The organism is Cupriavidus necator A5-1 (genome assembly GCF_000744095.1).
Taxonomy (GTDB): Bacteria; Pseudomonadota; Gammaproteobacteria; order Burkholderiales; family Burkholderiaceae; genus Cupriavidus; species Cupriavidus necator_A.
In genome coordinates, this window is sequence record NZ_JQLI01000003.1 from 169709 (window position 1) to 221171 (window position 51463).

Below are 51463 nucleotides of genomic sequence, written 5' to 3' on the forward strand. Positions count from 1 at the left end.
ACCGCCTGGCTGCCGTTCGCCGGGCTGAACCAGCCCTGGAACGGGCCGGCGTGGAGCATCTCCTGCGAGGCCTTCTTCTATGCATTGTTCCCGGCGTTGCTGGCCTGGAGCGCTGCGCGCGGCGGCCTTGCGCTGCTGCGCTGGTGCGGACTGCTGTGGCTACTGCAGGGCGCGTGGATCCTGCTGGTCGATGTCGCCACGCCGCCAGCGCGCTCGGGTTTCCTGATCGCGCAGTTCCCGCTGACGCACCTGTTCGAGTTCGTGCTGGGCGTGTGCGCTGCGCACTGGCACGCCCGCCTGCCGCTCGACGCCGACGCGCGCCACCGGATCGGTCTTGCGCTGACCTGCGCTGCGCTGGCGGCGCTTGCCACACTGGCGCTGGCGCCCCCGGGTAGCTGGCCGGCTTTCTACCTGCAGTCGCCACTGTTCGGCGCACTGGTTCTGGGGCTTGCGCTGCTGCAGCGGCCCGTGCTCGGCCTGCTGCACCGGCGCTGGATGGTCGCGCTGGGCGAGGCCAGTTTCTCGCTGTACCTGCTGCATGTGCCGCTGGGGCGTTTGGCCTGGCTGGCGGGCTGGCGCGCGCCGCAAGGGTGGCTGATGCTGGCGCTGGTGGTTGGCCTGAGCCTGCTGGTCTTCCGCATCTATGAGGAGCCGGTGCGCAGGTGGTTGCGCCGCCGGCTGGCCCCGGCCGCACCGGCGCGCGCAGGCGCGAGGCTGCCGCCACGGGCGGTGCGGGGCTAGGAGAACAGCATGCGCAACCGTTTCACCACCTTGTGGATTTGGCTGGCGCTGTGCCCGCTGGCGGTCGATTTCAAGAGCGTCGACGAGAACGGCAGCCGCATCATGCAGATCCTGCTGACCCTGCCCGCCATTGCCGCCACCATCGTGCTGGCGCTGACCGCGCCGCGCTTCGCCGGCGGCAGCCGGCTGCGCACGGTGGTGACCATCGCGCTGATGCTGACCGTGCCGGGCAGCCTGTTGCCGCAGCTGCTGCAGGGCAACGACTTCGGCAACTACCTGCGCGTGCTGCTGCCTTTCATGCTGACGCTGTTCGGCTACCTGGCAACGTGCCGGCCCTGGCAGCAGGACCGGGTGGTGCAGATCGAGAAGGCCATGTTCACCGGCATGGTGATCTCGCTGCTGTTCAGCTTTGCCTATGGCATGGCGATCGGTGGGGGGCTGGAGACGGTGCGCTTCCGTATCGTGTCGGTGGTGTTCCTTGCGCTCCAGGGCCTGTTGCTGCACGAGTTCGTGGTGGCGCGGCGCTACTCGCGGCTGACGCTGCTGCTGTTCCTGCTGTCGGTGGCGATCGAGCTGCTGAGCGTGACCCGCAGCCTGCTGGTAGGCACCGCGATGCTGTTCTGCCTGGCCACCTGGCTGGGGGCGCCTTCGCTGCGCCAGCTGCTCAAGTCGGTGGCGCGCGCAATGGTCATTACCGTTGCGCTGATCGGCGGCACGGTGGTGATCGGCTCGGCGCTGTTTCCCAGCGTCGCCGCGCACTGGAGCCAGCGCATCTCGGCGGCCAAGGTCACGGTGTCGGGCATCGATCCTACCACCGCCACGCGGCTGGCCGAAATGAAGGACCAGTACGACCAGGTCACCGCGAGCAAGACCGCGCTGCTGTTCGGCAAGGGCTATGGGCACAACTACCGCTATTCGCCGGACTACCTGATGGCGCTGGCTGGCCAGATGACCGAGAAGGAGTTCTACGCCATCAACGAATGGGCAGCCGGACACAACTTCTGGGTGTACCAACTGTTCGCGGGCGGGCTCCTGCTCGGCATTGCCTTCCCGTTCGCGGTGCTGTTCGCGCTGTGGCGGGGTGCCGTGGTGTACCGGCGCTGGCGCCGCGATGCGCCGCACGCGCCGTACCTGCCCGTGCTCGGGCGCGCGCTGATGGTGCTGGCGGCGCTGCCGGCCACCTCGATCGGCGGCAATCCGCTGGGGCCGCGCTATTCCGGCCTGGTATACGGCGTTGCGCTTGGGCTGCTGGTGGGCTCCTGCATGCGGCTGCAGCGGCTGGCGGTGCGGCGCGTGGCACCGCCGACAGCGGCACCAGCGCGGTTGCCCCGCATTTCTCTCGCCCGCGCGTCCTCGTCCGCCAGGCGACCCACCCAAGGAGCCAGCGCATGAAGATCCTGCAATTGCTGCCATCACTGGATCCGCGCCAGGGCGGGCCCGCCGAGTGCGTGCGCCAGAGCGCCATCGCATTGCGGGCGCAGGGCCACCGGGTCGAGGTGCTGACGCTCGACGCACCGGATGCACCGTGGCTGCGCGGCGCTGGGCCGGACGTGCACGCGCTCGGGCCCGCCCGTGGCGGCTATCGCTACTGCCGGGCGCTGCTGCCGTGGCTGCGCGCCAATGCGCCGGCGTTCGACGCGGTCATCGTCAACGGGCTCTGGCAGCACCACGGCTTTGCCGTCTGGCGGGCGCTGCGCGCCAGCGGGGTGCCGTACTTCGTGTTCCCGCACGGCATGCTGGACCCGTGGTTCCGGCGCACCTATCCGCTCAAGCACCTGAAGAAGTGGCTGTACTGGCCGTGGGCCGAATACCGCGTGCTGCGCGATGCGTGCGCGGTGCTGTTCACCGCGGAGGAGGAGCGCCGGCGCGCGCGCGAGTCGTTCTGGCTTTATCGCGCCCGCGAAGTGGTGGTCAGCTTCGGCACCAGCGCGCCACCGCCCGCGCAGGCGGCCGACGGTACCAGCCTGGCAGAGCGCTTCCTGGCTGCGCATCCCGGGCTGCGGGGCAAGCGCATCGTGCTGTTCCTCGGCCGCATCCACCCCAAGAAGGGCTGCGACGTGCTGATCGGGAGCTTCGCGCAGGCCTGCGCGCAGATGCCCGACGCGCACCTGGTGATCGCCGGGCCCGACAGCGCCGGCTGGAGCCGCGAACTGCGTGAGCTGGCCCGCGCGCATGGCGTCGCGCACCGGATCAGCTGGCCCGGCATGCTGCGCGACGAGATGAAGTGGGGCGCCTTCCATGCCAGCGAGGTGTTCGTGCTGCCATCGCACCAGGAGAACTTCGGCATCGCGGTGGCCGAGGCGCTGGGCTGTGGGCTGCCCGGGCTGCTGTCGACGCAGGTCAATACCTGGCGCGAAGTGGTGCAGGGCAGTGCCGGGCTGTGCGCGCCAGACACCGTCGACGGCACGGCGCGGATGCTGCGCGACTGGTTCGCACTCACGCCCGCGGGGCGCGAGCGCATGCGTGCGTGCGCGCACGCGGTGTTCGCGCGGCATTTCACGGTTGAGGCCATGGCCGCGGACCTGTTGCGGGTGGTGCAGGAGGGCGTTGCGCAGGCGACCGGCGGGCAGGGCGGCGGACAGGACGGCGTGCGGCGCCAGGCCGGCCTGGCGACGAGCTTGCTGGCGCAAGGGGTGGAAGACAACCGGTAAGGAGGTGGGGAGGTACGAACGCGAAGGCCGGGACGGGGCTGACGTCGCCTGCGAGGGGGCGATGGCGAGGGCAGAAAAACAAGGAGTGACGCTATGTTTGTCGATGCAAGGCAAATCGAACAGAACACGACATTGCGCACCACGGTGTGCATCGTTGGCGCAGGGGTCGCGGGCATCACGCTGGCGCTGCAGATGCAGCGCATGGGCATCGATGCCTGTGTGCTGGAAAGCGGTGGCTACAAGTCGGACGAAGATACACGGGACCTGTACCGGGGTGAGAACGCCGGGCTGCCCTACAGCTTTGCCGACGGTTGCCGCAGCCGCTACCTGGGCGGCAGCAGCAACTGCTGGGGCGGCTGGTGCCGGCCGCTTGACCCGTGGGACCTGGAGCGTCGCGACTGGGTGCCGCACAGCGGCTGGCCGTTCGGGCTGGACGAGCTCAAGCCCTACTACGAGCGTACCCACGACCTGCTCAAACTCGGCCCGCACAACTTTGACCCCGCCTGGTGGGAAGCAGCCATCGGCCGCGCGGATGTCCGGCGCCTGCCGCTGAGCGGCGAGAGCATCCGCGACACCATCTCGCAGTTCAGCCCGCCGGCGCGTTTCGGCAAGCTGTACCGCGACGCGCTGGCCGGCGCCGATCGCGTCCAGGTGCTTCTCCACGCCAACGTGACCGCGATCGAGAGCGATACCCACGCCGGCACGGTCACCCATGTGTCGGTTTCCACGCTGAGCGGCAAGCGTTTGCGCGTGGTGGCGCAGCGCTTCGTGCTGGCCGCCGGCGGCATCGAGAACGCGCGGCTGATGCTGGCCTCGAACCGGGCCAGCCCGGCGGGGCTGGGCAACGCCAACGACCTGGTGGGCCGCTACTTCATGGACCATCCGCGCCTGATGTCGGGCTGGGTGCACTTCAACCAGGCGTGGTCGCGCAACAAGCTGTACGACATCAAGTACCACTACCAGAACGCGGCGGTCAGCGCGCACAGCACGCATATCTCGTCGCAGTTCGCGCTGCGGCCCGAGGTGCTGGCGCGCGAGCGGCTGCTCAATGCGCGGGTCTGGTTCTTTTCGATGTTCTTCGGTGAGGGCAGCGCCGGTGCCGAGGCGCTGATCCGTGCCAAGCAGGCCATGCTGCGCAAGGACCAGCCCGGCTACCGGCTCAGCCGCGACCTGCTCACCATGGCCACGCACCCGGTCGATACCGTCGGTTTCGGGCTGACGCGGCTGTTGCAGCCGCGTGCGCTGATCTCGGGCGTGCGCATGCAGGCCATCGTCGAGGCCGCGCCCGATCCGGAAAGCCGCATCACGCTGGGCGACCAGCGCGACCGCCTGGGCATGCCGCGCGTGCGCGTGAACTGGCGGCTTGGCAGCCTGGTGCAGCGCACCTTCGACCGTACCTTCGCGCTGCTGGCCGACGAGCTGCAGCGCAACGGCGTGGGCCGCGTCACGCTCGACCCGCCGATGGAGGGGCAGCCGTGGCCCGCCTCGCTCGAAGGTACCTGGCACCACATGGGAACCACACGCATGCACGACTCGCCGCGGCATGGCGTGGTGGACCGCAACTGCCGTGTGCATGGCATCGGCAACCTGTATGTCGCCGGCAGCTCGGTGTTCCCGACCGTCGGCGCGAACTTCCCCACCATCACCATCGCCGCGCTGGCGCTGCGGCTCAGCGACCACCTGGCCCGCACGCTGGATGACACCGCACGCGCGGCTGGCGTCGCGCCGGCCGAAGCCACGCCGGCGCACAGCGAGGAAGAAGCGCTGGCTCTGCGCAAGTCCGCCCTGGCCGCACCGGATGCCCTGGAAGGAGAACCGACATGACCTCCCGGATCGTCATGGCCTGCGCGCTTTCCGGCGTGCTGGCCGCGTGTTCGTGGGCGCCGGGGCCGGCGCTGGACGGCAGCCGGCTGCAGGATGACCTCGGCGCCAAGACCGGCGCGCAGACCTATCCCGTACGGCTGATCACCGCCGAGGTGATCCGCGCCCAGATCGACGCCGTGGCCGTTTCCAACAGCCAGGTCTCGCCGGCGCGCGGCGTCGACCTGCGCGCCAGCATCGAGCGCTACGAATACCTGGTCGGCCCGCAGGACGTGCTCGGCGTGACGGTGCTGTTCAATCCGCAGCTCAGCTCGACCGCGCCGGCCGCGCCCGCCGCCGCGCAGATGATGCCGACCGAGGCCGCGCAGCCGCAGCTGCCGCTGGACCAGAACGGCTTCCGCGTGTCGCGCAACGGCGAGCTGTATTACCCGCCAGTGGGCCTGATCAAAGTGGGCGGACGCTCCATCGAGGAGGTACGGCGCATGATTACGCGCGGCCTGGAGCGGGACCTGCGCGATCCCCGCGTCGATGTGCGCGTGATCGCCTACCGGCATGGCCGCGTCGACGTGACCGGCATGGTGCGCAACCCCGGCTCGATCCCGGTCACCGACGTGCCGCTGACCATGATCAACGCCGTGGCGCGCACCGGCGGCACCATGCCCGAGGCCGACGTGCAGCGGGTGCGGCTGACCCGCGGCCACGATGTCTACGAGCTCGACCTGGAGGCGCTGATCGACCGGCGCAACGGCTACAGCGACTTCCTGCTGCAGGCCGGCGACATCGTCAACGTTCCCGACCGGCTTGGCAGCCGCATCTTCATCCTGGGCGAGGTGGCCAAGCCGACTTCACTGCTGATGAACCGCGGCCGCCTGACGGTGGCCGATGCGCTGGCCGGCGTCAACAGCATCGATGTGCGCTACGCCGACCCGCGCCAGGTCTTCATCATCCGTGGCATGCGCGACAACCCGACCACGCCGGAGGTGTTCCGCCTCGACATGAGCCAGATCGACGCGCTGTTGCTGTCCACGCAGTTCCGGCTGGAGCCGCTGGACGTGGTCTACGTAGGTACCTCGGATGCGGTGCGCTTCAACCGTGTGCTGGAGCAGATCACGCCGACCATCCAGACGCTGTTCTTCACCAAGGAGCTGTCGCGCTGATTACCTGAGCACTGAGCACAACCACCATAACCATACCGCGTGCGCACGCCCCGGCGTGCAGTACCGCGGATCGCGGAAAAACGTCGTCTGGGCAGAACGGGGAGTCGACATGGAGAACCAATTTTTGCGGCCGGAAATGAACTATGTGCTGGCCGCGCTGTTGCAGGAGGACAGCCGGCTGCTGGCCGAGCAGCTGGAACTGGTCAGGCTGCGCGCCGGCCAGGTGCTGAGCGATCCTGGGCAGCGCGTCCACCACGTCCATTTTCCGACCACGGCGGTGGTGTCGATGCTGGCCTTGTCGGAGTCGGGCGCCGGCCTCGAGGTAGCGGTGGTCGGACAGGAGGGGCTGGTGGGCATGCCGATCCTGACCGGGGGCGATTCCATGCCATACCGGTTGGAGGTGCGCTGCACTGGCCTGGCCTTTCGGATTCCGGCCGCGGTGATGCGCCATGCCTTCATGCATTCCGCAGCGATGCGCCGGGCCAGCCTGCTTTACGTGCAGGCACTGCTGACGCAGGTGGCGCAGGTCGCGATCTGCAACCGGCATCACGCCCTGAGTGACCAGGTGAGCCGCTGGCTGCTGCTGACGCTGGAGCGCATGCATTCGCGCGAGCTGCTGATCACGCAGCAGGGCATCGCCGACCGGCTCGGCGTGCGGCGCGAAGGCGTAGCGACGGCGATCGGCCGCATGCAGGACCTGGGACTGCTAGGCACCAGCCGCGGTCGCATCGCGGTGGCCGACCGCGAAGGGCTGGAGCGGCTGGGTTGTGAATGCTACCGGGTGATCAAGCGCGAGTATGCGCGCTTGGTGCCGCCGCCGGCAGCGCCGGCGGCCACAGCCGCCACGGCCACCGCTGGCGGGCTGCAGCCATGCCATGCGGGACATGGCGCGGCACTGAGGAGTTGCATATGAATGCCCATCGCCACGATGCCCAGCCCGGCGTGCCGCCGGCGCACGCGCTGGCGCCGCTGCTGCACGCGCATGGCCGCGGGCTGGCCGCGGCCACGGTGTCGGCCGCGCTGGCCGGTGCGCTCTATGCCTGGTCGCTGCCACCGCTTTACGAGGCCGACGTGCTGATCGGCGCGCCGCGCGGCGCGCCGATGCCATGGCAGGCGCCGCGGCAGGGCGGCACGCCGGCGCCGGAGCTGGATACCAGCATGCTCACCAGCCGTGCAGTGCTGGCGCCGGTGGTCCAGGATCACGGGCTCGACGTCGAGGCCGCGCCGCTGCGCCTGCCGTGGCTGGCCCTGCTGTGGTCGTGGCTGGTGCGCCCGGGCAGCGACGGCGTGTTGGCCGCGCCACTGCCGGCGCTAGAGCGGTACGGCTGGGGCGGCGAGCAGCTGTCGGTGGCCACGCTGGCGGTGCCGGCAGCGCTGATCGACCAGCCCCTGGCGCTGGTGGCGCTGGGCGGACAGCGCTACCGCCTGCTGGCCCCGGACGGGCAGCTGCTGCTGGAGGGCGAGGCCGGGACGCTGGCGCGGGGCGGCGGGGTGTCGCTGCGGCTGGCGGCGATGGTCGCGCGGCCCGGCACGCAGTTCACGCTGACGCGGCGCGACAGCGCAGCGGCGGCGGCCGCATTGGCCGGCGCGCTGCGCATCGAGCCCGCCCGCGCGGCCGCGTGGCAGGCGCGGGAGCCGTCCGGCGATGCGGCGGTGCGCATCGCCTGGCGCGACACCGACCCGCAGCGTGCCAGCGCCGTGGTCAACGCGGTGGCGGCGTCGTACGCCCGCACACTGGCCCGGCAGCGCCAGGAGCAGGCCGGGCGCATGCTGGACTTCATCACCCGCGAGCTGCCGCGCCTGCGCGCTGAAATGGAGCAGGCCGAGACCGCGCTGGCGCGCCATCGCGCCCGCGCGGGCTCGCTGCTGCCCAGCCAGGACGCGCAGTCCTACCTGCACGGCAGCATCGAATACCAGCGGCAGATTTCGACGCTGCGGCTGGAGCGTGCCCGGCTGCTGCGCCGCTATACGCCGGAGAACCAGGAAGTGCGCGCGATCGACGACCAGATCGAGCAGCTGCGCAACGACCGCCGCAGCCTGGACGGGCGGCTGCAGGGGCTGTCAGAGGCCGAGCGCGACCAGGTCTCGCTGACGCGCGACGTCAAGGTAGCCGAGGACACCTATATGTCGCTGCGCAGCCAGGCGCAGATGCTGGCGCTGGCGCGCGCCGACGCCGCCAGCGAGGCGCTGCTGCTCGACGCGGCGACGCCGTCGGTCGCCCCAGCGGGGCCGCCGCGGGGGCTGATCACGGCGGCGGCTGCCCTGCTCGGCCTGTTGCTGGCGTGGGCGGCGGCGCTGGTGTGGCAGCGGCGCGCCGCGCAACTGGCGTCAGCCGGCACGATCGAAGCCGGGCTGCGGCTGCCGGTGATCTGTGAAGTGATGTTCAGCACGGAGCAGCGGCAACTGGCGCTGCGCAACCACGCGGCGGGCTGCACGGTGGAACTGTCCGCCGGCGGCACGGCTGGCGACGGCGCGGTGCTGGCCAAGGTGCCGGGCGGCATCAGCGATGCCGGCTGTGCCGGCCACGACCAGTTCCTGCTGGCCCGCCAGCATCCGAACGCGCTCGCGGTGGAAGGGCTGCGCATGTTGCGCGCCGCGCTGCAGCTGGGGCTGCAGCCCCGCGGCCGGCGCATCGTGGCGCTGACCAGCGCACGCGCGGGCGAGGGCAAGACCTTTGCCGCCGCCAACCTGGCCGTGCTGGCGGCGGATGCCGGCCTGCGCGTGCTGCTGGTCGACGCTGACCTGCGGCGCGGCGCGCTGGGCGGCTGCTTCGGCATCAGTGGCAGTAGCGACAGTAGCGGCCTGGCCGACGTGCTGGCGGGCGGCCCCAGCCTGCGCGACGCCGCCAGGCGCACCGCGGTGCCGGGCCTTTGGCTGCTGGGCGCTGGCACGCTGCCGTCCAACCCCTCGGAACTGCTCAGCCAGCCGCGCCTGCGCGAGTTGCTGGGCGAGGCCGAGTCGCGCTTCGACCTGGTGCTGGTCGACACGCCCCCGGTGCTGGCGGTGGCCGACGCCATGCTGGTCTGCCACCTGGCCGGCGCGACCCTGCTGCTGATGCGCGCGCACGAGACCCCGCAGGCGCTGGCGGCGCAGGCGCTGAGCCAGCTCGGGCGCAGCGGCGCGGTGGTGGTGGGCGGCGTCATCAACGGCGTGTCGCCGCGCCACGACCAGGCGCGCTACGCAGACACCCGCGCGCTGCTCCACGGCGCGGCCGGCCGCGTGCACGCGCCGGCCCTGGCCGCGCCGCAGGAAACCGGCCGCGCCGTGGCCGCTGAGGGAGGGCGTTCATGAGACCTCGTCTGGCCTGGTGCGCGGTGGGCCTGCTGGTCCTGGTGCTGATGGTCGGCACGCAGATCCCGGGGCTCACGCGCGACATGCTCGAGCGCAGCTTGCACGCGCCGTTCCCCCTGTCGTCGCTGGCGCACTTCCTGCTGTTCGTCGGCATGGCGTGGCTGCTGGCGTCGCGCCCGATCGCCTGGCCGGTGGCGCGCATCGGCGCCGGGTTGCTGGGCCTCGCACTGCTGACCGAGGGGCTGCAGGTCTTTGCCATCAACCGCCATCCGCGCTGGCTTGACGTCGGCATCGACATGGCGGGCTTCCTGGTCGGCACGCTGATTGCTGCCTGGGTGGCGGGACGGGCCCCGCGCGGCGCGCGGCGTGTCCGGAGTCAGCCCGCTGACGCCCCGGGCCGCAGCGGCGCCGGGCCTTGACCCGCCGGGGGTGCAAGAGCCGGGCGCCTTTGCTAGAGTGGACGGATCGCAACTCTGTCGCCTCGGTGTGCAGCGACTCTCCGCATGCAACCTTCCCCGATTGCCGGATCACCGACTCTGTCGGGCCGTCGCGCAGTGCGATGGGCGCTGGCGGCATGGCGCGAGCAGAGGCGCCTCGCTGCCGCCGCAGTGGGCCCGTCGTGGCGCGCCACCGAGCCGCTGGCTGACGACTGGCGCCGCTGGCTCGACCAGGCGCTGATGGCACTGGGCGCCGCACTGCTGTGCGCCGGCGTGATCGTCTTCTTCGCCTTCAACTGGCAGGATCTCCACAAGTTCTCCAAATTCGCCCTGCTGGCCGGCGCCGTCAGTTTGCTGGCCGGCTTCGCCTGGCTGCGCCATGCCGGCGTCAAGGCGGGCGACAAGGCGGGCGACAAGGCGGGCCAGGCCGCGCTGGGCGGCGCGCAGGTGGTCGCCGGCGTGCTGCTGGCCGTGATCGGGCAGACCTACCAGACCGGTGCCGATGCCTGGCAGCTGTTCGCACTGTGGGCGCTGCTGGCGGTGCCGTGGGCGCTGGCCGCGCGCGCGGCGCCGCACTGGTGGCTGGTGATCGTGGTGGGCAACCTGGCGCTGCTGCGCTACTTCAGCATCCGCTTCGGCGTGGACGGGATCTTTGCGCTGCTGTTCGATGCGCGCTTCGTGCGCACCGCCATGTTGTGGCTGCTGGGCGCGGTGCTGCTGCAGATGGCGTTGTGGCATCTGCTGTGCGCGAAGGCGCCGGCGCTGGGCTTCCGGGGCCAGACCGGCGCCCGCATGCTGGCTGCGCTGGCATGTACGCATGCCGGCTGGCTGGGGTTGTCGAGCCTGCTGGGCAGCAGGTTCGATGGCGCATCGTTTGTGCTGGCTGTCGTGGTGCTGGCCGCGCTGCTCTGGTGGTACCGCCAGCGTGCCTTTGACATCGTGGTGCTGAGCCTGGCCTGCCTGACCGGCATCGTGCTGGCGGTGGCCGCGCTCGGCAAGGTGATGTTCGAGGGCAAGAGCGACTTCGGCGCCTTCCTGCTGCTCGGGCTGGTGACCATCGGCCTCGCGGCCGGCGCGGCGGCCTGGCTGATGCGGGCCTATCGATCGCAACTGGAGCAGGCATGAGCACCGCTTTGCAGACTGAAAGGCGGCTCTGGCAAGAACTGGCCGCACGCGGCGAAGTGCAGGGCGAGCCGCCTCAACACACCCACACGCCCTGGGCGGTGCGCTGCCTGATGGGCGCGGCCGGCTGGCTCGGCGCCTTGTTCTTCCAGCTCTTCCTGGTAGGCACGGTCTTCGTCGCGGCGCGCGAGAATGCGGCTGCGATGGCGGTGACGGGCCTCGCCATGATCGCGCTGGCCGCGTTGGTGTACTGGCGCCGCGGGGGCATCGCGGCCGGGCAGTTTGCGCTGGCGTTGAGTCTGAGCGGGCAGGGCCTGGCCGTCTATGGCGTGGCCGAGGCGCTCGGCACGCGCGTGGTGGATTCCGCTGGCTTCTGGGCGGCCCTGGCGCTGTTCGAGGCTTTGCTGGCCCTGGTGGTGCCCAACCGGCTGCACCGGCTGCTGTCCGGGCTGGGCATATGGATAGGACTCGCAGGCGCCGTGCATATCGTGCTGTCCGGCGGCGCGCGGCATGAATGGCTGATGCTGACGTGGTCGCTCGGCTGGCTGGTGCCGGTGGCCTGTGCGCTGGCGACCGGCTTCACGCTGGCCGAGGCGCGCCTGTGCGCGGCGGGCCGGCACACGCTGCTGGAGCCGCTGGCCGACGCCACGCTGCTGTTCGCGCTGGCCGTCGCCTTGGTGGTGACGGGGATGAGCCATCCGCTTGCCTGGCTCGCCGATCCCGAAGCCGGGCGGCCTTCCGCGGCGCACTGGATCGGGGGCGGACTGGCCACGCTGGTGCTGGCCGGGTTTGCGCTGGCGGAATGCCGCCGGCTGGCGGTCGCCCTCGCGATGCAGGGCGGCGTGCTGATCGGCGTGGTAGCCTTCGGCGCGCTGATGGCGGCTGCGCCGGCGGTCGTCGCCGGCGTGCTGGCGCTCGGCCTGGCACTGCGCCGGGCGTCGATGCCGTGGCTCGGCCTGGGCATCGCCACCATCGCTATCGGATTCGTCTGGTACTACACCGCGCTCCATTGGACGCTGCTGGCCAAGTCCGCCACGCTCGCCGCAGCCGGCGTGCTGTTGCTGGCGGGCCGCTATTGGCTGCTGCGTAGCCGCACTGGCAGGGAGTTCGCATGAAACGATGGACCTTTATTGCCTGGGCCCTGACGCTGGCATTGGCCGCCGTTGGCATCGCTGGCAAGGAACGCCTGCTGGCGCGCGGCGACACCGTCTACCTCAAGCTCGCCCCGGTCGACCCGCGTTCGCTGATGCAAGGTGACTACATGGCGCTGAACTTTGATATCGGCAACCAGATACGCGCGGTGGAGATGCAGGACAAGCAACCGCCACGCGACGGTGTGGCCGTGATCCGCCGCGATGCGCAAGGCGTGGCCAGCTTCGTGCGGGTATATCACGGCGAGGCGCTTGCGGCAGGGGAACAGTTGCTGCGCTACCAGATCGCCCGGTCGCGCTGGGGTGCTACGCAGGTGCAGGTGTCGACGGACGCGTATTTCTTCCAGGAGGGGCAGGGCGAGCGCTTTGCGCGGGCGGAGTATGGGGAGTTCCGGGTGGGGGCGGATGGGCAGGCGTTGCTGGTGGGGTTGCGGGGGAAGGGGATGGAGAGGTTGTGAGGGGTACGCCGTGCCACTGGAGACTGCAAATGAAGAAGCCCGCAGTGCTGCGGGCTTCTTCATGCGATCGGGTGAGGATCAGACGTTGAACAGAAAGTTCATCACATCCCCATCCTTCACCACGTACTCCTTGCCTTCGGCGCGCATCTTGCCGGCTTCCTTCGCGCCGGTCTCGCCCTTGAATGAAATGTAGTCGTCGTAAGCGATGGTCTGGGCGCGAATGAAGCCGCGTTCAAAATCGGTGTGGATCACGCCTGCCGCCTTGGGCGCGGTGTCGCCTACATGGATCGTCCAGGCGCGCACTTCCTTTACGCCGGCGGTGAAGTAGGTCTGCAGCCCGAGCAGCTTGAAGCCGGCACGGATCACGCGATCCAGGCCAGGTTCTTCCATGCCCAGGTCCGTCAGGAACTCTGCCTTGTCAGCATCGTCCAGATCAGCAATCTCAGCCTCGATAGCAGCACACACAGCCACTACCGGCGAATCGGTCTGCTTAGCGTAATCCCGCACCGCGTCCAGGTGCGGATTGTTTTCGAACCCGTCTTCACGCACGTTGGCCACATACATGGTCGGCTTGGCGGTGATCAGGCAGAACGGGCGGATGGCTTCCCACTCTTCCGGGGCCAGGTCGAGCGTGCGCACGGCCTTGGCCTGGTCGAGCACGGCCTGTGCCTTTTCCAGCACGGCGACCAGGCGCTGGGCTTCCTTGTCGCCGGCGCGGGCCGGCTTGACGTAGCGGGCCAGGGCCTTCTCGACGGTGGCGAGGTCGGCCAGCGCGAGTTCGGTGTTGATCACTTCGATGTCCGACAGCGGATGCACCCTGCCTGACACGTGGATCACGTTGTCGTCCTCGAAGCAGCGCACCACGTGGGTGATGGCGTCGCATTCGCGGATATTGGCGAGGAACTGGTTGCCCAGGCCTTCGCCCTTGGAGGCGCCCGCCACCAGGCCGGCGATGTCGACGAACTCGACCGTGGCCGGCAGGATGCGCTCGGGTTTGACGATCTCGGCGAGCTTGGCGAGCCTCGGATCCGGCACTTCGACCACGCCCACGTTGGGTTCGATCGTGCAGAACGGGTAGTTTTCGGCGGCGATGCCGGCCTTGGTCAGGGCATTGAACAGCGTGGACTTGCCGACGTTAGGCAGGCCGACGATGCCGCATTGGAGGCTCATGGTGTCAGGCGGGAAATGGCAAAAACCATATTCTAGCGGATGGGCGCCCCGCCATCGGCGGGGTTGGCCGGCGTGGCCGGGGCTGCGCGGCGCCGGGCGAGGCCCGGAGTGACGTGGCTATAATCCAGCCATGACCCGATCCAACGCGTCCGCGCGCCCTGCTGCGCGCCCCTCCGCTCAAACTGCCACCGCTTTCCAGGTTGTCGTCGTCGGCGGCGGCATCGTCGGCAAGTCCTGCGCCCTGTTGCTTGCCCAGCAGGGCATGGACGTGGCGCTGGTCGCGCCGAAGCCGCCCAGGGTCAGCGGCCGCGCGGCGGCCGGGCCGGACGACTGGGACAGCCGCATCTATGCCTTCTCGGCCAGCTCGCAGGCGCTGCTGGAGCGCATGCGCGTGTGGGAGGCGCTGGACCCGGCGCGGATCCAGCCGGTGCGCGACATGCGCGTGTTCGGCGACGTCAGCGCGGCCGAGACCACGCCCAGCCTGGACGGGGACCTGCATTTCTCGGCCTATGCCGCCGCGGTGCCGCAGCTGGCGTGGATCATCGAATCGAGCCATGTCGAGCGGGCTCTGGACACCGCGCTGGGCTTCCAGCACCAGGTGACCTGGCACGACGGCACGGCCACGGCATTCGAGCGCGATCCGGACGGCGTCACGCTGACGCTCGACAACGGGACCAGGCTGCGCACCGCCTGCGCGATCGGCGCCGACGGCGCGCGCTCGTGGCTGCGCCAGCAGTGCCATATCGGCGTGACGACGCGCAAGTACCGGCAACTCGGCGTGGTCGCCAACTTTGCCTGCGAGCGCCCGCACCACGAGACCGCGTGGCAGTGGTTCCTGGGCGCCCCGGAAAAGCTGATGGCCGACGAGGAGCCCGCCAACGGCGAAGTGCTGGCGATGCTGCCGCTGCCGGGCAACCATGTGTCGATGGTCTGGTCGGCCGACGAAGCCCATGCCCGCGACCTGCTCGCACTGCCGCCGGAGGCGCTCGCCGCCACGGCAATGCAAGGCGCCACCGGCGCGGTTGGCGCGCAGTTCGGCGCGCTGCGCTGCGTGACGCCGGCGCAGGGCTTCCCGCTGGTGCTGCAGCGGGCCGAACAGTTCGTGCAGCCGCACGTGGCGCTGGTGGGCGATGCCGCCCACGTGGTGCATCCGCTCGCCGGCCAGGGCATGAACCTGGGCCTGCGCGATGTCGCGGAACTTGGCCGCGTGATGGCCGACAAAGAACCTTTCCGCAGCGAGGGCGACCTGCGCCTGCTGCGCCGCTACGAGCGCGCGCGCGCCACCGATTTGTTGTCGCTGACTGCGGCCACTGACGGGCTGCACCGGCTGTTCTCACTGCCCGGCGGCGTGGCCCGGGTGGTGCGCAATACCGGCATGCGCGCGGTGGGCGGCCAGTCGCTGCTCAAGCGCTTTCTGATCGGCCATGCGATAGGCTGACGAGAGTCAAATCTGCGGCCCGATCTCTCTACCGAACACTCTGGAGTCCACATGTTCCAATTCCTGCGTCGCCACCCTGCCTGGACCACTGCCATTGCCGGCGGGCTGGCCGCGGCGGGTTTCGCCCTGCACGCCATGGCCGCGGGCGAGCCCGGCACCGACCGCATCAAGGAATCGCTGCAGAAGGTGCTGGGCGGCCGCGCCGAAGTGAAGAGCGTGAGCAAGACGCCGGTGCCCGGCCTGTTCGAGGCCAATATCGGCGGACAGGTGGTCTACACGGACTCATCGGGCCGCTACATCCTGAACGGCGAACTGATCGACACCCGCACCGGCACCAACCTGACCGAGGAGCGGATGGCGGAGATCAACCGCATCAAGTGGTCGGACCTGCCGCTGGCGCGCGCGATCAAGTGGACCAAAGGCGACGGCAGCCGCCAGATCGCGGTGTTCTCGGATCCCAACTGCGGCTACTGCAAGCGCATCGAGCAGACCTTCCAGCAGATGGACAACATCACCGTGTACACCTTCCTGTACCCGGTGCTGTCGCCGGATTCGGAAACCAAGGCCAAGCAGGTCTGGTGCGCTTCCGACCGCACCAAGGCATGGCGCGACTGGATGCTCAAGCAGGTGGCGCTGACCGGCAACGGCAGCTGCCAGACGCCGCTGCAGGAAAACCTGGCGCTGGGCCATAGCATGAATGTGAACGGCACGCCGGCGGTGTTCTTCACCGACGGCACGCGCATCCCGGGCGCGGCCGACGTCGCCACGCTGGAACGCAAGCTCGCCAGCATCAAGAAATAACCCCGCGCCGGACCTGTGCCGGCTCGAGCGACGGCCGGCTTGTCCGGCCGTTGTGCTTTCCGCCTTCCCATCATCCCGAGCGATCGCCGCCAGGCGACAAGGAGACACCATGACCTTCCAGGCATTGCTGCTGACCCAGGCCGACGGCACCACGCAGGCGAATATCGCCACCCTCGAAGAAGCGCAGCTGCCGGCCGAGGGCGACGTGCTGGTCGCCATCGACTACTCCACCATCAACTTCAAGGACGGGCTGGCCATCACCGGCCGCTCGCCGGTGGTGCGCAAGTGGCCGATGGTGGCGGGCATCGACGGCGCCGGCACGGTGCTGGAGTCGTCGCACCCGCGCTGGAAAGCCGGCGACAAGGTGGTGCTCAACGGCTATGGCGTGGGCGAGACGCACTGGGGCTGCCTGGCGCAGCGCGCGCGCCTGAAGGGCGACTGGCTGGTGCGCCTGCCGGATGCCTTCACCACGCGCCAGGCGATGGCAATCGGCACCGCGGGTTATACCGCCATGCTCTCGGTGCTGGCGCTGGAGCGCGGCGGCGTCAATGGCCCGGTGCGGCCGGGCGACGGCGAGGTGCTGGTGACCGGCGCCTCGGGCGGCGTGGGCTCGGTGGCGATCTCGGTGCTGAGCAAGCTCGGCTACAAGGTGGTGGCGTCGACCGGCAAGACCAGCGAGGCCGATTTCCTGAAGGCGCTCGGCGCCGACGAGGTGATCGACCGTGCCGAGCTGTCGGCGCCCGGCAAGCCGCTGCAGAAGGAACGCTGGGCCGCGGTGATCGATTCGGTCGGCTCGCACACGCTGGTCAATGCCTGCGCCCAGGTGCGCTATGGCGGCGTGGTGACGGCGTGCGGGCTGGCGCAGGGCCTGGACTTCCCGGCCTCGGTGGCGCCCTTCATCCTGCGCGGCATCACGCTGCACGGCATCGACAGCGTGATGGCGGCGATGCCGCTGCGCGAGCGCGCATGGGAACGGCTGGCCGGCGATCTCGAGCCGGATCGCCTGAACGCGATCACGCACGAGATCGGCCTGGGCGATGCGATTGAAGCAGGCCGCAAGATCGTCGAAGGCGGCATGCGTGGGCGCGTGGTCGTGGATGTGAATCGCACCTGACCGGCGCTGCGTTGCTCAACAGCGTCGGCGTTGCCTGCAAGCGCCGACGTTACAATCCTGCCCATGACGCCGATCCGCTACGCCATCGCCCCGCTTCAGCCTGAAGCCCATCTCTTTGCCGTCACCGTCACGGTGAGCGAGCCCGATCCCGCCGGCCAGCGCTTCTCGCTGCCGGCCTGGATCCCGGGCAGCTACATGATCCGCGATTTCGCCCGCAATATCGTGCGCATCCGCGCCGATGCCGGCGGCCGTGAAGTCGAGCTGACCAAGCTCGACAAGCAGAGCTGGCAGGCCGCGCCCGTCAGCATTGCTGACGGCCCGCTGATGCTGAGCTACGAGGTCTATGCCTGGGACCTGTCGGTGCGCGCCGCGCACCTGGACAGCACGCACGGCTTCTTCAACGGCAGCTCGGTATTCCTGTGCGTGGAAGGGCAGGCCGAGCGGCCGTGTACCGTCGATATCCACGCGCCCGCGGGCGAGGCCTACCGCAACTGGCGCGTCGCCACGTCGATGCCGGAAGCGCCGGGGCGCGAGGGCGCCAAACGCTACGGCTTTGGTCGCTACCAGGTGGCCGACTATGACGAGCTGGTCGACCATCCCGTCGAGATGGGCACCTTCCAGCTCGCCACCTTCCGCGCCTGTGGTGCTCAGCATGACGTGGTCTTCACCGGCCGCGTGCCGCAGCTCGATATCGAGCGCGTCTGCCGCGACCTGAAGCGCATCTGCGAGTCCCAGATCCGGCTGTTCGAGCCCAAGACCGCGCAGGCGCCGTTCCTCGACAGCAACCGCCGCTACGTCTTCATGACGATGGTTACCACGGACGGCTACGGCGGCCTGGAGCACCGCGCCAGTACCGCGCTGATGTGCGCGCGCAATGACCTGCCGGCGCGCGGCGATAACGAGACCAGCGAGGGCTACCGCACCTACCTCGGGCTGTGCAGCCACGAATACTTCCACACCTGGAACGTCAAGCGCATCAAGCCGGCAGCGTTCGTTCCGTACCGGCTTGCCGACGAAACCTACACCCCGCTGCTGTGGCTGTTCGAGGGCTTCACCAGCTACTACGACGACCTGGTGCTGGTGCGCTCCGGCTGCATCACCGACGAGCAGTACGTCGAGATGCTGGCCAAGACCTGGAACGGCGTACTGCGCGGCAACGGCCGCACCAAGCAGAGCGTGGCCGAAAGCTCGTTCGACGCCTGGACCAAGTACTACCGCCAAGACGAGAACGCGCCCAACGCCATCGTCAGCTACTACACCAAGGGTTCGCTGGTGGCGCTGGCGCTGGACCTGACCATTCGCGAGAAGACCCGCGGGCGCCGTTCGCTGGACGACATCATGCGCGCGCTGTGGCGCCGCTACGGGCGCGGCTTCTATGCGCCGGGCGCGGTGCAGCGCGGCGTCACCGAGGCCGAGGTCCATGCGCTGTTCGATGAAGTCACCGGCCTGCGCCTGGGCGCGCTGCTGCGCTCGCTGACCGAAGGCACCGGCGAGCTGCAGCTGGCGGCGCTGTTCAAGGCGATCGGCATCAAGGCCGAGGCGCAGAAGCCGGCGCGTACCGCGGCGCTGGGCCTCAAGGTCAAGAGCGATGAGGGCTGGGTGCGCGTGGCGCAGGTGTTCGACGGCGGCGCGGCGCAGGCCGCGGGCCTGTCCGCCGGCGACCTGCTGGTGGCCATCGACGGCCTGCGCGTCGCGCCGGGGCAGATCGACAAGCTGCTGGCGCGCTACCGCACCGGCGACCGGGTCGAGCTGCACGCCTTCCGCCGCGACGAGCTGCAGGTGCTGCCGGTGACGCTGGCGCGCGAGCCGGCGGCGCAGTTCAAGGTGAAGCTGGAGAGCGGTCGACACGCGGCACGCTCGCGCTGGCTGGGCCAGTGACGTAGCACCCCGACCCCGAGCCCGACGCACCCGCCACCGCAGGCAACCGCCCCCGCTGCATGCAATACGCGCACGATCCCCGCACCTTCCTGTATTCGCACTACGTCTACCGGGGGCTGCGCTCGGCCACCGGTGTGATCGGTGCCACGCTGATCGCGCTGCAGTTCACCGACCTGCCCACCGCCATGGTGGTGTCGATGGGCGCGCTGTGCACCAGCCTGATGGACCTGCCCAGCCCGCTGAACCACAAGTTCAACGAGATGCTGGCGAGCGTGCTGCTGTGCAGCGTGGTGACGCTGGTGGTGGCGCTGACCACGCCGTTCCCGCGCGTGATGCCGTTCGTGCTGGTGCTCGTCACCTTCCTGGCCGGCATGATGACGGTGTACGGCAACAAGACGCTGCCGCTGCAGTTCTCGGCGCTGTTCGTGATGACGCTCACGATCAACGAGGACTTCGTGGTGGAGCGCGCGCTGGTGCATGCGACGCTGTTCAGCATCGGCGCGGTGGCCTACCTCGGCTATGCGATGCTGGTGAGCTGGATCACTGAGCGCCGCACCAGGCAGCAGGTGCTGGCTGAATCGCTGTATGAACTGGCTGGCTACCTTGAGATCAAGGCCGGTTTCTACGACGCCGGCAACGACTACGAAGCGCAGTTCAACCAGCTGGTGCGCCAGCAGATCGTGGTGGCCGAGCGCCAGCAGGCCGCGCGCGACCTGGTGCTGCGCGGCAACCGCACTCCGCACGACGGGCTGCTGGTGCAGGTGCACCTGCGCATGCTGGACCTGTACGAGTACGTCCTGTCGACCAACACCGACTACCCGCTGCTGCGCCAGACCTTTGCCGGCACGCCGGTGCTGGACCACCTGCGCGGGCTGGTGGTGCTGATGTGCAAGGATGTGGAAGAGATCGCCTACGAGGTCACGCGCGGCCGCCCCTCCTACCCCACGGTGGGGTACCGCGAGGGGCTGCGCGCGGTCGAGGCCGAGATCGCGCAGCTGCGCCACCACCACATCAACCCGGTGGCGATGACGGCGCTGGCCGAAACGCTCGACATGATCCGCGGCGCGGTCACGCTGGTCGGCCAGCTGCACGAGGCCTCGCGTACGCCGGTGGAGCCGGCCAAGGTGCTGCCGGGCTCGGACATGACGCCGTTCCTGACGCGCCAGAAGTATGAGTTCGGCGTGCTGCGCGAGAACCTGAACTGGCGCTCGCCGGCGTTCCGCTTTGCGCTGCGCATCTCAATGGCGGTGGCGCTGGGGCTATGGATCACCAACCACCTGCCTTATGTGTCGCACAGCTACTGGATCCTGCTGACCATCATCGTCATCCTGAAGCCCAACTTCAGCATGACCAAGCAGCGCTACAACGACCGCGTGATCGGCACGCTGATCGGCTGTGTGGTCGCGGTGGGGATCCTGAAGGTGGTGCACCAGCCGCTGGTGCTGCTGGGCGTGCTGTTCCTGGCGCTGGTGGCCAGCGCCGCGTTCGTCACCATCAAGTACCGCTATACCGCGATTGCCGCGTGCATCCAGGTGCTGATCCAGATCAACCTGCTGATGCCGGGCAGCGCGACGGTGGCGGGCGAGCGGCTGGTCGATACGGTGATCGGCGGCATCATCGCCTCGCTGTTCAGCTTTGTGCTGCCGAGCTGGGAGTACCGCGCCATCCCCAAGCTGGTGGAGGGCGTGCTGCAGGCCAACCGCCGCTATATCGCCGCCACGCGCGACCTGCTGCTGCGGCGGGCCAAGGACGATTTTGCCTACCGCGTGCAGCGCAAGCAGTTCATGGACCACCTGTCTGCGCTGATATCGTCGTTCCAGCGCATGCTGGACGAGCCCAAGAGCCGGCATCGCGCAGTGGACAACCTGAACCGCTTTATCGTGCAGAACTACCTGGTGGCGGCGCACGTGGCGGCGGCGCGCATCCAGGTGCGGCAGCATTATGACGAGCTCGATATTCCGGCTGCGGAGGCGGCGATTGAGCAGGCTACCGAGGCCGCCAGCCACAGCCTGCAGCTGGCCGTCGACCGGCTGCATGCGGATGACCGCGGCGGTGGCAAGGGTGCTGGCTTTGTTCGCAATCGGTCAGCGCTGGGCGAGCGTACGGAGGTTGCCACGACGACGAAGGAGAGGGACGCCAAGGTAGGGGGAGCAACAGCGGACGCTGCCGAGCCAGTGGCAGTTGCCGAAGCCGCCGAAGACGCGGCTGCCGAGCGCCGCGCGCGCCTGGCTGACTCGGCCGACAAGCGCCGTACCGAAGTGCTGGTGCTGGCGGCTGCAGCCGGCGAATCGAGCGACGCGGCTGGTCTCACCGCCAGCTCCACCGGCCGCCCGGCCAACGCGGTGCTGGAGCGCCGCCTGCGCGCGTTGCGCGAGGATGCGGCCAAGATTGCGCTGCGTACCGGGGCCATCGGGCGTGCGATGCGCGCAGGCGCGTAGCCCCGGCGCGGCTCAGCCGCCGTTTGCCTGCGCTTCCGGCATCTCGTCCTCGGGCAGCGTGAGCATGCCGCTGTTATAGCGGTACTCATAGATTTCGCCGTAGCGGCCCCAGCCGATCGCCACGCTCAGCACGCGCTCGGCCTCGGTGGGCTTGAGGAACTGCTCCAGCTCGCGCAGCACCTGTTCCTCGCCGATCTCGCCCGCTTCGCTCGCTTCCAGTTCGCGCCGGACATGCGCGGCCAGCGCCACGTTGCCCAGCAACTGCTTGCCGAACATCGCCTTGCGTTGCTGCGGCTCGGCGGCGTAGTAAGCGCGGCCCGCCTCGGTGGCGGTGATGTCGCCGCGCTCGATCGACACCAGCCGCACCAGCTGCAGCGCTTCGCACGCGGGCAGCAGTTCGTCGTCGGTCAGGCCGGCTTCGTCGGCCAGGTGCGGCAGGTCGGCGCGGCCGTCGAAGGGCGCCTCGCACAGCAGGTCGAGGATGGCTTCCATCTGGCTGATGTCCGCGTCGGGCAGGCGGTAGCCGATCTGGCGCGCAGGCGCTTGCGCGGGAATTCGCGCTTCGGTGGCGGGCGCGGTCATCAGGGCGTAGATCTCGTCGACCAGCGCACGCACCTGCGCGCTGTCGCGGTTACGCGGGCGCGGCAACGACACCGGTACCTCGGCGCGGATGCGGCCCGGGTCGCTCGACAGGATCACGATGCGGTCGGCCATCATCACCGCTTCTTCGATATTGTGCGAGACGATCAGGATGCTCCTGATGTTGGCGCGGCCGCTTTCCCACAGCGCGAGCATCTCGTCGCGCAGGGTCTCGCCGGTCAGCACGTCCAGCGCGGAGAAGGCCTCGTCCATCAGCAGCAGGTCGGGCTCGGTCACCAGCGCGCGTGCAATGCCCACGCGCTGGCGCATGCCGCCCGACAGCTCGCGCGGCAGCGCGCTGTTGAAGCCGGCCAGCCCGATCATGTCGATCGCGGCCTCGGCGCGGCGCTCGCGCTCAGCCCTTGGAACGCCTTGCGCCTCCAGCCCGAGCTCCACGTTCTGCTGCACCGTCAGCCACGGGAACAGCGCGAACGACTGGAACACCATGGCGATGCCTTCGGCGGTACCATCCAGGCGTTCGCCGCGAAAGCGCACCTCGCCGCGGTCGGCGCCGACCAGCCCGGCCATGATGCGCAGCAGCGTGGACTTGCCCGAGCCGGACTTGCCCAGCATGGCGACGATCTCGCCCTCGCGCAGCGTCAGGTCGACGCCTTCGAGCACCGCGCGGTCGCTCTGGCTGGCGGTGCGGAAGATCTTGCCGACGCCATGCAGTTCGATCACGGCAGGGGCGGCAGCAGTTGGGTTGAGGTTCTCGGCCATCGGAGCCTTACTGGTTGACCTACAAGCGGGTGCGCTCTTGCGCGAGTTGATACAGGCGATTCCACAGCAGCCGGTTGAAGCCGACCACGAACAGCGCCATCACGCTGATGCCCAGCGCGATGCGCGGGAAGTCGCCGCGCGCGGTGGTTTCGGCGATATAGCTGCCGAGGCCCGTGGCGACGATGGTGCGGTCGCCCCAGGTCACATACTCGGACACGATGCTCGCATTCCACGAGCCGCCGGCAGCGGTGACCAGGCCGGTCAGCAGGCTGGGGAACACCGCCGGGATCAGGAAGCGCTTCCACAGCAGCCAGCCGCGCAGCCCGAAGTTGCGCGCCGCGAGCTTGAGCTCAGTCGGGATGCCCGAGGCGCCCGCGATCACGTTGAACAGGATGTACCACTGCGTGCCGAAGACCAGCAGCGGGCTCAGCCAGATTTCCGGATTGAGCCCGAAGCGTGCGATCAGCATCACCGCCAGCGGAAACATCAGGTTGGCCGGAAAGGCCGCCAGGAACTGCGCCACCGGCTGGGCGATGCGCGCCAGGTCCGGGTTCAGGCCGATGCGGATGCCGATCGGCACCCACACCAGCGCGGCCAGCGCGATCATCATGACCACGCGCACCATGGTCAGCGTGCCGAGCCACAGCACATGGCCGACCTCGGCCCAGCCCACCTCGCTATGGACGAAGTAGCCCACGCGCAGCAGCGCGGCCAGCGCCACCAGCACGATCACGGCATCGCGCACGCGGGCGAGCCACTGTGCGCGGCTCGCATTGGCAGGCTGCACCGCGCCACGCGAACGGCGGCGGCCACCCCAGGCGAGGGTGCGCGCGGCCAGCGCTGCCATCTGCGCCAGCATTGCACCGACCCAGGCCGACCGGCGCAGCAGGTTCAGCAGCCATGACTGCGGCAGCTTGTCCTGCGCCAGCGTCTCGAAGCGGAAGCGGTCGGCCCACGCCACCAGCGGGCGGAACAGCAGCTGGTCATACAGCAGGATGCCGACCAGCATGGCAAGGATCGCCCAGCCGATCGCGGCCAGGTTCTGCTGCTGGATCGCCAGCGCGATGTAGGAGCCGATGCCGGGCAGGCGGATATCGTGGCCGGACACCGAAATCGCCTCGGACGCCACCACGAAGAACCAGCCGCCGGACATCGACATCATCATGTTCCACAGCAGGCCGGGCATGGCAAACGGCACTTCCAGCCGCCAGAAACGCTGCCACGGCGACAAACGGAACATGGCCGCGGCTTCGAGCAAATCGCCCGGGATGGTGCGGAACGACTGGTACAGGCTGAACGCCATGTTCCACGCCTGCGAGGTGAAGATCGCAAAGATCGCCGCGCATTCCACGCCAGCGATATTGCCGGGGAAGAGCGCGATAAAGCCGGTCACCGTAATCGACAGGAAGCCCAGCACCGGGATCGACTGCAGGATATCCAGTGCCGGCACCAGTACCTTTTCGGCGGTGCGGCTCTTGGACGCCAACGCGGCAAACGCCAGCGAGAACAGCAGCGAGGCCGCCAGCGCCGCCAGCATGCGGATGCTGGTGCGCATCAGGTAATAGGGCAGGTAGGCGACATCCAGGTGCACCGCCAGTTCCTGGTCAGGCTGGAACGGCGCGTTCATCTGCTGCGCGGCGAACGCGATCATCACGATCACGGCCAGGATGATCGGCAGCAGCGCCAGGTCGAAGCGGTTCGGCGGCGCGCTCAGCAGCTGGCTGTCGTAGCCGGGGGCGGGCTGGGCCGCGCGGCTGTCGGTGGGTGGCATCATGGGCGCTTCTCGGGCTTTCTCGGCTTGAGGCCAGGGCTTGTGGCCCGGCTCCGGTTCGCGGCCCGGCGGACGATGGCAAAGCCCGCATGCCGCCGGCTTCACGCCGGGCGGCGCGCATCCCTTGGTAACGCCCGGCATGGCGGTCTAGTTTACTTGGTGTGGATGACGCTTCGCGTACGCCGCCGGCGTGCGCTCAAAGGGAAAGGCCATGAAGAAAGCAACCTGGCGCATGGTCGCGCATGGGCGCGTGCAGGGCGTGGGCTACCGCGCCGCCTGTGCCGACGCAGCGGACGAGCTCGGCCTGGGCGGCTGGGTGCGCAATCGGGTCGACGGCACGGTCGAGGTGATGGCGCACGGCACGGTCAAGCAGCTCGAAGCGCTGCAAGCGTGGATGGAAACGGGCCCGCCGGAGGCACGCGTGACGCTCGTCGAGGTCGGGCCTGGGGAAGGGGAGTTTGCCGGCTTCGAGTTCCGGCCGACGATTTAGCCTGGGGCCGTGCTCAGGCGGCGGTCCAGTCGACGGCCGTGCGGCCGTGCGCTTCCAGCCAGCGGTTGGCTTCGCGGAAGTGGCCGCAGCCGAGGAAGCCGCGGTGCGCCGACAGCGGCGATGGGTGTGGCGCTTCCAGCACGCAGTGGCCGTCGCCCAGCAGCGGCTTCTTGGCCTGCGCGTGGCTGCCCCACAGCATGAACACCAGATTCGGGCGGCTGGCTGCCAGATGCTGGATCAGGCAGTCGGTGACCGCCTCCCAGCCGCGCCGAGCGTGGCTGGCCGCCTGGCCTTGCTCGACCGTCAGCACGGTGTTGAGCAACAGTACGCCCTGGCACGCCCAGCCTTCCAGGTTGCCGGAGGTGCGCGGCGGGCCGTTGCCATCCGCGCCGAACTCCGCGGCGATCTCCTTGAAGATATTGCGCAGGCTGGGCGGTACCTTGATGCCCTCCGGCACCGAGAAGGCCAGCCCGTGCGCCTGCGGCATCTCCACGCCGCCGACCGTGCCGGTGCCGTGGTACGGGTCCTGGCCCAGGATCACCACCTTGACCGCGTCGGGCGGCGTCAGGTGCAGCGCATGGAAGACGTGGTGCGGGAACACCGGCTTGCCGGCGGCGCGCTCGCCATCGACAAAGGCGGCCAGTTCCTGCCACGCCGGCACCTGGATGCACGGATCGAGCAGCGCGCGCCAGGCGTCGGGCAGGGCGTCGGCCTGGGCCTGCAGGCTGGCGGTCGGCGCGGGCTCGCCGGGGGCGCGGGTATCGGTGGCGAAGAGATCGGCTTGCATGCGTCGGGAAAGCGGGGCGAGGAAAAACGCGATTATGACGCCTTGCCTTCGGCAATGCCTGCCAGGCGGTAGCCGCGTGCGGCTTTGCTGAGGTCGGATGGGGCCAGCGTTGCAACGCCGGCCAGCCGTGCGGCGAAGGCGCGCAGGGCGACTGCAGCATGCGCGGCGTCGCCGTCGAGCCATTCCAGTTCGAGTTCCTGGATGCGTTCCTGCGCGGCACTGGCCGGTGCGGTGATGGTGCCGGTGTCGAGTGCCGCCTCGATGCGCGCGCCGTTCTGGCTGACCAGCCAGGTGCGACGGACGAAGTCGGTGCGGAACACGGGGGCCAGCCGGCCGATCAGCGGTGCCAGTACGGCCTGCGCTTCGGCGGGGAAGCGCTGGAGGTCGATGGCCTCGCCGGCAATTTCGGTTTCCCATTCATGGCGCGTGGCCAGGCCGCCCTGGCTGCTGCCGGCGGTCTTCAGCGTCTGCAGCCATTGTTCGCCCTTGCGACGCAGGCGGAGTGCGGCGCGCGCCTGCGCCAGGTCGCGTGCGGGCGTATCGAGGTAGACGTTGAGCAGGGTGGCTTCGCCCTGCGGCGTGCCGTTGGCGTCGAGCCAGGCGGCCAGCGGGGCGAGGGCGGCGTCGGGGACGGCCAGCTTGAGTTCGATTTCCTGGGGCATGGCGATGTGGGGGTTCTTGGGTGTGGGTAAATGCAATACCTTCGCAAATCACCACAGACCGGTCCCCTCTCCCGCTCGCGGGAGAGGGGAGCAAACCGCCAGCGTGCTGAGCGCGTCGGCAGGCGTTCGCCTCAGGCAAACAACCGCGCCAGTTCCACCCCCGGATCCGGCGCCCGCATGAACGCCTCACCCACCAGGAACGCATGCACGTTGGCATCGCGCATGCGCTTCACATCTGCCGGGCCAAGGATGCCGGACTCGGTCACCACCAGCTTGTCTGCCGGCATATGAGGCAGCAGGTCCAGCGTGTTGTCCAGCGACACCTCAAAGGTCCGAAGGTTGCGGTTGTTCACACCCAGCAGCGGGGTCTTCAGGCGCAGGGCGGCATCGAGTTCATCGTCACCATGCACTTCCACCAGCACGTCCATGCCGAGCTCAAGCGCGCAGGCTTCCAGTTCAGCCATCAGGCCCGGGTCCAGCGCGGCCACGATCAGCAGGATGCAGTCGGCGCCCCAGGTGCGCGCTTCGTACACCTGGTACAGGTCGACCATGAAGTCCTTGCGCAGGGCAGGCAACGGGCAGGCGCCGCGGGCGCGCTTCAGGTAGTCGGCATGGCCCTGGAAGAAGTTCACGTCAGTCAGCACCGACAGGCAGGCGGCACCATGGCTGGCATAGCTCTCGCCGATGGCCTCGGGCACGAAGTTCTCGCGCAGCACGCCCTTGGAGGGCGAGGCCTTCTTGACCTCGGCGATCACGCCGGCGTGGCCGGCGGCGATCTTCTCGCGCAGCGCGCGCTCAAAGCCGCGCGGCGCCAGGCCGGCCTCGTTGCGCAGGCTTTCGGCCTCGGCGCGCAGGCTGGGCAGCTCGCGCTTCTTGCGCGCGGCGGACACTTCATCGGCCTTCACGGCCAGGATTTTTTGCAGGATGTCGGACATACGGCTTTCCGCCAGAAAAATGTGGATCAGGCCTTGAACTGCTGCGTGGCGCGCACGAACCGGTCGAGCTTCTCACGCGCCGCGCCGCTGGCAATGGCTTCGCGCGCGCGGCGGATGCCGTCCTCGACCGAGTCGGCCACGTTGGCGGCGTACAGCGCCGTGCCGGCGTTCAGCGAAACGATTTCGCGCGGCGTCCCCGGCACGTTGGACAGCGCCTCCAGCAGCATTTCCTTCGACTCGGCCGCATCGGCCACCTTCAGGCCGCGGTTGGAGATCATCTGCAGGCCGAAGTCCTCGGGGTGGATCTCGTACTCGCGCACCTCGCCGTCCTTCAGTTCGCCCACCAGCGTGGCGGCGCCGAGCGAGACCTCGTCCATCCCGTCCTTACCGTAGACCACGATGGCGTGCTTGGCGCCCAGGCGCTGCATCACGCGCACCTGGATGCCGACCAGGTCAGGGTGGAATACGCCCATCAGGATGTTGGGCGCATCGGCCGGGTTGGTCAGCGGGCCCAGGATGTTGAAGATGGTGCGCACGCCCATTTCCTTGCGGATCGGGGCCACGTTCTTCATCGCCGGATGGTGCGTCGGCGCGAACATAAAGCCGATGCCGGTCTCCTCGATGCACTGGCCGACCTGCTCTGGCGTCAGCATGATGTTCACGCCGAGCGCCTCCAGCACGTCGGCGCTGCCCGACTTGGAGCTGACGCCACGGTTGCCGTGCTTGGCGATCTTCGCGCCGGCGGCGGCCGCGACGAACATCGATGCGGTCGAGATATTGAAGGTGTGCGAGCCGTCGCCGCCGGTGCCGACGATATCGACGAAGTTGTCGCGGTCCTTGACCGTGACCTTGTTGGCGAACTCGCGCATCACCTGCGCGGCGGCCGAGATCTCGCCGATGGTTTCCTTCTTCACGCGCAGGCCGGTCAGGATCGCGGCGGCCATCACGGGCGAGATCTGCGCCTGCATGATCTGCCGCATCAGGTGCAGCATCTCGTCATGGAAGATCTCGCGGTGTTCGATGCAGCGCGTCAGGGCTTCTTGCGGCGTGATGGACATGGCGTTCTCGATGTCGGAAGTCTGGGAAGTCTGCGGGGCGTGATGCGTACTGGCGGGTGCGGAATCGAGCAGTCTCATCGCGGCGCCTTGACGAAGTTGGCCAGCATTGCATGGCCATGCTCGGACAGGATCGACTCGGGATGGAACTGCACGCCTTCCACGGCGAGCGTCTTGTGGCGCACGCCCATGATTTCGCCGTCCGGGGTCCAGGCGGTGATCTCCAGGCAATCGGGCAGGGTCTCGCGCTCGATCGCCAGCGAATGATAGCGCGTCACGTCGAAGTGCTTGGGCAGTCCGGCGAACACGCCTTGCTGGGTGGTCTCGATGGTGCTGACCTTGCCGTGCATGACCCGCTTGGCGCGGATCACCTTGCCACCGAAGGCCTCCCCGATGGCCTGGTGGCCCAGGCACACGCCCAGCAGCGGAATCTTGCCGGCAAAGTGCTGCAGCGTCGCCACCGAGATGCCGGCTTCCTTCGGGCTGCACGGGCCGGGCGAGACGCAGATGTGGTCCGGCTTGAGCGCCTCGATCTCCTCGATGGTGATCTCATCGTTGCGGTAGGTGCGTACGTCCACGCCCAGTTCGCCAAAGTATTGGACCAGGTTGTAGGTGAACGAATCGTAGTTGTCGATCATCAGCAGCATGGCGTCTGTCCCCTGTTCTATCAGATGTCGGAGTCCAGGCCATCCTGGACCTGCTCGGCGGCACGGATCACGGCGCGTGCCTTGGCTTCGGTTTCCCTCCATTCGGATTCGGGATCCGAATCGGCGACGATGCCGGCGGCGGCCTGCACATACAGGTTGCCATCCTTGACGATGCCGGTGCGGATCGCGATCGCCAGGTCCATCTCGCCGCCGAAGGACAGGTAGCCCACCGCGCCGCCGTAGATGCCGCGCTTGCGCGGTTCAAGTTCGTCGATGATTTCCATCGCGTGGACCTTGGGCGCGCCCGACAGCGTGCCGGCCGGGAAGGTCGCGCGCAGCACGTCGAGGTTGCTGATGCCTTCGCGCAGCGTGCCTTCGACCGAGCTGACGATGTGCTGCACGTGCGAGTACTTCTCTATCACCATCTTGTCGGTGACCTTGACCGAGCCGGTCTCGGCGATGCGGCCGATATCGTTGCGCGCCAGGTCGATCAGCATCACGTGCTCGGCGATCTCCTTGGGATCGTTCAGCAGCTCGGTGGCGAGCTGGGCGTCCTTCTCCGGCGTATTGCCGCGCGGGCGCGTGCCGGCCAGTGGGCGGATGGTGACGATGTGTTCGCTGCGCGTGTCCCCATTGGTGCCGACCTTGCGTTCCTCCTGGCGCACCAGGATCTCCGGCGACGCGCCCACCACCTGGAAGTCGCCGAAGTTGTAAAAGTACATGTACGGCGACGGGTTCAGCGAGCGCAGCGCGCGGTACAGCGACAGCGGCGCATCGCGGTAGGGCTTCACCAGGCGCTGGCCGATCTGCACCTGCATCATGTCGCCGGCCATGATGTATTCCTTGGCCTTGTGCACGGCGGCCAGGTAGTCGGCCTTGGCGAACTCGCGGTAGACCTCGGTCTGCACCGACGGGCTGGTGACCGGGACGTCCACAGGCTGGCGCAGCTTCATGCGCAGCTCGCGCAGGCGCTGGCGGGCGCGGGGGTAGGCCTCCGGCGTGGTCGGGTCGGCGTAGACGATCAGGTAGAGCTTGCCCGACAGGTTGTCGATGACGGCCAGCTCCTCGCACAGCAGCAGCTGGATATCGGGCAGGTTCAGGTCATCGGGCTTTTGCGTGTTGGCGAGCTTTTTCTCGATATAGCGCACCGCGTCGTAGCCGAAGTAGCCGGCCAGGCCGCCGCAGAAGCGGGGTAGTCCGGGGCGCAATGCCACCTTGAAGCGCTTTTCGAACTCGGCGATGAAATCGAGCGGATTGCCCTCGTGGGTCTCCACCACCTTGCCGTCGGTCACCACCTCGGTGCGGTTGCCGAAGGCGCGCAGCAGCGTGCGGGCATGCAGGCCGATAAACGAGAAGCGTCCGAAGCGCTCGCCACCCACCACCGATTCGAGCAGGAAGGTATTGACGCCGCGCGTTTGCGACTGGGCCAGCTTCAGGTACAGCGACAGCGGCGTTTCCAGGTCGGCGAAGGCCTCGGCGATCAGCGGGATGCGGTTGTAGCCCTGGTCGGCCAGCGATTTGAATTCCAGTTCGGTCATGTCGGTCCTCTTGTGCGGCCCGCGCTGCGCGTCGGATGGTCAGGCGCGGCGCCGCTTGTCGGCAGATAAAGCTGGAGCGTATGGAATACCCGCCCCGGTGGCGGACCGTGGTGCAAGGAGCTTGCGGACAAGACTGCACACGGCCGGAGAGAGGGCGTGCGGCGCGTTCTTGAGCTAAACGTAGCACACGAATATGGCGGCTACGCTGGCTTGCGGCGGGTTTTGGTGGGAATGGCCGGCACGGATAGGTACCTTAGCCGGTGTGGCGAGGCCCTCGGGTCGAGGGCTCGTCAGCAGACTCGCGAACGCACTTTACGCCTGTTGGGAGGCGCGCCAGCGACGCCAGGGCCAAGCCTGCCGATCACTGCCAGAAGAGATGCGTTTGCGGTTGAGAAACATTGAATGTTCAGGGATTCCGGTCGAGATCGACGCGGTTGTGTCGACCTTATCGATGACCTGCCCGGTGTGCCGCAAACAGCTCTGCGGCGTGGGCAATGGAGTCGACTATACCATCGGCTTCGACGGCTTGTACAGGGTTGCCATGGTTGTAGCCATAGGGCACCAGCAGCACGCCCATGCCGGCCGCGCGGGCCGCCTGGGCGTCGTTTTCCGAGTCGCCCAGCGCCGCCATCGCGGTCGGCTCCAGCCGGAATGCCTCCGCCACCTTGAGCAGCGGGAACGGGTCCGGCTTGCGCAGCGCGAAGGCGTCGCCCCCATACACCAGCTCGAAATACGGCGCCAGCCCGGTCTTGGCCAGCAGCGGCTCGGTGAAGCTGTAGGGCTTGTTGGTCACGCAGGCCAGCCGCAAACCGGCCGCCTTCATCGCCGCCAGCCCTTCGCGCACGCCAGGGTAGACCTGGGAGAACTGGCCGTTGATGCGGATGTACTCGCGGTCGTACAGCGCGTAGGCATCGGCGAACAGGCCGTTGGCGTGCAGCGGCGCGAAGCGCGCGTCGAGCACGCGCCGGATCAGGTTCTCGGAGCCCTTGCCGACGTAGCTGACGATTTCCTGCTCGGACATCGGCGCCACCGGGCCCAGGTTGGGGTGCTGGCGGCCCAGCGCCAGCAGCATGGCGTTGATCGACGCGTGGAAATCGCCCGCGGTGTCGACCATGGTGCCGTCCAGGTCGACAATCACGCCTTCGATGCCGCGCCAGTCGGTGCGGCGCAGGGTCACGCCCGCAGTCATTGGCCGACCTTCGCCAGCTCGCCGCGCAGTGCCGAGATAATGCCGCGGTAGCCACCGTCCGCATCCGGCTTGCCGAACACGGCCGAGCCCGCCACGAAGGTATCCGCGCCGGCCGCGGCGATCTCGGCGATGTTGTCGACCTTCACGCCGCCGTCCACTTCCAGCAGGATGGTGCGGCCGGTGCGGGCCTTGTATTCATCGATGCGCTGGCGCACGGCGCGCAGCTTGTTCAGCGTCTCGGGGATGAAAGACTGGCCGCCGAAGCCCGGGTTGACCGACATCAGCAGGATCACGTCCAGGCGGTCCATCACGTGGTCCAGGTGGTGCAGCGGCGTGGCCGGGTTGAACACCAGGCCGGCCTGGCAGCCGTTGTCGCGGATCAGCGCCAGCGACCGGTCCACGTGCTCGCTGGCTTCCGGGTGGAAGGTGATGATATTGGCGCCTGCCTTGGCAAAGTCCGGGATGATGCGGTCCACCGGGCGCACCATCAGGTGCACGTCGATCGGCGCGGTCACGTGCGGGCGGATCGCCTCGCACACCAGCGGGCCCACGGTCAGATTGGGCACGTAATGGTTGTCCATCACGTCGAAGTGGATCCAGTCGGCGCCAGCCTCGGTCACACGGCGCACTTCCTCGCCCAGGCGGGCAAAGTCGGCGGACAGGATGGACGGGGCGATGCGGAAGGTGGGCGTGCTCATGATGGCGTGGGTGGCGATGGCGGCGAGGATGGGGATGAATGCTGTTTGCGCCTCTGCCGCAATGCCTGGGGCTGGCGGCGGAGGGAACGTCCGGCGGGCCGTGGCGTGCGCCCCGGGGCGCTGCCCGGGACGGCCAGGCTTTGAAAGGGCTATATTCTACCGCCGCCCCGCCGGGCCCGTGCTCTTGCGGGTGCTCTTGCCCGTGCCGCGCCCATCCCGCACAATGCGGCTACCCATTTCCTCTTGCCGGCCGCCTGCCGCCGGCCCTGCCCAAGATGAGCGAGTACGCCTTCTCCGTCTCGGTACGTACCCAGTACCTGCCGGACCAGTCAGATCCTGAGCGCGGGCGCCATGCCTTCGCCTACACCATCACCATCCACAACACCGGCGAAGTGGCGGCGCAGCTGATCTCGCGCCACTGGATCATCGCCGACAGCGACAACGGTACGCAGGAAGTTGCCGGCCTTGGCGTGGTCGGCCACCAGCCGCTGCTCAAGCCTGGCGAGCATTTTGAATACACCAGCTGGGCCACCATCTCGACCCCGGTCGGTTCGATGAAGGGCGAATACTTCTGCGTGGCCGAGGACGGCCACCGCTTCGAGGTGCCGATCCCGGAATTCGCGCTAGTACTGCCGCGCATGCTGCACTGAGCGCGCGGCGCGTCTGGCAAGTGCGGGGAACCTACTGGCGCTTGGCGTTGTCCTGATCCTGCGCCGGCGCTTCGGGTGCCTGCGAGGCCTGGCGGGACGGATGGTTGTCGGGCGCGCGCGTGGGGCGCGGGTTCTTCTTGGCCGTGCCCATGGTCCAGACCACGATAAAGATCAGCAGGAACAGCGCCACGCCGGCTTCCAGGGCGAACAGCAGCATGGGATGGGCTTCGAAGAACTTGCTCATGGCGGATGCGGCTAAGGCCCACGGGGCGCAGGCTGTAAAGGATGACTGGTGATTGTAGGGCAATCGGCCCGGCGATCCATGCCCGCGCAGCGACGGCGGCGGACACTGAACAATAAGCACGATGGCATACGCGGATTTCCTTTCGATTTCTCCTGGTTCCTCCTCGCGCCTTGGCGGGCCAGCCCGCGCCTGGCTCGCCCTGGCCGGCGCCGCCGCGCTGTTGGCCGGCTGCATGAGCGGCCCGCCGCCGCGTATCGAGACCGGCCCGGCCGGCACCACGCCGCCACCGACGGCATCCTCCCAGAAGGGCTGGCTGCAGGCGGCCAACTGGAACGAAATCGGCGGCTGGACCCAGGACGACGTGCGCGCCGCCTGGCCCGCGCTGCAGGCGAGCTGCCAGGCGCTGAAGAAGCGCGCCGAGTGGAGCCGGGCCTGCGCCGCCGGCATGATGGTCGACGCCGGCGACCTCGACGCCATGCGTGCCTATTTCGAGACCAATTTCCAGCCGTTCCGCGTCGTTAACGGCGACGGCACCGACAGCGGCCTGATCACCGGCTACTACGAACCTATCCTGCACGGCTCGCGCACGCGCCAGGGGCGATACCAGGTGCCGCTGTACCGCAAGCCGGCGCAATTCGGCAACCGCCCGCTGCCCGGCCGCGCCGAGCTGCTGCAGAACCCGGCCATGCGTGGCAATGAGCTGGTGTGGGTGGACGATCCGGTCGAGGCCGCTTTCCTGCAGATCCAGGGTTCGGGGCGCATCCGCATGGCCGATGGCACCATGATGCGGGTCGGCTTTGGCGGCACCAACGACCAGCCGTTCCGCTCGATTGGCAAGTGGCTGCTGGAACGTGGCGAGATTACCCCGGCGCAGGCCACCATGCAGGGCATCAAGGCGTGGGCGCGCGCCAACCCGGGCCGCGTCGAGGAGATGCTGAACGTTAACCCGCGCTTCGTCTTCTTCCGCGAGCTACCACCCAACAACGACGGCCCGGTGGGCGCGCTGGGCGTGCCGCTGACCGCGGAGCGCTCGATCGCGGTCGATCCGGCGACCATCCCGCTGGGCGTGCCGGTGTTCCTGTCGACCACGCGCCCGCTGTCGACCGAGCCGATCCAGCGGCTGATGTTCGCGCAGGATACTGGCAGCGCCATCAAGGGCGGGGTGCGCGCGGACTTCTTCTGGGGTGCAGGCGATGCCGCCGGCGAGACCGCGGGCCGCATGAAGCAGGGCGGCCGCATGTGGGTGCTGATGCCGCGCAGCTGACGCGCCGCGCGGCCATCCGCGGGCGCCCGCCTTAGCGCGGGCGCTGGTCGACGATGCGCCGCGCCTTGCCCACCGAACGCTCGATACCGCCCTCAGGCAGCACCTCGATGCCGGCGCTAACGCCGATATAGGACTTGATCTCGTACGCCAGCCGCTCGCGCGCCGCGTGCGCCAGCGCCGGCTGGCTGCCGTGGGCGCACTCCACGCGCACGGTCAGCGCGTCCATGTGACCGTCCTTGCTCAGCACGCACTGGTAGTGCGGCGCGAGCTCGGCGTGCTTCAGGATCAGTTCCTCGATCTGCGACGGGAACACGTTGACCCCGCGCACGATCATCATGTCGTCGGTACGGCCGGTGACCTTCTCCATGCGGCGGAATGCCGCACGCGCCGTGCCGGGCAGCAGGCGGGTCAGGTCGCGGGTCCGGTAGCGCACCACTGGCATCGCCTCCTTGGTGAGCGAGGTGAACACCAGTTCGCCGAACTCGCCGTCGGGCAGTACTTCGCCGGTATCAGGGTCGATGACTTCCGGGTAGAAATGGTCTTCCCAGATGGTCGGGCCGTCCTTGGTCTCGGCGCACTCATTGGCCACGCCCGGGCCCATCACCTCTGACAGGCCGTAGATATCGACCGCCGAAATGCCCATGCGCTTCTCGATTGCCACCCGCATTTCCGGTGTCCACGGCTCGGCGCCGAAGATGCCCACCTGCAGCGAACAGCTGGCCGGGTCGATGCCCTGGCGCTCGAACTCGTCGGCGATCGCCAGCATGTAGCTGGGGGTGACCATGATCACCTCGGGCTTGAAGTCGAGGATCAGCTGCACCTGGCGCTCGGTCTGGCCGCCGCCGAAGGGGATCGCGGTCAGGCCGGCCTTTTCCACGCCGTAGTGTGCGCCCAGCCCGCCGGTGAAGAGTCCATAGCCATAGCTGATATGCACCTTGTCGCCGCGCCGCGCGCCCGAGGCGCGGATCGAGCGCGCCATCACCGTGGCCCAGTTGTCGATGTCCTTGAGCGTGTAGCCGACCACGGTCGGCTTGCCGGTGGTGCCGGATGAGGCGTGGATCCGCGCCACGCGGTCCTGCGGCACGGCGAACATGCCGAACGGGTAGTTGTCGCGCAGGTCCTGCTTGCTGGTGAACGGGAAGCGCGCCAGGTCGGCCAGCGAGCGGAGCTGGTCGGGATGGACGCCGGCTTCGTCGAACTTGCGGCGGTACACCGGCGAGTTGCTGTAGGCGTGGTTGAGCGACCACTTCAGCCGTTCCAGCTGCAAGGCCTGCAGCTCGGCGCGGCTGGCGGTCTCGATCGGATCCAGGGGCAGATCGGTCAGGCGCGTGCTCATGTCGTCTCCTGCACGGGGGGGCGTTTGTCGTAGGTGTCTGCGGGATTCGCTCAGGCGCCGTCGGGTGGCGGCACCACGTGTCCCTTGATGTGCGCAGACTTGCCGCGGAACATCGCCACCACCTGGCCTGCGGCGTTGGTCACGCGGATGTCATAGATGCCGTGCCGGCCGGACAGGATCTGCTCGACTGCCTCGGCGGTCAGCACGTCGCCGCCGTGCACGGGTTTGAGGAACTCGATGCTGCAGCCCGCCGCCACGGTATTGATGTTGTGGCTGTTGCAGGCGAAGGCGAAGGTCGAATCGGCCAGCGTGAACATCAGGCCGCCGTGGCAGATGCCGTGTCCGTTGAGGAATTCCTTGCGCACCGGCATGGTCAGCCGGGCGTAGCCGGGGCCGACGGCTTCGACCGTGATCCCCAGCCAGCGGCTGCAGGTATCGGCTTCATACATGGCGGCGGCGGCCGCTTCGGCGAGGGCCTGGGGGTCCTGTTTCAAGCGTGTCTCCTATAGACGTGCAGGGCGGGCGCCTTACTTGCCGGTGAAGTGCGCGGCGCGCTTTTCGAGGAAGGCGTTGACGCCCTCGGCATAGTCGGCGGACTGGCCGAGTTCGCGCTGCAGGTCGCGTTCCATATCGAGCTGGGCATCCAGCGTGGCGGTGGTGCTGGCGTACATGGCGCGCTTGATCGCAGCCAGCGCCCGGGTCGGCTGCGCCGCCAGGTGGGTGGCCAGCGCCAGGGCCTGTTCGGGCAGCAGCGGGTCGTCCATCGCTTCCCAGATCAGGCCCCACTTCTCGGCTTCTTCGGCGGACAGGCGCTCGCCGGTCATCGCCAGTCCCAGCGCCCGCGCCATGCCGATGCGCCGCGGCAGCAGCCAGGTGCCACCTGAATCCGGCACCAGCCCGATCTTGACGAAGGCCTGGATGAAGGTGGCCGAGCGCGCCGCCAGCACCATGTCGCAGGCCAGCGCCAGGTTGGCGCCGGCACCGGCCGCGGTGCCGTTAACCGCGGCCACCACCGGCATCGGCAGGGCCTGCAGCCGGCGGATCAGCGGGTTGAACCAGGTATCGATCAGCTCGCCCAGGTCGGTCATGTGGGCCGGCGTGAAGTCGAGGTCGGCCAGGTCCTGGCCGGCGCAGAAGCCACGGCCGGATCCGGTCAGCAGCAGGGCGCGCGCGCCGCCGGCTTCGACGTGGTCAAGTGCCTGCTGCAGCGCCTTGTGCATCTCGCGGGTGAAGCTGTTGAGCTTGTCGGGGCGGTTGAGTGTGATGACGGCGACCGGGCCTTGCCATTGCAGCAAGACCGGACCGGCGTCGACGCTGACCGGCTGGCCAGCGGGCGTGGACATCGGGGGCATTGGGCTGTCTCCTGCCTGTATGGGCTCGCGGTCGGCGCGGGTGGGGTGTCTTATGGTCCCGCTTAAATAAACCGACCAGTCGGTCGGTAAATGGTAGCACTAATCCCCATGCGCGGGTTGTCTCGCGCCATCGACATGGCGGGCGGGCAAGTCAAGGCGATGGGTGGCGATGCGCTATCAGGGTGCTGCCTGTGAGAGGCGGAGCCATTCGTCGAGACCGATGCGGCCAAGGCGCGCCTCGCCCAACGGCACGAGCGAATGCTCCTCGACGCGGCCGCCGAAGTATCGGGCCTCGGGGTCGCGCACGACCTCACGCGGGTCGCCGACCGCCTTGAGATAGCGGGCGACGATTTCGTTGAACGGCGCTCGCTCCGGGCCCGCGATCTCGACGATGCCGTTTAGCGGCGCCGCGAGCGCCACATCGGCAACGATGGCGGCAACGTCGTCCGCTGCAATGGGCTGGAACAGACCGGGCGAAAGCCTGACGATGTTTCCATCCGCACTTGAATCGGCGATGCCGCCGAGGAATTCCATAAACTGGGTCGAGCGGATGATGGTGTAGGGGATGCCGGAGGTCTCGATCAGTTTCTCTTGGGCGACCTTGGCGCGGAAATAGCCATTGTCGGGCGTGCGGTCGATTCCGACGATTGAAAGCGCGACATGGTGCTGGACGCCGGCAGAGGCCTCCGCCGCGTGAAGGTTGCGGCCGGAGGTCTCGAAGAATTCCAGCACTGCCTTGTCTTCAAATGAGGGCGAATTGGCGAGGTCGATCACCACTTGCGCGCCGCCCATGGCCTCCTTGAGCCCCTCGCCAGTGATGCTGTTAACACCGCTTCTGGGCGAGGCGGCGACGACCTCGTGGCCGGCCTGGCGGAGAATGGGGACGGTCTTCGAGCCGATCAGCCCAGTCCCGCCGATGACGACGATCTTCATGGCTTACCCTCCTATGTCAAACACTGGAGACCCTTAAATGGGTTCGAATGCAGGTGAGGAAAGTATATGGGTCGGGTCGGGGTTACTACGACCCTTGTCTGGCGAGAATTCCGTCGACTCTCAAGTTAGGTGGCAGAATAGCCTGCCAATCAGACGGCGAGAGATGTCGTAACTCATTGATTTTCTGAGGGTCAGGCCTTGAGATAGATGGCAGGCGACACGCGTATTGTCTCGCTGGATAAGAGATTGACTCACTTACGCACAGAGGAGAAGACATGTCGTACGAAAACATCCTGGTCGAGACCCGCGGCCGTGTTGGCCTGGTCACGCTGAACCGCCCGAAGGCCCTGAACGCGCTCAACGACGCGCTGATGGACGAACTGGGGGCCGCGCTGACGGCCTTCGACCAGGATGAGGGCATCGGCGCCATCGTCATTACCGGCAGCGAGCGCGCCTTCGCCGCCGGGGCCGACATCGGCATGATGGCCAAGTACTCCTTCATGGACGTCTATAAGGGGGACTACATCACCCGCAACTGGGAAACCATCCGCAAGATCCGCAAGCCGGTGATCGCCGGCGTGGCCGGCTACGCGCTGGGCGGCGGCTGCGAACTGGCCATGATGTGCGACATCATCATCGCGGCCGACTCGGCCAAATTCGGCCAGCCGGAAGTGAAGCTCGGCACCATGCCCGGCGCCGGCGGCACCCAGCGCCTGCCGCGCGCAGTGTCCAAGGCCAAGGCCATGGACCTGTGCCTGACCTCCCGCATGATGGATGCCGCCGAAGCCGAGCGCTCGGGCCTGGTGTCGCGCGTGGTGCCGGCCGACAAGCTGCTGGACGAGGTGCTGGCTGCCGCTGAAACCATCGCCGGCTACTCGCTGCCGGTGGTGATGATGATCAAGGAGTCGGTCAACGCCGCCTACGAGACCACGCTGGCCGAAGGCGTTCGCTTCGAGCGCCGGCTGTTCCATGCCACCTTCGCCAGTGAAGATCAGAAGGAGGGCATGGCTGCTTTCGTCGAGAAGCGCAGCCCGAATTTCCAGCATCGCTGAGAACTTGATAGGGGAATACCCGAGAGCAGTGAGGGGGTATTAACACGCGCCTGCACCTGCAAATCTCGGGATTCTCTTTATCGCTCAAAGGGTTACGAGATAATCCCGGAACCCCCTAACCGAACGTTGTGACAAAGGTGTTGCAAGGTGCGCGGATCCGGCCTACTATTCGCCCCCTCGCAACACAACGCGGCGCTGCAAAGCAGACGCAGCAAGGGTTGCGGGGTTGACCGGGAGGTCAGCGCAGCGAGGTTTGCAGCGCTGACCGCAGCAGAAAAAGATTGCTGAAGCGGTTGACGAAACGAAGAAAGCTCTGCATAATCGCTTTCTCTGCTGCTGACGCAGCGACGCTAACGGCAAAGCCGGAGGCGCGGTCGAAAGACCAGGTTCTTTAACAACCAAACAACCGATAAGTGTGGGCGCTGGGTAGCGGACGCCGCTGTCTTCGGACAGTGATGCTTCAAAAGTTATCAGTGCTCGCACAGCAAAACGTGACTGGATCTTCGGATCTGGTCAGTCAGTTTTCTGAGAGTGAGCGACCGCTCGAAAGAGCGAGGGCCCGCGAGGGTCCACACAGAGATTGAACTGAAGAGTTTGATCCTGGCTCAGATTGAACGCTGGCGGCATGCCTTACACATGCAAGTCGAACGGCAGCACGGGCTTCGGCCTGGTGGCGAGTGGCGAACGGGTGAGTAATACATCGGAACGTGCCCTGTAGTGGGGGATAACTAGTCGAAAGATTAGCTAATACCGCATACGACCTGAGGGTGAAAGCGGGGGACCGCAAGGCCTCGCGCTACAGGAGCGGCCGATGTCTGATTAGCTAGTTGGTGGGGTAAGAGCCTACCAAGGCGACGATCAGTAGCTGGTCTGAGAGGACGATCAGCCACACTGGGACTGAGACACGGCCCAGACTCCTACGGGAGGCAGCAGTGGGGAATTTTGGACAATGGGGGCAACCCTGATCCAGCAATGCCGCGTGTGTGAAGAAGGCCTTCGGGTTGTAAAGCACTTTTGTCCGGAAAGAAATGGCCTGGGTGAATACCCCGGGTCGATGACGGTACCGGAAGAATAAGCACCGGCTAACTACGTGCCAGCAGCCGCGGTAATACGTAGGGTGCGAGCGTTAATCGGAATTACTGGGCGTAAAGCGTGCGCAGGCGGTTTTGTAAGACAGGCGTGAAATCCCCGAGCTTAACTTGGGAATGGCGCTTGTGACTGCAAGGCTAGAGTATGTCAGAGGGGGGTAGAATTCCACGTGTAGCAGTGAAATGCGTAGAGATGTGGAGGAATACCGATGGCGAAGGCAGCCCCCTGGGACGTCACTGACGCTCATGCACGAAAGCGTGGGGAGCAAACAGGATTAGATACCCTGGTAGTCCACGCCCTAAACGATGTCAACTAGTTGTTGGGGATTCATTTCTTCAGTAACGTAGCTAACGCGTGAAGTTGACCGCCTGGGGAGTACGGTCGCAAGATTAAAACTCAAAGGAATTGACGGGGACCCGCACAAGCGGTGGATGATGTGGATTAATTCGATGCAACGCGAAAAACCTTACCTACCCTTGACATGCCACTAACGAAGCAGAGATGCATTAGGTGCCCGAAAGGGAAAGTGGACACAGGTGCTGCATGGCTGTCGTCAGCTCGTGTCGTGAGATGTTGGGTTAAGTCCCGCAACGAGCGCAACCCTTGTCTCTAGTTGCTACGCAAGAGCACTCTAGAGAGACTGCCGGTGACAAACCGGAGGAAGGTGGGGATGACGTCAAGTCCTCATGGCCCTTATGGGTAGGGCTTCACACGTCATACAATGGTGCGTACAGAGGGTTGCCAACCCGCGAGGGGGAGCTAATCCCAGAAAACGCATCGTAGTCCGGATCGTAGTCTGCAACTCGACTACGTGAAGCTGGAATCGCTAGTAATCGCGGATCAGCATGCCGCGGTGAATACGTTCCCGGGTCTTGTACACACCGCCCGTCACACCATGGGAGTGGGTTTTGCCAGAAGTAGTTAGCCTAACCGCAAGGAGGGCGATTACCACGGCAGGGTTCATGACTGGGGTGAAGTCGTAACAAGGTAGCCGTATCGGAAGGTGCGGCTGGATCACCTCCTTTCTAGAGGCTTGTGTCTCAAGCCTAGCGTTCACACTTATCGGTTTGTTTGCTGTTACAGCCAAGGGTCTGTAGCTCAGGTGGTTAGAGCACCGTCTTGATAAGGCGGGGGTCGTAGGTTCAAGTCCTACCAGACCCACCAAGTTATCCATGCGGGGGATTAGCTCAGCTGGGAGAGCACCTGCTTTGCAAGCAGGGGGTCGTCGGTTCGATCCCGTCATCCTCCACCATCACCTGGTACCTTGGATTGGTTGTCAAATGAAAGCGCATCGCGACGATGAGGTTGCGAGTGTTTTCATTTGGCATTGCCAAGCGATCGCAAGATCGGCTGTTCTTTAAAAATATGGGATGTAGTAAAGGTGTCGTGAAGCCTTGATGAGAGGCTGCAGTACAAAACACGATACCGGGTTGTGATTGTATCAACCAAAATGTATTTAAGTGATCGAAAGATGACTTGGAATACGGCACAAATGCGAGAACTCATCCTGTAGCGACTTGTTTCGAGCGATCGAGACACACTCGTTATAGGGTCAAGCGAACAAGTGCATGTGGTGGATGCCTTGGCGATCACAGGCGATGAAGGACGCGGTAGCCTGCGAAAAGCTTCGGGGAGCTGGCAAACAAGCTTTGATCCGGAGATGTCCGAATGGGGAAACCCGGCCCGTATGGGTCATCCCACACTGAATTCATAGGTGTGGGAAGCGAACGCGGCGAACTGAAACATCTAAGTAGCTGCAGGAACAGAAATCAACCGAGATTCCCAAAGTAGTGGCGAACGAAATGGGAAGAGCCTTGTACTCTTTAGCAGTGGTGTTAGCAGAACGGGATGGAAAGCCCGGCCATAGCAGGTGATAGCCCTGTATGCGAAAACACGATTGTGGAACTAGGTGTACGACAAGTAGGGCGGGACACGTGAAATCCTGTCTGAAGATGGGGGGACCATCCTCCAAGGCTAAATACTCGTGATCGACCGATAGTGAACCAGTACCGTGAGGGAAAGGCGAAAAGAACCCCGGGAGGGGAGTGAAATAGATCCTGAAACCGCATGCATACAAACAGTCGGAGCCTGGCAACGGGTGACGGCGTACCTTTTGTATAATGGGTCAGCGACTTACATTCAGTGGCAAGCTTAACCGATTAGGGCAGGCGTAGCGAAAGCGAGTCCGAACAGGGCGTTGAGTCGCTGGGTGTAGACCCGAAACCAGATGATCTATCCATGGCCAGGTTGAAGGTGCGGTAACACGTACTGGAGGACCGAACCCACTAACGTTGAAAAGTTAGGGGATGAGCTGTGGATAGGGGTGAAAGGCTAAACAAATCTGGAAATAGCTGGTTCTCTCCGAAAACTATTTAGGTAGTGCCTCGTGTCTCACCTTCGGGGGTAGAGCACTGTCATGGTTGGGGGGTCTATTGCTGATTACCCCGCCATAGCAAACTCCGAATACCGAAGAGTGCAATCACGGGAGACAGACATCGGGTGCTAACGTCCGGTGTCAAGAGGGAAACAACCCAGACCGCCAGCTAAGGTCCCCAAATATGGCTAAGTGGGAAACGAAGTGGGAAGGCTAAAACAGTCAGGAGGTTGGCTTAGAAGCAGCCACCCTTTAAAGAAAGCGTAATAGCTCACTGATCGAGTCGTCCTGCGCGGAAGATGTAACGGGGCTAAGCCATATACCGAAGCTGCGGACGCGCGCAAGCGCGTGGTAGGAGAGCGTTCTGTAAGCCTGTGAAGGTGTCTTGTAAAGGATGCTGGAGGTATCAGAAGTGCGAATGCTGACATGAGTAGCGATAAAGGGGGTGAAAGGCCCCTCGCCGTAAGCCCAAGGTTTCCTACGCAACGTTCATCGGCGTAGGGTGAGTCGGCCCCTAAGGCGAGGCAGAGATGCGTAGCTGATGGGAAGCAGGTTAATATTCCTGCACCGTCGTATGATGCGATGGGGGGACGGATCGCGGAAGGTTGTCCGGGTGTTGGAAGTCCCGGTCCCTGCATTGGAGAAGGCGCTTAGGCAAATCCGGGCGCGGAATTCAAGGATGTGGGGCGAGCGGCCTAGTGCTGCGAAGCAATTGGAAGTGGTTCCAAGAAAAGCCTCTAAGCTTCAGTCATACGAGACCGTACCGCAAACCGACACAGGTGGGCGAGATGAGTATTCTAAGGCGCTTGAGAGAACTCGGGAGAAGGAACTCGGCAAATTGGTACCGTAACTTCGGGATAAGGTACGCCCTGGTAGCTTGACTGGCCTGCGCCAGAAGGGTGACGGGGTTGCAATAAAATGGTGGCTGCGACTGTTTAATAAAAACACAGCACTCTGCAAACACGAAAGTGGACGTATAGGGTGTGACGCCTGCCCGGTGCCGGAAGATTAAATGATGGGGTGCAAGCTCTTGATTGAAGTCCCGGTAAACGGCGGCCGTAACTATAACGGTCCTAAGGTAGCGAAATTCCTTGTCGGGTAAGTTCCGACCTGCACGAATGGCGTAACGATGGCCACACTGTCTCCTCCCGAGACTCAGCGAAGTTGAAGTGTTTGTGATGATGCAATCTCCCCGCGGCTAGACGGAAAGACCCCATGAACCTTTACTGTAGCTTTGCATTGGACTTTGAACCGATCTGTGTAGGATAGGTGGGAGGCTTTGAAGCGTGGACGCTAGTTCACGTGGAGCCGTCCTTGAAATACCACCCTGGTTTGTTTGAGGTTCTAACCTTGACCCGTGAATCCGGGTCGGGGACAGTGCATGGTAGGCAGTTTGACTGGGGCGGTCTCCTCCCAAAGTGTAACGGAGGAGTTCGAAGGTACGCTTGGTACGGTCGGACATCGTACCTAAAGTGCAATGGCAAAAGCGTGCTTAACTGCGAGACCGACAAGTCGAGCAGGTGCGAAAGCAGGACATAGTGATCCGGTGGTTCTGAATGGAAGGGCCATCGCTCAACGGATAAAAGGTACTCTGGGGATAACAGGCTGATACCGCCCAAGAGTTCATATCGACGGCGGTGTTTGGCACCTCGATGTCGGCTCATCTCATCCTGGGGCTGTAGCCGGTCCCAAGGGTATGGCTGTTCGCCATTTAAAGAGGTACGTGAGCTGGGTTTAAAACGTCGTGAGACAGTTTGGTCCCTATCTGCCGTGGGCGTTGGAATCTTGACGGGGGCTGCTCCTAGTACGAGAGGACCGGAGTGGACGTACCGCTGGTGTACCTGTTGTCTCGCCAGAGGCATCGCAGGGTAGCTATGTACGGAAGAGATAACCGCTGAAAGCATCTAAGCGGGAAACTCGCCTGAAGATGAGGATTCCCTGGAGGCTTGACCTCCTTGAAGGGTCGTTCGAGACCAGGACGTTGATAGGCTGGGTGTGGAAGCGCAGTAATGCGTTAAGCTAACCAGTACTAATTGCCCGTAAGGCTTGATCCTATAACCAGTGTGTTTTACCTGGTGTGTGTGATCGTGTCTGTGCCAGATACGCACAACCCCCAACTACATCCCTATTCGTGACGCTGGCTTCAACCCCAGCGCCACAACCCCTTATGCCTGGTGACCATAGCGAGTTGGAACCACCCCTTCCCATCCCGAACAGGTCCGTGAAACGACTCCGCGCCGATGATAGTGCGGATTACCCGTGTGAAAGTAGGTCATCGCCAGGCTCTTATCCCGCAGAACCCCAGCCCTAACAGGCTGGGGTTTTTGCTTTCTAAGGCGTGCGAATCGCATGCTCCCTCGATGTGACCTCCTGGCCGTTGCCGGTCGTTGTTTTCGTGCTGCATCGCGGGTCGTCCAGCATTCCGGCGGCGCCGACCTTCTGCTATGTTCGACACTCAAGTGCCCACGCGGGCACGAAGTCGTTTGCAACAGCGTTTTGCAGCAAGCAGTGAGCAATAGCCAGGCCTTCGCCCAGGAAGCAAGGCCGGTTTCGGGATTCGAGGGGTTACATGACGGCCAAGGTGTTTCGGCTGGTTTTCACCGGCGCCGCCGGCGCACTGCTGCTGGCGGGATGCGCTTCCACTCCCCCAACTTCCGCGGTTCCCTTAGGCGATAACGCTCCCACGGCCGCCAACTCCGCGATCGATTGCCAGGCTTTCGCCAGGCGTATGTCCGCTCACGCCGCGGCGCAGGCAGCCGCCGAAGCGCGCGCGGTGTCGTCGCACGACCCGCTGAGCGCCGCCAACACCCGCGCGGTCGAGGCGGAATCCGGTGAAGACGGCGAGCCCGACGACGCCGCACCGCCTCCGACCCTCGCCACGCTGCCACTGTTCTCCGTCGCGCAGCGCCGCGATCAGCTACCGGTCGGCTGGCAGCCCTGGACCATCAACCGCAACAAGATCCCCACCCGCTATTCGATGGCGGAGGTCGACCAGCGCGTAGTCGTTCATGCGCAGGCCGAAAGCTCGGCCTCCGGCCTCTACGTGCCGCTGCGCGACCGCGATGCCGGCATGCTGCGCTGGACCTGGAAAACCAGCGGCATCATCCGCAACGCCGACAACAGCCACGGCCGCGCGAGGATTCGCCGCTGCGCCTGTTCGTCGCCTTCGATGGCGACAAGGGCGGCCTGCCGCTGAAAGACCAGTTGATGTACGAGATGGCCCGGCTCACCACCGGCCGCGAAATGCCTTACGCCACGCTGATGTATATCTGGGGCGGCAGGCGCGCGGAAGGTACCGTGCTGTCCAATCCCCATACCGACCGTGTGCGCATGATTGTGGTAGATAGCGGCATGAAGCACACCAATGAATGGCGATGCCATGAGCGCGACCTGCGCGCCGACTATCGCGAGGCGTTCGGGACGGATCCGGGCCGCGTCATTGCGGTCGGCATCATGACCGATACCGACAACACCAAGAGCAAGGTGGAATCCTGGTACGGAGACATCGCGCTGGACTGATGCCGGCGCGCTGAGGCAACAGGCTCAACCGCCGACTGGCTCGGCCAGCGCGAGCACTGCGAACGACGCCAGCCAGTGCGTGGACACATACTGGCCCTCGACGGCCTGCGGCAGCGAAGCGTCGACATGGTCCGACCACGCCCGGACAGCGAGGGGCCGCAGGGGCTCCGGCAGCGCCGGTTCCAGCAGGCGCCAGCACCACGCGCGCGACAGGTTGAGCCCGTCCAGGTGCGACGTCTTGGGATCGTTGCGGTTGCCGACCTCGACCGGCGTCAGCCAGTTGGCCAGCTCCACCTGCGCCGGCACGAACAACTCCCACCATTCCGCAAACGCGCTGCCGTCCATCACGGCGCGCATCAGCACGGCCTCGGTCATGCCGCCTGACAGGAATTCGTCGCCGCCGGGTTCATAGCGCGCCGGATATTTCCGATCATGCGCGAACCAGCGGTGCGCGCGCCGCACGATGGCGCGGCGCAGGGCGGGATCCTGCTGGGTCCGTGCATAGGCCAGCGCCATCACCAGTGCAAAGGCGCTGTTGAAGTGAGTGCCGGTGCGCACCGGGAAATCCGCCGCATCCAGGAACTCAGCCAGTTGCCGCGCCAGATGGGAGGACAGCGGCGCGCACGCCGCAGCCCAGCCGGCCGCCTGCGCGTCGTGCTGCGACAAGGCGAGCAGCTCCGCCTGCAGCTTCAGCATCCAGCCCCAACCGTAAGGACGTTCGAAGGTCCGCGAACCCGGCCGATGGAAATAATCGAGCTCGACCGCGATGCCCTGCGGCCGCAACTGCGTGTCCAGCGTTTCGCGGATGCGCGGCGCTTCCTCGAGGTCGGGGAACAGCCCAGCAGCCGCACCAGGAGCCAGTGCATGTGCACGCTGGAGTGCCAGTCATAGCTGCCGCAGAACACAGGGTGCCAGGTCGCCGGCTCGGCCACGTCGCCGGCGCCTGCCATCATGTGATCCACCTTGTACGGATAGCGGCGCAGGACATTGTCCATGGCCACGCGCGCAAAGCTGCGCGCCGTCTCGCGATCCAGCGCCGAGCGGCCCATCGCTGAAGCTCCCCTGTTATTGTCGATGTGCCCCGTCACGCAGGTGCCAGCCATTTCTCCGCCAGCCGCACGAAGAAGGTCGAGCCGACCGGCAGCAACTCGTCGTTGAAGTCGTAGCTCGGGTTGTGCAGCATGCAGGGCCCAAGCCGTGCCCGGACTCGCGGTGCGCGCCGTCGCCGTTGCCCAGGAACAGGTAGCAGCCGGCTTGTGCTGCAGCATGAAGGAAAAGTCCTCGGCGCCCATGGTGGGCTCGACGTCGCTGTCGACGTTGGCCGGGCCGACCAGTTCGGTGGCCACCGTCGCGGCAAAGCCGGTTTCGGCTTCGCTGTTGATCGTCGGCGGGTAGTTGCGGCGGAATTCGTATTCGATGGTGCAATCGAACGCCGTCGCCACCGCGCGCGCCACCTCTTCCATGCGCCGCTCGATCAGGTCGAGCACCGGCACCGTGAACGTGCGCACCGTGCCGCCGATCCAGGCCTGGTCCGGCACGATATTGGTCGCGTCGCCGGCATGGAACTGCGTGACCGAGATCACCGCGGTGTCGATCGGACGCTTGTTGCCGGGTGATGATGCCCTGCAGTGCCGACACGATCTGCGCCGCGGTGAAGACTGGATCGTTGCCGTTGTGGGGCATCGCGGCGTGCGCCCCCTTGCCGCGCCACGACGATGCGGAACTCGTTGCTCGACGCCATTAGCGGGCCCGCGCGGGTGCCAAAGCGCCTACCGGCATGCCCGGCCAGTTGTGCACCCCGAACACTGCGTCGCACGGGAAGCGTTCGAACAGCCCGTCGTTGATCATCTCGCGCGCACCGCCGCCGCCTTTCCTCGGCCGGCTGAAGATCAGGTGACGGTGCCGTCGAAGGGCTTGTGCTGCGCCAGGTAGCGCGCCGCGCCGAGCAGCATCGCTGTGTGGCCGTCGTGGCCGCAGGCGTGCATCTTGCCCGCGTGTTGCGAGCGGTGGCCGAAGGTATTGGCCTCCTGCAGCGGCAGCGCGTTCCATGTCGGCGCGCAGGCCGATGCTGCGCCCGCTGCTGCCGTTGCGGATCACGCCGACCAGGCCGGTGGTGCCCAGCCCGCGATGGACTTCAATGCCCCACGATTCCAGGTGCGCGCGACCACGTCGGCGGTGCGCTGTTCCTCGAAGCAGAGTTCCGGTGGGCGTGGATGTCGCGTCGGATTGCCTGGATTCGGCTTGCGCCTGCAGGATTTCGGTATGAGCTTCATGATGCCGGGAGTCTGGGGCGGAAGGGGCCTGTGCCATGCAGCGCAAGGCGTTGGATTACCCGATCATACGATGCCTGCCCGCAAAGCGCCAAAATGCGGCGAAACATGCGCCGGCGCCGTTTTGGCGCGGTGCAATATGCCACGCGGGTGGGTTTCCCCGCATTGCCGCGGCATGCAGTTCATGCTTGAAGTGCCCGGCCGGCAATCCGTTGCTTTGCGTTGCGCTAGCGCACCAAAACGCAGCGCCACCGCGTGACCCGTGGTGTGCGCGCATTGCCGATCCTTACGTCTGCTTCACTTCCTACAGGGAGAATTGCGCGATGTCCCTTCGCACTTTCAAGAAGGCAATTGGTGTGGTCGCGGTGACCGGGGCCCTTGGCCTGGCATTCGCCGGCAACGCCCAGGCCGCGGACCTCAAACTGGCCATGAGTTCGCCGCCGACCTCGATGGATCCGCACTTCTACAACCTGTTCTCCAATATCAACGTGTCGGAGCACGTGTTCGACTCGCTGGTCAAGATGGACCCGGACAGCCGCATCATCCCGGCCTGGCCGAGTCCTGGAAGCTGGTCAACAACCTCACCTGGGAATTCAAGATCCGCAAGGGCGTGAAGTTCCACGACGGCTCCGAGCTGACCACCGAGGACGTGGTCTGGTCGCTGGACCGCCCGGCCACCATCCAGAACAGCCGGGCAAGTTCGACGTCTACACCAAGGCGATCGTCAACAAGAAGGTGATCGACAAGTACACCATCCAGCTGACCACCAACCAGCCTTACCCGCTGATGCTGAACGACCTGACGTCGATCTTCATCGTGCAGAAGAAGGCCACGCAAGGGCTCAGTTCCGACGACTTCGCCCAGGGCAAGGGCATGATCGGCACCGGCCCGTTCAAGTTCGTCAGCTATGCCCGCGACGACCGGGTCGAGCTGGTACGCAACAACGATTACTGGGGCGCCAAGCCCGCCTGGGACAAGGCGACGCTGCGCTTTATCCCCAACCCGGCCACGCGCCTGGCGGCGCTGCTGTCGGGCGACGTGCAGGCGATCGAGAACGTGCCCACGCCTGACCTGCCAAGGTGCGGCAGGATCCCAAGCTGTCGTTCTTCTCCAAGATCTCGCACCGCGTGATCTACCTGTTCTTCGATGCCAAGCGCGACAAGTCGCCTTACGTTACCACCAAGGAAGGCGCGCCGATGGACAAGAACCCGCTGAAGGACGCGCGCGTGCGCAATGCCATCAGCATGGCCATCAACCGCCAGGGCATCAAGGACCGGCTGATGGAAGGCCTGTCCGAGCCGACCAACAACCTGGTGCCGCCCACGCTGTTCGGCTACAACCCCAACCTGAAGACGGTCAAGTACGACCCGAGGCCGCCAAGAAGCTGCTGGCCGAGGCGGGCTACCCGAACGGCTTCGGCGTGACGCTGCACACGCCCAACAATCGCTACGTCAACGACGAGAAAATCGCGCAGACCATCGCCCAGAACCTGACCCGCATCGGCATCGCCAAAAGGTGGAAGGCATGCCGATGGCGACGTACTCGTCCAAGGGCATCAAGCATGAGTGGTCGTTCGGCCTGCTCGGCTGGGGTGCGCAGACCGGCGAGGTCAGCTCGCCGCTACGCGCACTGCTGGCGTGCGAGGACAGCAAGAAGGGCTTCGGCACCACCAACTGGGGCGAGTACTGCAACCCCAAGATGGACGCGGTGCTGGAGAAGGCGCTGTCGACCGTGGACGACGGCGAGCGCTCCAAGCTGCTGCAGGAAGCCACCGCGATCGCGATCAACGATGGCGGTATCATCCCAATTCACCAGCAGGTGACTACCTGGGCCACGCAGAAGGGCATCGTCTACGTGCCGCGTACCGACGAGCGCACCTACGCGCATAACTTCAAGCCCCAGTAAGCGGCTGCCTGCCTGCTGCTGTGTTAGCGGTGCCGCGTACGGCTGCCGCGCCGCCTGGAAGCGCTTCGGCGCTGCCCGGGCGGCGCGCGCATTCGCGCGCGAAAGGATAGTGGTCTGAATATGCTGGTTTTCATCATCCGGCGCCTGATGCAGAGCGTGGTCGTGCTCTTCGTCATGTCGCTGCTGGTTTTCCTCGGCGTCTTTGCCATCGGCAATCCCGTCGACATCCTGATCAACCCGCAGGCCGACCAGGAGGACATCAAGCGCACCATCGCGGCGCTGGGCCTGGACAAGCCGCTGTGGGAGCAGTACTGGGTGTTCCTGCAGAACGCGCTGCAAGGCAACCTGGGTACCTCCTTCGCGCACGGCACGCCGGCGCTCAAGCTGATCTTCGAGCGCATGCCCGCCACCATGGAGCTGGCCGTGTGCGCAATCCTGCTGGCGATCGTGCTGGGGATCCCGCTGGGCCTGTGGGCCGGCCTGCGGCCCAACGGGGTGGCTGGCAAGTCGATCATGACGGTGTCGATCCTGGGCTTTTCGCTGCCCACCTTCTGGGTCGGCCTGATGCTGATCATGGTGTTCGCGGTGCAGCTCGGCTGGCTGCCGTCCAACGGGCGCGGCGAAACGGTGCGCGTGCTCGGGATCCCGCTCAGCTTCCTGACCGTCGACGGCATCC

The 51463-nt window shown here is 66.6% G+C and carries 40 protein-coding genes, 2 tRNA genes, 3 rRNA genes and 4 pseudogenes (1 of these 49 only partly in view); 31 read left to right on the plus strand and 18 right to left on the minus strand.

Annotated elements, in window-relative coordinates; all coding sequences use genetic code 11:
* The 11 genes from K307_RS21800 to K307_RS21850 all read left to right on the plus strand — a co-directional run.
* On the plus strand, window positions 1-741 hold the 3' portion of the coding sequence (locus K307_RS21800) for an acyltransferase family protein (RefSeq protein WP_051975088.1). The gene continues 459 nt to the left of window position 1, outside the view; only the last 741 of its 1200 coding nucleotides appear in the window; its start codon lies beyond the left edge, outside the window; it ends in the stop codon at window positions 739-741.
* Between the two features lie 9 nt (window positions 742-750).
* Entirely contained in the window at window positions 751-2133 is a 1383-nt protein-coding gene (locus K307_RS21805; protein ID WP_042882710.1) for a hypothetical protein, read from the plus strand.
* Window positions 2130-3392, plus strand: a complete 1263-nt coding sequence (locus K307_RS21810) for a glycosyltransferase (RefSeq protein WP_063771706.1) — start codon at window positions 2130-2132, stop codon at window positions 3390-3392. Before K307_RS21805 ends, K307_RS21810 begins: the two co-directional genes overlap by 4 nt.
* 93 nt (window positions 3393-3485) lie before the next feature.
* Window positions 3486-5216 carry an FAD-dependent oxidoreductase gene (locus K307_RS21815; protein WP_042882712.1) on the plus strand — a complete coding sequence of 577 codons (1731 nt, stop codon included), beginning with the start codon at window positions 3486-3488 and terminating at the stop codon, window positions 5214-5216.
* Window positions 5213-6370: a polysaccharide biosynthesis/export family protein gene (locus K307_RS21820; RefSeq protein WP_042882713.1), complete on the plus strand. Its 1158-nt coding sequence runs from the start codon at window positions 5213-5215 to the stop codon at window positions 6368-6370. The genes K307_RS21815 and K307_RS21820 overlap by 4 nt, the downstream gene beginning before the upstream one ends.
* Before the next feature lie 109 nt (window positions 6371-6479).
* Window positions 6480-7283: a Crp/Fnr family transcriptional regulator gene (locus K307_RS21825; protein ID WP_042882714.1), complete on the plus strand. Its 804-nt coding sequence runs from the start codon at window positions 6480-6482 to the stop codon at window positions 7281-7283.
* Entirely contained in the window at window positions 7280-9661 is a 2382-nt protein-coding gene (locus tag K307_RS21830; RefSeq protein WP_051975089.1) for a polysaccharide biosynthesis tyrosine autokinase, read from the plus strand. The genes K307_RS21825 and K307_RS21830 overlap by 4 nt, the downstream gene beginning before the upstream one ends.
* Window positions 9658-10080 carry a hypothetical protein gene (locus K307_RS21835; protein ID WP_155301242.1) on the plus strand — a complete coding sequence of 141 codons (423 nt, stop codon included), beginning with the start codon at window positions 9658-9660 and terminating at the stop codon, window positions 10078-10080. Before K307_RS21830 ends, K307_RS21835 begins: the two co-directional genes overlap by 4 nt.
* Before the next feature lie 84 nt (window positions 10081-10164).
* Window positions 10165-11223 (plus strand): DUF2157 domain-containing protein, encoded by a 1059-nt coding sequence (locus K307_RS21840; protein ID WP_042882717.1) that lies wholly within the window; start codon window positions 10165-10167, stop codon window positions 11221-11223.
* Complete coding sequence (locus K307_RS21845; RefSeq protein WP_042882719.1) at window positions 11220-12335, plus strand: DUF4401 domain-containing protein; 1116 nt, start codon at window positions 11220-11222, stop codon at window positions 12333-12335. Before K307_RS21840 ends, K307_RS21845 begins: the two co-directional genes overlap by 4 nt.
* Entirely contained in the window at window positions 12332-12829 is a 498-nt protein-coding gene (locus tag K307_RS21850) for a GDYXXLXY domain-containing protein (RefSeq protein WP_042882720.1), read from the plus strand. The genes K307_RS21845 and K307_RS21850 overlap by 4 nt, the downstream gene beginning before the upstream one ends.
* 78 nt (window positions 12830-12907) lie before the next feature.
* On the opposite strand, the gene ychF is transcribed toward K307_RS21850, so the two are convergent.
* Window positions 12908-13999, minus strand: coding sequence for a redox-regulated ATPase YchF (ychF, locus tag K307_RS21855; protein WP_042882721.1), 1092 nt, complete (start codon window positions 13997-13999; stop codon window positions 12908-12910).
* Window positions 14000-14129: 130 nt separating this feature from the next.
* On the opposite strand from ychF, the gene K307_RS21860 reads away from it, so the two are divergent.
* The 5 genes from K307_RS21860 to K307_RS21880 all read left to right on the plus strand — a co-directional run bounded on the left by K307_RS21860 (window position 14130) and on the right by K307_RS21880 (window position 21668).
* On the plus strand, window positions 14130-15437 hold the full coding sequence (locus K307_RS21860) for a UbiH/UbiF family hydroxylase (protein WP_042882723.1): 1308 nt from the start codon (window positions 14130-14132) through the stop codon (window positions 15435-15437).
* Between the two features lie 51 nt (window positions 15438-15488).
* Complete coding sequence (locus tag K307_RS21865) at window positions 15489-16238, plus strand: DsbC family protein (RefSeq protein WP_042882726.1); 750 nt, start codon at window positions 15489-15491, stop codon at window positions 16236-16238.
* Between the two features lie 109 nt (window positions 16239-16347).
* Entirely contained in the window at window positions 16348-17352 is a 1005-nt protein-coding gene (locus K307_RS21870) for an MDR family oxidoreductase (protein ID WP_042882728.1), read from the plus strand.
* A 63-nt stretch (window positions 17353-17415) separates the two neighbouring features.
* Window positions 17416-19230, plus strand: coding sequence for a M61 family metallopeptidase (locus tag K307_RS21875; protein ID WP_042882729.1), 1815 nt, complete (start codon window positions 17416-17418; stop codon window positions 19228-19230).
* A 59-nt stretch (window positions 19231-19289) separates the two neighbouring features.
* A complete protein-coding gene (locus tag K307_RS21880) occupies window positions 19290-21668 on the plus strand; it encodes an FUSC family protein (protein ID WP_042882732.1) in 2379 nt (792 codons plus the stop codon).
* 12 nt (window positions 21669-21680) lie between these two features.
* On the opposite strand, the gene K307_RS21885 is transcribed toward K307_RS21880, so the two are convergent.
* Both K307_RS21885 and K307_RS21890 read right to left on the minus strand, forming a co-directional pair.
* A complete protein-coding gene (locus tag K307_RS21885) occupies window positions 21681-23027 on the minus strand; it encodes a nitrate/sulfonate/bicarbonate ABC transporter ATP-binding protein (RefSeq protein WP_042882734.1) in 1347 nt (448 codons plus the stop codon).
* Between the two features lie 19 nt (window positions 23028-23046).
* Window positions 23047-24801 carry an ABC transporter permease gene (locus K307_RS21890; protein WP_196251603.1) on the minus strand — a complete coding sequence of 585 codons (1755 nt, stop codon included), beginning with the start codon at window positions 24799-24801 and terminating at the stop codon, window positions 23047-23049.
* A 208-nt stretch (window positions 24802-25009) separates the two neighbouring features.
* Between K307_RS21890 and K307_RS21895 the strand changes: the two genes are divergently transcribed.
* Entirely contained in the window at window positions 25010-25288 is a 279-nt protein-coding gene (locus tag K307_RS21895; protein WP_042882735.1) for an acylphosphatase, read from the plus strand.
* A 13-nt stretch (window positions 25289-25301) separates the two neighbouring features.
* Here K307_RS21895 and K307_RS21900 read toward each other — a convergent pair whose 3' ends face one another.
* The 8 genes from K307_RS21900 to rpe form a co-directional block, all read right to left on the minus strand.
* Complete coding sequence (locus tag K307_RS21900) at window positions 25302-26075, minus strand: uracil-DNA glycosylase (protein WP_042882737.1); 774 nt, start codon at window positions 26073-26075, stop codon at window positions 25302-25304.
* Between the two features lie 32 nt (window positions 26076-26107).
* Complete coding sequence (locus K307_RS21905) at window positions 26108-26737, minus strand: CYTH domain-containing protein (protein ID WP_042882739.1); 630 nt, start codon at window positions 26735-26737, stop codon at window positions 26108-26110.
* A gap of 131 nt (window positions 26738-26868) precedes the next feature.
* On the minus strand, window positions 26869-27672 hold the full coding sequence (gene trpC / locus K307_RS21910; protein ID WP_042882741.1) for an indole-3-glycerol phosphate synthase TrpC: 804 nt from the start codon (window positions 27670-27672) through the stop codon (window positions 26869-26871).
* A gap of 26 nt (window positions 27673-27698) precedes the next feature.
* Complete coding sequence (gene trpD / locus K307_RS21915; protein ID WP_042882793.1) at window positions 27699-28730, minus strand: anthranilate phosphoribosyltransferase; 1032 nt, start codon at window positions 28728-28730, stop codon at window positions 27699-27701.
* A 74-nt stretch (window positions 28731-28804) separates the two neighbouring features.
* Window positions 28805-29374, minus strand: a complete 570-nt coding sequence (locus tag K307_RS21920; RefSeq protein WP_042882742.1) for an anthranilate synthase component II — start codon at window positions 29372-29374, stop codon at window positions 28805-28807.
* Between the two features lie 20 nt (window positions 29375-29394).
* Complete coding sequence (trpE, locus tag K307_RS21925) at window positions 29395-30912, minus strand: anthranilate synthase component I (protein WP_042882745.1); 1518 nt, start codon at window positions 30910-30912, stop codon at window positions 29395-29397.
* A 445-nt stretch (window positions 30913-31357) separates the two neighbouring features.
* Complete coding sequence (gene gph / locus K307_RS21930; protein WP_042882747.1) at window positions 31358-32101, minus strand: phosphoglycolate phosphatase; 744 nt, start codon at window positions 32099-32101, stop codon at window positions 31358-31360.
* Window positions 32098-32799 (minus strand): ribulose-phosphate 3-epimerase, encoded by a 702-nt coding sequence (gene rpe, locus K307_RS21935; protein ID WP_042882749.1) that lies wholly within the window; start codon window positions 32797-32799, stop codon window positions 32098-32100. Before rpe ends, gph begins: the two co-directional genes overlap by 4 nt.
* A gap of 275 nt (window positions 32800-33074) precedes the next feature.
* Between rpe and apaG the strand changes: the two genes are divergently transcribed.
* Window positions 33075-33449 (plus strand): Co2+/Mg2+ efflux protein ApaG, encoded by a 375-nt coding sequence (apaG, locus tag K307_RS21940; protein ID WP_042882750.1) that lies wholly within the window; start codon window positions 33075-33077, stop codon window positions 33447-33449.
* Window positions 33450-33480: 31 nt separating this feature from the next.
* Here apaG and K307_RS21945 read toward each other — a convergent pair whose 3' ends face one another.
* Window positions 33481-33693, minus strand: coding sequence for a hypothetical protein (locus K307_RS21945; RefSeq protein WP_042882752.1), 213 nt, complete (start codon window positions 33691-33693; stop codon window positions 33481-33483).
* A 121-nt stretch (window positions 33694-33814) separates the two neighbouring features.
* Here K307_RS21945 and K307_RS21950 point away from each other — a divergent pair, with 121 nt between their 5' ends.
* Window positions 33815-34957 carry a murein transglycosylase A gene (locus K307_RS21950; RefSeq protein WP_042882754.1) on the plus strand — a complete coding sequence of 381 codons (1143 nt, stop codon included), beginning with the start codon at window positions 33815-33817 and terminating at the stop codon, window positions 34955-34957.
* A 31-nt stretch (window positions 34958-34988) separates the two neighbouring features.
* On the opposite strand, the gene paaK is transcribed toward K307_RS21950, so the two are convergent.
* The 4 genes from paaK to K307_RS21970 all read right to left on the minus strand — a co-directional run bounded on the left by paaK (window position 34989) and on the right by K307_RS21970 (window position 38578).
* Entirely contained in the window at window positions 34989-36293 is a 1305-nt protein-coding gene (gene paaK, locus K307_RS21955; protein ID WP_042882756.1) for a phenylacetate--CoA ligase PaaK, read from the minus strand.
* Between the two features lie 50 nt (window positions 36294-36343).
* A complete protein-coding gene (paaI, locus tag K307_RS21960) occupies window positions 36344-36787 on the minus strand; it encodes a hydroxyphenylacetyl-CoA thioesterase PaaI (protein WP_042882758.1) in 444 nt (147 codons plus the stop codon).
* Window positions 36788-36820: 33 nt separating this feature from the next.
* A complete protein-coding gene (gene paaG / locus K307_RS21965) occupies window positions 36821-37645 on the minus strand; it encodes a 2-(1,2-epoxy-1,2-dihydrophenyl)acetyl-CoA isomerase PaaG (protein ID WP_042882760.1) in 825 nt (274 codons plus the stop codon).
* Window positions 37646-37822: 177 nt separating this feature from the next.
* Window positions 37823-38578 (minus strand): SDR family oxidoreductase, encoded by a 756-nt coding sequence (locus tag K307_RS21970; protein ID WP_042882761.1) that lies wholly within the window; start codon window positions 38576-38578, stop codon window positions 37823-37825.
* A gap of 275 nt (window positions 38579-38853) precedes the next feature.
* On the opposite strand from K307_RS21970, the gene K307_RS21975 reads away from it, so the two are divergent.
* The 7 genes and pseudogenes from K307_RS21975 to K307_RS22005 all read left to right on the plus strand — a co-directional run bounded on the left by K307_RS21975 (window position 38854) and on the right by K307_RS22005 (window position 46612).
* Window positions 38854-39630 (plus strand): enoyl-CoA hydratase, encoded by a 777-nt coding sequence (locus K307_RS21975; protein ID WP_042882762.1) that lies wholly within the window; start codon window positions 38854-38856, stop codon window positions 39628-39630.
* A gap of 582 nt (window positions 39631-40212) precedes the next feature.
* Window positions 40213-41744: ribosomal RNA gene (locus tag K307_RS21980) — 16S ribosomal RNA — on the plus strand.
* Window positions 41745-41806: 62 nt separating this feature from the next.
* Window positions 41807-41883: transfer RNA gene (locus K307_RS21985), tRNA-Ile, on the plus strand.
* Between the two features lie 12 nt (window positions 41884-41895).
* Window positions 41896-41971: transfer RNA gene (locus tag K307_RS21990), tRNA-Ala, on the plus strand.
* 298 nt (window positions 41972-42269) lie between these two features.
* Window positions 42270-45147: ribosomal RNA gene (locus K307_RS21995) — 23S ribosomal RNA — on the plus strand.
* A 116-nt stretch (window positions 45148-45263) separates the two neighbouring features.
* Window positions 45264-45377: ribosomal RNA gene (gene rrf, locus K307_RS22000) — 5S ribosomal RNA — on the plus strand.
* The 16S, 23S and 5S rRNA genes sit together here with 2 tRNA genes alongside, the layout of an rRNA operon.
* A gap of 285 nt (window positions 45378-45662) precedes the next feature.
* Window positions 45663-46612, plus strand: a pseudogene (locus K307_RS22005) (DUF3047 domain-containing protein).
* A 24-nt stretch (window positions 46613-46636) separates the two neighbouring features.
* On the opposite strand, the pseudogene K307_RS22010 reads toward K307_RS22005, so the two are convergent.
* Window positions 46637-47715 (minus strand): annotated as a pseudogene (locus K307_RS22010) (DUF2891 domain-containing protein).
* Window positions 47697-48885 (minus strand): annotated as a pseudogene (locus K307_RS22015) (M20 aminoacylase family protein). The pseudogenes K307_RS22010 and K307_RS22015 overlap by 19 nt, the downstream one beginning before the upstream one ends.
* A gap of 320 nt (window positions 48886-49205) precedes the next feature.
* Here K307_RS22015 and K307_RS51095 point away from each other — a divergent pair.
* From K307_RS51095 to K307_RS22025, 5 genes and pseudogenes are all read left to right on the plus strand, one after another.
* Window positions 49206-49496 carry a hypothetical protein gene (locus K307_RS51095; protein WP_419187163.1) on the plus strand — a complete coding sequence of 97 codons (291 nt, stop codon included), beginning with the start codon at window positions 49206-49208 and terminating at the stop codon, window positions 49494-49496.
* Window positions 49481-49621 (plus strand): ABC transporter substrate-binding protein, encoded by a 141-nt coding sequence (locus tag K307_RS51100; RefSeq protein WP_419187162.1) that lies wholly within the window; start codon window positions 49481-49483, stop codon window positions 49619-49621. Before K307_RS51095 ends, K307_RS51100 begins: the two co-directional genes overlap by 16 nt.
* A pseudogene (locus K307_RS51105) lies at window positions 49618-50356 on the plus strand (ABC transporter substrate-binding protein); the annotation flags it as partial. The gene K307_RS51100 and the pseudogene K307_RS51105, both read left to right, overlap by 4 nt.
* Before the next feature lie 50 nt (window positions 50357-50406).
* The gene (locus tag K307_RS51110) at window positions 50407-50787 is read left to right on the plus strand and encodes a hypothetical protein (protein WP_419187164.1); all 381 of its coding nucleotides are present in this window, start codon (window positions 50407-50409) and stop codon (window positions 50785-50787) included.
* A gap of 120 nt (window positions 50788-50907) precedes the next feature.
* Window positions 50908-51463 (plus strand): ABC transporter permease (locus K307_RS22025; RefSeq protein ID WP_042882763.1); only part of this gene is annotated, 556 nt, incomplete at its 3' end.

What these genes read in the sequence shown, in the direction of transcription:
- K307_RS21805 (WP_042882710.1), top strand. Translation starts at nt 751, where the DNA reads ATGCGCAACCGTTTCACCACCTTGTGGATTTGGCTGGCGCTGTGCCCG.
- K307_RS21810 (WP_063771706.1), top strand. Translation starts at nt 2,130, where the DNA reads ATGAAGATCCTGCAATTGCTGCCATCACTGGATCCGCGCCAGGGCGGG.
- K307_RS21815 (WP_042882712.1), top strand. Translation starts at nt 3,486, where the DNA reads ATGTTTGTCGATGCAAGGCAAATCGAACAGAACACGACATTGCGCACC.
- K307_RS21820 (WP_042882713.1), top strand. Translation starts at nt 5,213, where the DNA reads ATGACCTCCCGGATCGTCATGGCCTGCGCGCTTTCCGGCGTGCTGGCC.
- K307_RS21825 (WP_042882714.1), top strand. Translation starts at nt 6,480, where the DNA reads ATGGAGAACCAATTTTTGCGGCCGGAAATGAACTATGTGCTGGCCGCG.
- K307_RS21830 (WP_051975089.1), top strand. Translation starts at nt 7,280, where the DNA reads ATGAATGCCCATCGCCACGATGCCCAGCCCGGCGTGCCGCCGGCGCAC.
- K307_RS21835 (WP_155301242.1), top strand. Translation starts at nt 9,658, where the DNA reads ATGAGACCTCGTCTGGCCTGGTGCGCGGTGGGCCTGCTGGTCCTGGTG.
- K307_RS21840 (WP_042882717.1), top strand. Translation starts at nt 10,165, where the DNA reads ATGCAACCTTCCCCGATTGCCGGATCACCGACTCTGTCGGGCCGTCGC.
- K307_RS21845 (WP_042882719.1), top strand. Translation starts at nt 11,220, where the DNA reads ATGAGCACCGCTTTGCAGACTGAAAGGCGGCTCTGGCAAGAACTGGCC.
- K307_RS21850 (WP_042882720.1), top strand. Translation starts at nt 12,332, where the DNA reads ATGAAACGATGGACCTTTATTGCCTGGGCCCTGACGCTGGCATTGGCC.
- ychF (WP_042882721.1), bottom strand. Translation starts at nt 13,999, where the DNA reads ATGAGCCTCCAATGCGGCATCGTCGGCCTGCCTAACGTCGGCAAGTCC.
- K307_RS21860 (WP_042882723.1), top strand. Translation starts at nt 14,130, where the DNA reads ATGACCCGATCCAACGCGTCCGCGCGCCCTGCTGCGCGCCCCTCCGCT.
- K307_RS21865 (WP_042882726.1), top strand. Translation starts at nt 15,489, where the DNA reads ATGTTCCAATTCCTGCGTCGCCACCCTGCCTGGACCACTGCCATTGCC.
- K307_RS21870 (WP_042882728.1), top strand. Translation starts at nt 16,348, where the DNA reads ATGACCTTCCAGGCATTGCTGCTGACCCAGGCCGACGGCACCACGCAG.
- K307_RS21875 (WP_042882729.1), top strand. Translation starts at nt 17,416, where the DNA reads ATGACGCCGATCCGCTACGCCATCGCCCCGCTTCAGCCTGAAGCCCAT.
- K307_RS21880 (WP_042882732.1), top strand. Translation starts at nt 19,290, where the DNA reads ATGCAATACGCGCACGATCCCCGCACCTTCCTGTATTCGCACTACGTC.
- K307_RS21885 (WP_042882734.1), bottom strand. Translation starts at nt 23,027, where the DNA reads ATGGCCGAGAACCTCAACCCAACTGCTGCCGCCCCTGCCGTGATCGAA.
- K307_RS21890 (WP_196251603.1), bottom strand. Translation starts at nt 24,801, where the DNA reads ATGATGCCACCCACCGACAGCCGCGCGGCCCAGCCCGCCCCCGGCTAC.
- K307_RS21895 (WP_042882735.1), top strand. Translation starts at nt 25,010, where the DNA reads ATGAAGAAAGCAACCTGGCGCATGGTCGCGCATGGGCGCGTGCAGGGC.
- K307_RS21900 (WP_042882737.1), bottom strand. Translation starts at nt 26,075, where the DNA reads ATGCAAGCCGATCTCTTCGCCACCGATACCCGCGCCCCCGGCGAGCCC.
- K307_RS21905 (WP_042882739.1), bottom strand. Translation starts at nt 26,737, where the DNA reads ATGCCCCAGGAAATCGAACTCAAGCTGGCCGTCCCCGACGCCGCCCTC.
- trpC (WP_042882741.1), bottom strand. Translation starts at nt 27,672, where the DNA reads ATGTCCGACATCCTGCAAAAAATCCTGGCCGTGAAGGCCGATGAAGTG.
- trpD (WP_042882793.1), bottom strand. Translation starts at nt 28,730, where the DNA reads ATGTCCATCACGCCGCAAGAAGCCCTGACGCGCTGCATCGAACACCGC.
- K307_RS21920 (WP_042882742.1), bottom strand. Translation starts at nt 29,374, where the DNA reads ATGCTGCTGATGATCGACAACTACGATTCGTTCACCTACAACCTGGTC.
- trpE (WP_042882745.1), bottom strand. Translation starts at nt 30,912, where the DNA reads ATGACCGAACTGGAATTCAAATCGCTGGCCGACCAGGGCTACAACCGC.
- gph (WP_042882747.1), bottom strand. Translation starts at nt 32,101, where the DNA reads ATGACTGCGGGCGTGACCCTGCGCCGCACCGACTGGCGCGGCATCGAA.
- rpe (WP_042882749.1), bottom strand. Translation starts at nt 32,799, where the DNA reads ATGAGCACGCCCACCTTCCGCATCGCCCCGTCCATCCTGTCCGCCGAC.
- apaG (WP_042882750.1), top strand. Translation starts at nt 33,075, where the DNA reads ATGAGCGAGTACGCCTTCTCCGTCTCGGTACGTACCCAGTACCTGCCG.
- K307_RS21945 (WP_042882752.1), bottom strand. Translation starts at nt 33,693, where the DNA reads ATGAGCAAGTTCTTCGAAGCCCATCCCATGCTGCTGTTCGCCCTGGAA.
- K307_RS21950 (WP_042882754.1), top strand. Translation starts at nt 33,815, where the DNA reads ATGGCATACGCGGATTTCCTTTCGATTTCTCCTGGTTCCTCCTCGCGC.
- paaK (WP_042882756.1), bottom strand. Translation starts at nt 36,293, where the DNA reads ATGAGCACGCGCCTGACCGATCTGCCCCTGGATCCGATCGAGACCGCC.
- paaG (WP_042882760.1), bottom strand. Translation starts at nt 37,645, where the DNA reads ATGCCCCCGATGTCCACGCCCGCTGGCCAGCCGGTCAGCGTCGACGCC.
- K307_RS21970 (WP_042882761.1), bottom strand. Translation starts at nt 38,578, where the DNA reads ATGAAGATCGTCGTCATCGGCGGGACTGGGCTGATCGGCTCGAAGACC.
- K307_RS21975 (WP_042882762.1), top strand. Translation starts at nt 38,854, where the DNA reads ATGTCGTACGAAAACATCCTGGTCGAGACCCGCGGCCGTGTTGGCCTG.
- K307_RS51095 (WP_419187163.1), top strand. Translation starts at nt 49,206, where the DNA reads ATGTCCCTTCGCACTTTCAAGAAGGCAATTGGTGTGGTCGCGGTGACC.
- K307_RS51110 (WP_419187164.1), top strand. Translation starts at nt 50,407, where the DNA reads ATGCCGATGGCGACGTACTCGTCCAAGGGCATCAAGCATGAGTGGTCG.